Source organism: Halomonas sp. McD50-4, from assembly GCF_022348135.1.
Lineage (GTDB): Bacteria > Pseudomonadota > Gammaproteobacteria > Pseudomonadales > Halomonadaceae > Vreelandella > Vreelandella piezotolerans.
This window is the reverse complement of sequence record NZ_JAKRFG010000002.1, coordinates 115,056-172,726: the sequence shown is the minus strand read 5'-3', so window position 1 is coordinate 172,726 and position 57,671 is coordinate 115,056. Positions and strand designations below refer to the sequence as shown.

Genomic DNA, 57,671 nt, shown 5'->3' with positions numbered 1-57,671 from the left:
GCCGTGGACCGCTGCCCCAATAGCGCGCTACGCCAGGATGCCACGTCCGTGCTCGCCGTGCCGCCTCACCGGCAAACCTACGACACCCTGCACCATACGCTGAGCGACATTGGCCGCCTGCGCGCTCGCCTAGGCCTGACCCACGGTGCCCATTGGCAGGGCGACGTGGCCAACGACTTCTCTTTACCGCCGGATCATGCAATCTCTCGCCACGATGAACTGGTCGATCGCGTCAGCCATGCGGTCTCGCTCTACAACCGCTGGCGCCGCCTGCGCGGGCCATGGCTACTCATCGCCGTTTTCACCGTGGGGGCGAGTATAGGACTCGCTCTGGGGTTTGCCCTGAGCATGGGGCTTGGCTTGGGCTGACGTGCCGTGGCGCTCCCGCTCGTCTTGGCGGATTTCCGCCTGAGTGGGGCGTGGTGCGGGTTTCGGGGGCGTCGGCTTTTTGTGCGCCTCGTCTGCCGAAGAGGAAGCACTCTCCTCCCCTCGCTCCAGGCTTAGGTCGGTGCCGGAGGCGTCTTCCATACGCGACTCGGAGCGTGCCTCCATGCTGACACTCAAACGCGGCACGCCCAGGTCGATCTCTTGCGCTTCCATGCGCTGCTTCAGCAGCAGATTGAAGGCACGAGAGACATCCCACTGCATTTCCGGTGCGGTGCGAAAACGCATCCGCAGGATGGGGCAGCCCTCTTCGAAGCCCTGCACGCCCTGCATCTCTAGCGGCGACCAGATGTAGTGACGCATCATCGGGTCCTTGCGCAGCTCCTGGGCGGTCTCCTGCATCAGAGTAATCGCATCGTCGATTTTCATATCGTAAGGAATGCGAATACGCATCAGCGCAATACCGAACTGGCGAGACATATTGTGGATCGATTCGATGCGGCTAAAGGTGATGATGTGCACCACGCCATCCAGGTCTCGCAGCCGCACGGTGCGCAGCGTCAGACCTTCTACCGTGCCCATATGCCCGTTGATCTGCACGAAGTCGTCCACCGCCAACGAGTCTTCGATCAGTATGAAGATACCGGTGATCAAATCCTGCACCAGGGTTTGCGCACCAAAACCGATGGCCAGACCGATCACACCGGCACCGGCCAGCAGCGGCGTGACGTTTACCCCAAGATTGGCTAGCCCTGCGATCACCGCGATGATGAGAATCGCTACGAAAATGACGTTGCGAATCATCGGCGTGATGGTTTGTGCACGGGCTTGATTTACCCGCCGCCCGCGTGAGCGGGCCGACGAGGTCAGCGCCCGCTGAATGGCCGTATCGGCAAAGATCCATACCAACCACGCCAGTAAGATCGTTGCCCCAAGGCTCACCAGTGCTTGCCCGATGCGGGCGCTGGCCACCGCCTGCTGGCCTAAACCAAACAGCGAACCGCCCCACACTTGCATGGAGAGCTCGGCGAACACCATCCACGCGCAAATATGTGCCAGCACGAACCCGAAACGTTCCAAACGCTTGCGGTACTGGCTGAAGCGGCGGCGATGGCGGCGCTTGTTGAGCCGCTCGGCTTGGCGGCGCAGCAGCCCGGTCACGACTAGCGTCAGCACCAGTAAACTGGCAGAGACAATCGAGCGCGCCAGGGCCGTCCCCACATCCCCCACGGTAATGAAAATCGCCAGCAGCGAGCCGCCCACCATCAGCAATGCCGGAATATGCCATAGCCCGCCAAGCGCCCGTACCATCTCGACGGCGGTGCTGGCATCGCGTCGCTGTTTGTAGGGTCGGTTACAAATCAGATGACGGATCGGCCGCTGAAATTTGAAGATGAAACGAGCCGACAAGAGCGCTGCCAGCATGTTCGCCAATACCGATACGAGGCTGGAGAGCTCTGCCCCCAGCAACTCCACCAGCCGCGTGGAGTTCACCGCATCGCCCAAGGCAATCAGCGCGCCGATGACGAACAGACCGCGTAGCGCTTTGTGCTGTAACACCTGCACTGCCGGGAAGCGGTGCCCACGGCTAAAGAAGGCAATGACGGTCTCGAAAACCACCGAGAGCGCCCGACCACATAGGCAGATGTACGCCACCACCAATACCACTGCCCGCCCGGGGCTATAGGGGAGAATTTGCCCGATACCGAGGGTAATGGCGAAGGCCAGCGTCCAGGGCAGCATTCGACGCAAAAAATGCACTGCCAACAGCCACGCTTTGGGGTCCCTTGGCAGGTCCAGCGGCCAGTGACGTCGCGTGGCGATCAAGCGACCAAAGGCGATCATGACGACCAATAACGCGCTCCACACGAAGGCCAACACCGCGCCGTCGGCTATCGCGCGAATGGCTTCTCCTTGATCTGCATCATCGTTCAGGGCGCGTAAGTCCTCGACACCCTGCACGAGCTGGCGAGACCACTCATCGATGGGCGAGTCGCCCGCCTGAGCCTGCTCGCCAATGTCGGTCAACGTGTCGGCCAGCGCGCCTAACAACCCCTGGCGAACGACGCCATCCTCCTCGGCGGCCTCGGTGCTCACCTGCAGCTCGCGCAGCGAGTCCAGTAGTGCGGTGCGCTGCTCCTCGTTTTCGAGCATCGAGATCACATCGCTCAGCGAGCTCTGAAACTCCTCGTTGCTCACCTCCGCCTGCTCCGACGACTCACTGCCGGTCAGGTTGGGCAGCGAGACACTTTGCGCAGACGCCGCAGAACCGAGCAGCAGGCTGAGTAAGATGCCGACGATGATCTTGGTTATCCAGTGCTGTCGCACGCATTGCTCCCGACATAGACCGGCCAAGGGAGCCGGTGATTAACATTGAACACGCGGATGGCGCTCAGCCTCGACGCGTGATTATGATAGGCTGACGCTACAAACGTTCACCTCAAGGATACCGAGATGACGCTGCAAGCCCCACCCAAACGCGACAATAAAGATGGCCAGCGGCGCCGTGTCGGCGTCGAAATCGAATTCGCTGGTTTACCGCCACGCGAGACCGCCGAGCTGGTGCGCATGCTGTTTGGTGGGGAGCTTAACGTGGTCAGCCCTCATCGGCTACAGGTGGAAGGCACCCGTTGGGGAGAGTTCGGTATCGAGCTGGACACCCAATATGCCCACCCCGATAAAGCCCTGCTGGAAGAGCATCACGAAAGCGATAGCGAGTGGGCACGTCAACAGCATCAGCGTCGGGTCGAGTTCCATCAAAAAACCCGAGAACTGATTGGCGACATGGTGACCGGCTTGGTGCCCACCGAAATCGTCTGCCCACCCATTCCATGGGACGAGCTGGAAACGCTGGATACGCTCTTCGAAACGCTGCGAGAAAAAGGTGCCAAAGGCACCGATGCCAGCCTGCTCTATGGCTTTGGCCTGCATCTCAATCCCGAGGTGGAGAGCGATGAGGTGGATTATCTGCTCGCCATGATGCGCGCTTATCTGCTGCTGGCCAGCTGGCTACGCGAAGAGATCAAAGTCGATATCACTCGGGAAATGCTGCCCCACGCCAACCCGTTTCATAAAGAGTATGCGCTGAAGGTGCTGGACGCCCGCTACCAGCCGGACCTGGATACTTTCATCGAGGACTACCTGGACCACAACCCCACCCGCAACCGAGAGCTGGATCTGCTCCCGCTGTTTGCGTATCTGCGTCCCAACCACCCGCACCCGCTGCTGCATGGCGAGTTGACCAAGCCGCGCCCGACCTTCCACTATCGCCTGCCCAATGCCCAGCTCTCACAGCCAGGCTGGGGATCGGTACTGGAGTGGAACCGCTGGGTCGAAGTCGAGAAGCTAGCCGCCAACGATGACGTGCTGCGAGCGCGCTGCGATGAATACATTGCCGAGCATGGCAAGCCTTGGTGGGAACGCTTGAAGGCAGCGCTATCGAGGCCGTTTGGCGCCTCATGACTCTCCCCTGCCTTCATTCATCACAGCAATAAGAGACGCTCACCGCATGCCTCGACCGCTGATCGGAATCACCACCTCGGATCGTAAAAGCCAACTTGCCTGGTGCTTTGACTGGTTTGCCGTCTGGCGACATGGCGGCAAGCCGCTTCGCCTGTCGCCCTCTCGGGCTCTCCCAGACCACCTGGACGGTTTGATCATTGGCGGTGGCGACGACATTCAAGCGCACCTATACGGCGGCGAAGTTCAGCTCGACGTGCGTTTGGACCCCGCCCGAGACGAGCTGGAGCTGAGCCTGCTCAACCGCTTCATCCCGCAAAACACGCCGGTACTCGGCATTTGTCGTGGGGCGCAGTTGATCAACGTGCACCTAGGCGGCACGCTGGATCCGGATATCTATACCACCCATGAAGGTTTGAAGCGGCGGCGTACCGTGCTGCCCCGTAAAACGGTCGATATCGTCGGCGGCAGCCAACTGTATCAACTGCTGGGCGTTACTTGGTGTCGGGTGAACAGCCTGCATCACCAGGCCGTCAACCGCGCGGGAAAAGGCATCCAGATCGTTGCACGGGATCGCGACGGATTGGTCCAAGGGATCGAATCAGAGGACCACGACTTTCTGATCGGCGTGCAGTGGCACCCGGAGTGGCTGATTTTCAACCGTCCCCAGCAGCGCCTCATTAGCGCGCTGGTGACGGCCGCCAAACAGAGCCGCGAACGGGCTAGCGCTTGAGCGCTGCCAGCGCCGCGTCGTAATCCGGTTCGTTTTTCAGTTCGCTCACTAGCTCGCTATGCAGCACACGGTTGTCCGTATCCAGCACGACCACGGCCCGCGCGCACAGTCCTTCCATGGCGCTATTGCAAAGCGCCACGCCCCAGGCCTTTTGAAATTCGCGATGACGAAAGGTGGAGAGCGTTTCGACCTCATCCAATCCTTCGGCGCCACAAAAGCGTTTGGCGGCAAACGGCAGGTCTGCGGATACGACGAGAACGATGGTATTCTCCAACTGGGAGGCCAGCTCGTTGAAACGCCGAGTGGACATCGCGCAGGTAGGGGTATCGACACTGGGGATGATGTTTAGCACCTTACGCTTGCCCTGATAGGTCTCCAGGGTGACATCTTCGAGGTCGGTGTTAGTCAGCGTCATCTCGGGGGCAGCTTGACCTACGGCAGGCAGCGTGCCCGCAACGTCCATCGGCGCACCCGCGCGGGTAATCTGTTGCATCTACAGCTCCTAATGTATGGTAAAACGGTGGTCGAGGAAGACGTTTTAGCTTACAGCGGAATCACCCGATTCGGCTATCTTTCCACTGCCGCGATACGATAACGAGAATGCCATGGCCTCTTTAGTCATCATCAAAACCGGGGATGCCTTCCCTGAAGTGGTCGACCAACACGGTGATTTCGAGCAGCTGTTCACACGCCGATTGAACGAGGCGCTTCCTTCGGGAGTCACGCTCGAGGTATGGGATGCGCGGTTGACGTCGACCCCACCCGACGACATCGTCGGCGCCGTGATCACCGGTTCGCATAGCATGGTAAGCGAGCAACCCTCCTGGAGCGAGGCGCTCAAGCCGTGGCTGCAGCAAGCCCTTGCCGATGACCTGCCGCTGCTGGGCGTTTGTTACGGACATCAGCTCATGGCAGCGGCCTTTGGCGGCATCAGCGACTACCACCCTGCCGGGCGAGAATCGGGCACGCGCACGGTGCGATTGACCCAAGCAGGCCAGCAAGACCCACTCTTTCGCCAACTACCCGAGCACTTTCCCGCGCACCTCACCCATGCCCAGTCGGTAATGCAGCTTCCCCATGGCGCCACGATTTTGGCCCACAACTGTCACGACGCTCATCAAGCGCTGCGTTACGGGCCGCGCCAATGGAGCGTGCAGTTTCACCCTGAGTTCTCTTCCCCGGTGATGCGCGCCTATATCGAGCGCCAACGCGCCGCCCTACGCGACCAGGGCGACGACCCTGATCGACTGCTGGACGACATTCGCGAAACGCCAGACGCCACCAGCCTGCTGCAGCGCTTTCTCGGCTTTATCTAAAGCAGCCGCCTTTGGCTCGCTTTGTGGTCCCTCCGTGACGCCAGCCGATCGGCCAACCGGGTCGGCTCGGGCAGCTTGGTGCGTCCCAGGCATCGCAACACCCACTCGAGCGACGTTTCCAGCGTGAGCCGATGCCCCGGCGAGACGAACACCGGCTTGACGTTTTCCCGCGAGCGCAGCACGGCCCCGATCACCTCTTGATCCGCCATCAGCGGCACCCAATCACCCCGCGCGTCGCCTACCGCGCCATGCGTGCCGGTTAAGCGTGACTTGGCGATACCGATGGTAGGCAGATCGAGCCACAGCCCCAAGTGTGCTGCTACGCCCAGTCGCCTTGGATGGGCAATGCCTTGGCCATCGACCATAACCAGCTGTGGCCGCGTTTCGAGCTTGGCAAATGCGCCTAGCGCGGCAGGAATCTCCCGAAAGGAGAGCAAGCCGGGAATATAGGGCATGCGGGTAGGTTCGCGATGCACCACCTGCTCGACCACGGGCAACTGAGGAGCCGCCTCAGGTGACCACTTCAATACGACCACCGCCGCCCGCGTTACCGCGCCCTCCTCCTCGAAGCCAATATCCACCCCCGCGATATACCTCACCGGATCGATGCGATCACGGCTCTCCAACCGTTGGGCGAGCTGTGACTGAAGGGCAATCGCCTGTTTGGGTGACAGGTTCCATTCGTGTAGCGCAGCGTCCATGCAGGCTCCTTGTATCGAGGTAATGAACGTTTAGCGTAGCCAAAAAAAATCCCCCTACGCCAGCAGGCACGGGGCCAGTGGCATAGGGGGATGTGACTCATCGGTTAGGCGCTAACCAGCGCCTAGCAATGAGTTATGCGCGTTCGCGACGGCGAACCGGGGCATCGCCATCGTCACGACGACGGCGCGGGGCGCGTTCCGGCGCACGGTCTTCGCTGATTTCCAGCGGGCGACCGGCCACACGGGCGCGGGCCATTTTCGCCAGAATCGTGGAGGGCAACCCGCTGGGCAGCTCGACCACGGAGAAGGCGTTACGGATATCGATACGGCCGATGCGTGCGCCTTCGATACCACCTTCGTTCGCCAGCGCGCCGACCAGTTGGCCCGGCTTCACGCCGTCTTTATGGCCTACCGAGACGCGGTAGCGGGTCATGCCTTCGCTGGGCGCACTGGAGCGCTCGCGGCGGGCACCACCCGGCTTGCCCGGTGCGCCATCGCGCGGGGCACGCTCTTTGCGCGGTGCCTGAAGACGACCGATCGGCGCTTCGTCGGCACGGGCCATGGCGGCAAACGCGCAGGCCAGCTCAACGGCGTCATGCCCCTCTTCCACCAGACGCTCGACCAGGGCGCGCTGCTCTTCAGCGCCTTTGGTCAGTGCAGCCACCACGCGGTGATGGAATACGTCGTCACGGTGAGCGCGGATAGCGGCTTCGTCAGGTAGCGGCATTTCGGTCATTTTCTGACCGGTGGCCTGCTCCATCCAGCCCACTTTGCGGCCTTCACGGAAACCCGCGAACGTAATCGCGATGCCGCTACGGCCCGCACGCCCGGTACGACCGATACGGTGGGTGTAGGCTTCTGCATCTTGCGGTAGGTCGTAGTTGATCACGTGGGTGATACGCGGAACGTCGAGGCCACGGGCCGCCACATCGGTCGCGATCAGCACGTCGACCTTGCCACGCTTCAAGCGGGTAATGGTGCGCTCGCGCAGGCTCTGATCCAGATCACCCGATAGGCCAGCGGCGTTGACGCCACGAGCGGTCAACTGCTCGACCAGCGTGGTACAGGCCGCACGGGTGCGCACGAAGACGATAGCGGCATCGACCGGCTCGACTTCGAGAATACGCGACAGCGCTTCCAGCTTGGCACCACCGTCGACACGCACGAGGCGCTGCTCGATGTTTTCACCTGTGGTCGTGCGCGACTCGATCGCCACCTTCACCGGGTTGACCAAATAACGGTTGACGATGCGCTCGATTTCCGTCGGCAGCGTGGCCGAGAAGAAGACACGCTGGGCATCTTTCGGGGTATCGGCAACCACGCGTTTGACGTCGTCGATAAAGCCCATGCGCAGCATTTCGTCGGCTTCGTCCAGTACCAGTGCGGAGAGACCGTCCAATTTCAGGCTGCCGCGATCCAAGTGGTCGATCACTCGGCCCGGTGTGCCAACGACCACTTGTGCGCCACGCTTCAACGCACCTAGCTGTTCACGGTACTCTTGACCACCGCAGAGGGTAGCCACTTCCAACCCCTGAAGGTTTTGGCCATAACGGCTAAAAGAGACGGCGACCTGTTGAGCCAGTTCGCGGGTCGGCGCAAGCACCAGTACCTGGGGCTCGCGACGCTGCATGTCGAGACGCGACAGCAGCGGTAGTGCGAAAGCAGCAGTTTTGCCGGTACCCGTTTGCGCTTGGCCCAGCATATCGCGACCTTCCAGCAACGCAGGAATGGTCTGCGCCTGGATGGGTGAAGGAGTTTCATAGCCCTGTGCTTCAACAGCAGACAGAACGGCAGGCAATAGAGCCAGATCGCCGAAGCTCGGCGAGGCGACAGAAGTCGAGGTCATTAATCACACCTTGGTAGGCCGGAAGAACCGGCAAAAAACATCGTAAGCGTCTCTGACTCTGTTTTCATGCAGCGCGTAACAGTACGCTGCAAAAGAACAAGGCTCCGCATCGCGGATATCGTCATCAGTGGAGTCGGAGACGCCGGTCGCACCTGGCATTCGGCTGGCAACACCGCATTTGCGGGCCAACCGCTGTGGCGACCTTCTGCGCCGATTTCACCCGTTTGGTGAAATACTGGAGGCGCGCCATCTTCACAGCAATGAACATCTGCAGTCAGTGAGATGTTCCCGCAAACGTTTCGACTGGCGTGGCACGTACTACTCAGCGTCAGTGATGAACGTTTATCGTCGTGATGGAGGGGTCAACACATGCGAGGAGCGCGCATCCTAACACCCCCCACGGGTTCTGACCAGCCTTTTTGTTTTAACCCATATCAATACCCGAGCTTGCACATGTGCATATGTCGTCTAACCTGAGAAATGCCTGATGACGTTCACGAACTTCAAGGAGTGATAAACATGAACTGGGATCAAATCGAAGGCAGATGGACAGAAGTGAAAGGTAAAGCCCGCGCGAGTTGGGGTGAGATCACTGACGACGAGCTGGATCAGATCGGCGGTAAAAAGGATCAATTGGTCGGTAAGCTTCAGCAAAAATACGGTTTGGAGCGTGAAGAAGCTGAGCGCCGCGCGGATGATTGGGCCAACGGTCTCTAAACTCTGTCGTACGACGACCTTTCACTAAAGGTCTTAATATCGAATTCACCAAGAGTAGCATGACGCTACCTACCGATAGCCACATGGAGAGAAGCTATGCGTAAATCCATTCTAACGACTGCCATCACAACGGCCCTCTTAAGCGGCATGGCGTTTGGTGTTCACGCCCAAACCGAGCCTCAGGGTATGTACTCCGCTGAAGACATCCTCGATGCAGACGTCTTCTTTGCCAATGGTTCTGGCGAAGAAATCGGGGAAGTCGACGATATTCTGTTCGATGAAGAGATGCGAATTTCTGCACTTGTCATCGAGAGCGGTGCGGTATTGGGCTTAGGTGGCCGTGAAATCGTCGTCGACACGGACAATTTCACGCTCGAGACGCACACTGAAAGCGATGGTGAAACCGAACACCGCATCATGCTTGAAGCCACGTCAGAAGAGGTAGAATCCTTCCCAACGTATGATCGTGATTGGTGGGAACAGACCAAAGCCAATGCGCGGGATGCGTGGCAAACCACTAAAGAAGGCGCCCAGAGCGCCTGGCAGACGACTCGTGAAGCCGTGAACGACGAGTAATAGGTTCTAAATTCGTCCTGCTGTGACAAAGTCAAAGGCCATCCATGCGGATGGCCTTTTTACATTTGAAGCACGGGGTCAGGATGAGTGGCGACGTATTCCCTGGCCTGGCAAACGCTCACGGTCATGAGAACGAGTAAAGTCCAACAGCGGCCCAGCAGGTACGATACGGGTAGGATTGATCGTATCGTGACTATAATAGTAGTGACGCTTGATGTGATCCATGTTGACCGTCTCGGCCACTCCAGGCCACTGATAAAGCTCGCGTACGTAATTCGAGAGATTGGGGTAGTCATCAATGCGTTTGAAATTGCACTTGAAGTGGCCAAAGTAGACCGCATCGAAGCGAATCAGCGTAGTGAAGAGACGAATATCCGCTTCGGTCAGCCACTCACCCGCCAGATAGCGTTGCTCTCCGAGCCGCTTCTCCATGCGGTCTAGCGCATCGAACAGCGCCGTCACGTGCTTCTCATAGACCTGCTGATCCGTGGCAAAACCGGATTTGTACACCCCATTATTGATGTGGTCGTACACATCATCGTTCACGTCATCGATGACGCTGCGCAAATCGTCTGGATAGAAGTCCAAGTCATTGCCAGTCAATTCATCGAAGGCGCGGTTGAACATGCGCAACAGATCGGCTGATTCGTTATTGACGATGGCGCCGCGCTTTTTGTCCCATAAAACCGGCACAGTGACCCTGCCAGTGTACGTTGGGTCTGTCATGGTATAGAGCTGATGGTGAAACTCAGCATGGTTGATGGGGTCACCGCTTGACCCTTCGTCTTGATGATAGGTCCAGCCGTTTTCCAACATCAGCGGACTCACGTGGGACGCGCCGATCAGCGACTCCAGCCCTTTTAGTTTACGCATGATGAGCGCCCGGTGCGCCCAGGGGCACGCGAGCGATACGTAAAGGTGGTAGCGATCGGCTTGAGCCGGGTAGCTATCCCCGTCAGAGGCTTGGTCGCTACCCACCCAATCGCGCAGCTGCGCGGATTCGCGAACGAACTCCCCGCCATGCTTTTTGGTGTCGTACCACTGATCGACCCATTCGCCGTTGACTAACAGTCCCATCGGGCATCTCCTGCATTGAACGTTTTTCGATGTGTATACCGTTCAGCATACCCCCGACGGGATAAGGCTCAAGCGGATGTTTTACGGCTGTTCATTCGAGGGAATCGAACGTTGCTCGCATACCTCTTTCACTGCTCGCTTCAGCGCTGCCGCCATGGCATGGGCGGCTGGACCCGCACGATCACGATCACGAAAAATAAGCTGAACAGGGACCTCGCGAACGCCTCCCGCAGTGAGCGGCAGCGGCTTCAAGGCTCCGCTGGCCAGTTCGTCGGCAATACGGGTTTCCGGAATCCAAGCGAAACCGAGTCCGCGTCGCAGCATGTCCAATGAGGTGCCCACATGCCCGACGGTCCAGCGCTGCTCGGCTTTCAACCATCCCGCATTGGTGGACTGACGCAGCGCGGAATCGCGCACCACTAGCTGACGATGTTGGGCTAAATCACGCAAATCCAGCGAGCGCCCAAGTTGATGCAGGGGATGACGCGGATGCGCTACCGCCACGAAACGAATGTTGACCAGCGGCTCTCCCAAAAACCCTTGGGCCTCGATACCGGAGACCACTAAGTCGGCACGGCCATCGTAGAGCATCTCGGTCCCCCCGTTCAGCACGCTCTCGTGGAGCTGCACGCGTACCTGAGGATAGGTTTCCGAAAAGCGTTCCAGTGCTTTGGCTTGCGCCGCTGCAGGAAAAATCTGATCGATCGCTACGACGATCTCTGCTTCAAGCCCCGCCGCCAAGCGCGAGGCGACGTCTTCCAGAGACGCCGCGCTTTCGATCAGCTGCCGGGCCCGTCGAAGCAGCAACTCACCCGCTTCGGTCAGCCGCACCTGCCGCCCGATGGGCTCGAGCACCTGGATACCCAACTGTTCTTCTAATTTATGCACCGCATGATTCAGCGTAGAGGGGCTTTTATGGATCGCCTCTGCCGCCCTTGCGAAGCCGCCATGATCCACCACGGCGGCCAGCATTTGCCACTGCGCTAGTGTTACCCGAGACATTTCGATTTCCTCGACGCCATACAGCGAAACCATCCGCTTCATCTTCGAAAAACAATCCTAGAATGCCAGGAAATGATGGTGAGTACTTGTTTGTTAGCGAATTTCGTTGACTCACTGCTCCATCTCACGGAGTCATAGTCCCCAAAAAGCCCCAAAGAAACTCAATGAAACATTAAAATACAAAAAATTACCCTATTACTATTAGCAACTCCGCTGGATACGCCTTGCACTCATACGATTGACGCGGCGTTGCATTTTTGAATCGTTAACCGGTGTTATGGATGTTATTAATGCGGGCTTACATGCTGATATGGGCACAAAACGCTCGTTTATTTAGACGCACGTTATATTTCCCTGTCACAAGACTTCATTTGCGTCTATGGTGAAGGTGAATACACCGTTTTGTTGGCTTTAGAAAGCTGCGGCCTTTTGGTTACTTTTGTTAGCAAACGGTGTTCATGGCTGAATAAGAACCCTTCATATTTGCGCTATTCAGCGGAAGTATATTTTGTGTATGAATGTACAGTCTATTCACCCCCTTTCCCTTGGGGTATGGTTCCCGAGTTTGCTTACTTTCATGTTACTTTTATTTCACGAACTCGGCGGCCTATTTACTCATGTTGCGAATCCTCCATTCGCTGCCTCGCACGCACAAATTATTACTGTTACCCGTGGCCACCATGGTCACCGTGCTGGGCGCACAAAAACTCATCACCACCTATCATGACCTGAATCAACCTCAAACACCGCTGGAGAGCGTGCTCGTTCCGCTACCTAGCGACTCAGCCCCCGGCGTCCCGTCGCTTCGTCAAGAGCGAACGCCAGTGGCAGAAGCGATCGACCGTGCTTCTCGCGCCCTCGACGCGACCCGCGAACACATCCCTTTGAGTGAACTCACCGCCACCGAGATCGTCGATCTCGATGTGATTCCCAGTGCCGAAGCGTCCATGGCAAGTGATGCAGCCCCACACGCTGCGCATCCTCGGGTCGCGCTGAGCGACAGCCCGTTGGATGATGGCGCGCTGCATATGGCGATCGTGTTAGGCACGATTACAAGCGGCATGCTCAATGTCGACGACTCCGTCGAAATCGCTGATGCCACTTCTTACGAGGATTATGGGGTCGAACTCTACGAGGACGATGTGTCGTTCCTGGAACTGGAGCTGGCAGCCGAAGAGCCGTTCGTTCCTGAGTGGGAAACACATATCGTCGAGCCTGGCGAGACGTTTGCCGTGTTAGCGCAAAACGAGCTGGGCTTGGGGTACAGCGAAGTGCTCGCCCTGCTGGACGACCTACCCGATCCTCGTATGTTGACGCATTGGCGTGCAGGTCACAGCTTCGACTACCAGTTGGACGAAACGGGCCGGTTGCTGGCACTGCGCATGATGAAGAACACGCGCGAAGGCGTTCTACTAGAGCGGGATAGTGACCAATTCGCCATTACGGCTATCGAACGTCAGGGTGAGCCCGTACAGCGCCTTTATGCCGGTAGCGTAACGGGCAGCTTTGCTCGCTCAGCCCAAGCCACCGGCTTGAGCAGCAGCTCCGTCACGGAGCTTACGCGCATCTTGCAAAAAAAGCTGGACTTCCGTCGTGACAGCCGCCGGGGGGATCAGTTTCAGGTCTTGGTCGAATCTGACATGATCGATGGCGAGACACTTGATTCGCGTGTACTGGCCGTTAAGTATGACGGCGAGCGTATGGACCTGACCGTCGTGCGCAATACCACCGACGATAATTTTTATACGCCCGAAGGCAGCAGCCTCGATCCGGCCTTTGCGCGTCGTCCTTTCGAAGGTAATTATCGTCTTAGCTCCAACTTCAACCCACGCCGCCTACACCCGGTCACCGGTCGAGTGAGCCCGCACAACGGCACCGACTTTGCGATGCCCATTGGTACCCCCATTACCGCGCCTGCGAATGGTCGTGTCGAGCGTGTCGGCAACCACCACGCTGCCGGTCGTTACATTGTCGTGCGCCATGACAACGGCTACCGCACCCGCTATTTGCACTTGTCGCAACCATTGGTCAGCCAGGGCGAGCGCGTCACGATGGGCGAGCGTATTGCGTTGTCCGGTAATACCGGCCGCAGCACAGGCCCCCACCTGCATTATGAAGTCATCGTCAATAACACGCCGGTGAACGCGATGACGGTCGAACTGCCCGAGAACACTAGCCTAAGCGGCGATACGCTTATCGCGTTCCAACGCCAAGCCGAGCCAATGTTGGCCGCGCTGGAGAGTGGCGAAACCGGCACCATCAGCGTGGCTAACTATGAGCGCGATAACGACAGCGACGAAAGCCTCCAATAAGCACTCTCCACGGCGATACAAAAGAGCCGCTCCACACGACGTGGGGCGGCTTTTTTGACACTACCAGTCCTGATGAATGACGAGCGACTTACACTGCTTCGAGCGCTGCGAGCAGCGCCGCATCGCGGTGATAGATATCCTCTCTGAACACTACGTCGCCTTGCCCGTTGGGCCAAGCAGTCAGGTAGTGCAGCGCTACCGGAATACGGTTAGGCAAGTTCACGTTTTGATCGCTGCGGCCATTCGCGATCAGCGTATCGAGCTGATAACGGCTGCCGCTGTCTTGCAGTAGGAGCTGGGCAAATTCCGTTACCCCCTCAACCCTCACACAGCCAGAGCTCAGTGCCCTGTGCTCACGCTGAAAGAGCCCTCTTGCCGGGGTATCGTGCAAGTAAATCATGTCGTTATTGGGAAAACGCACCACGACACGTCCCAGAGGATTGCTGCTCCCTGCCACTTGGCGAAGCATCACGCCTCCCGGACGCTGCCAATCGATCGTGCTCGCATCCAGCGTTTCTCCGGATAGGCTCACTACCTGAATGTTCTGCCGCGCCAGATACTGCTCGTCCTGGCGGATCCGTGGTAGCACATCTTCCCGCATGATGGTCGGGGGGATCGTCCAGCTTGGGTTGACGGTCAAGTGGCTGATCGAGGAGTGGATGATCGGCGTTTCACGACTGGGCGAGCCCACCACCACTCGGGTATCCCAATGCTGGCCATTGGGGCGCGTATAATGCAAGCGATAGCCTGCAATATCGACCCACACGTTGGGCGTGCGCTCCAGCGAAGGGCGAATCCAGCGGGCGCGCTCCAGGTTGATGCGCAGTTGGTTCACTCGTGCGGAGACGGGCATGTTCAGTGCCAGCCGTGTGCGCTCTCCCACTACGCCATCTTCTTGCAACTGGTGGCGTCGCTGAAAACGCATGACCGCTTGCGCTAACTCTCGGTCGAAGCTGCGAGGGTCAGCTCCTGACGCCTGCACGTCGACCATGGGGTAAGCGCTACTATCTGCTGCCAGCAGGTGGGGCTCGCCCCATAGCGTCAAGCGCTGGCGAAGCGTTTGCACGTCATCGTCGATATCGCCGGGGCGCAGCGACTCATCGCGTCTTGGTAAATAGGGCACGCTCATCTTATCGGCCAGCCGACGATAGTGCACCAACGCTTCACGAAGCTGGGCATAGGCCGCCATATTCGGCCTCGCCAGTGAAAGCGCTTGCTCGACCCTCCCCTCCTCGACGGCTTGCACTACACGTGGCAGCGCATAACGCCGCTCAGGTCGCTGCAGATCCCAATTCGGCTCGACGCGTTTAGGATCCACTTTACCGATCGATAGATGATCCAACGCCAAGAGCAGGGCCCGAGTGGCTCGCACGTCGAAATTGGCCTTCGCACGATCGTCCAATTGCTGGCTTTGCTGGAAGTCACTCAGCAACGACGAGGCTTGATAGTCGTCGGGCGTCAACCCGTCATCGGGCAACGTGTTCAACGCGCTGACCAGCGACTGAACGCGTTGAAGCTCTTGCCACGCCGGCTGCCCACCGCGCAGTTCATAGAACGACGCGATGGGCAGCGACCCTTCATGGTGTTGAAGATGCTGCGCGAGGGCTTGCTGCAACGCGGCGCTGGCTGGCTCATTGGCATCGGCCATTATCGGGCCGCTCAGCGCCAGACAGAGCGCCGCTCCTATCGCCCATCGTCTTAGTGGCTGGTGGTCGTTCATCGCCTCTCCTTGCGTTACTATGCTGCGTTGTAATGTGGCTTCACTCTTTTTGCTTACCGTCGTATCAGTAGTTCCCGTTCTGATACACGTTTTTTATCATAGCCGCTTACGCTGACTCTTGATGTATCGACCTCGTTACGCTTTTGACTCCTTCAGCAGGATAACGCCCCATGCTTTTTCGATCACGCATGATGAATGTACTGTTTTCTTTATCCATCGTACTGTTTTCTTATCCTCTTCAAGCCGCTGGCTTTTTCTCTCAAGTGGCCGCCGCCCCAGCTGCGGGGGTATCCCCCCTTCATCATCAGTTACTGCAGTTAGCGCCTAATGCCACGCCAACTGCCCTCAGGTTAGCGGCCCAGGCATTGAGCTGTGCCGATCCATCCGCAGAGCGGCTGGCCGTCATCGATTACTCGCTGCCATCCACAGAGCCGCGCATGTGGGTGTTCGATCTTCACCAACATCAGCTGCTGTTCGAGGAATTAGTGTCCCATGGACAAGGATCTGGCGATGCCGTGGCCAACGCGTTTTCCAATGTTCCCGATAGCCATCAATCCAGCATCGGTCTGTTTCGCACCATGAACAGTTACTACGGCCGCAATGGCTATTCACTACGCTTGGATGGCCTGGAGCCTGACGTCAACGATCTGGCCTTCGAGCGAGCGATCGTCATTCATGGCGCGGACTACGTAAGCCACGATTTCATCACCCAAACCGGTCGCCTAGGGCGAAGCCATGGCTGCCCGGCGGTACGTGAGGACATCACTTACCCGCTAATCGACAGTCTAAAAGAGGACCAGTACGTCTTCGCCTACTATCCGGATGAAGAGTGGTTAGCCACGTCAGCGTTTTTACGCTGTGAGTCGTCGACGCCCATGCACCTAGCCGAGATGAAATAGCGCAGGCGAGTGGTATGGCGATGCTCCTTTTTTGCGATGACAAGAGGCTGATTTTCATCAGCTAAGGCCACGCTTCACAGGCAAACATAAAAACCTTCTGCAATACTTTGTGACAAAACATCACAAATTGCGTCATCACTGAAGGTACCGGTCAATGTTTGCCTTTATGCACCCCTATCAAACGATCCGCCGCCTGGAGCAGCAAGTCGCCGAGCTACACGCTCAATTGGCCGTGGCCAAGAGCACGCGGGGCTGCCGCACGATTAGCTTAATGACGCCCCTGGAGTCGGTGAGTATGCTTCAGTCCAAAGGCGCGGATATGCTCACATCCCTAGAAGAGGGCGCCGAACGGCACGCCGAACAGCTTGCCAGTGAACGCGCCACGCTCACCGACCTGTTTACCCGGCTACATGACGCAGAAAAAGCGTCTCAACATCTTCAACAGCAGTGTCAAAGGCACCAGCAGGCCGATACGCATTACGCGGCGCCACTCGCCAGCGACACGGCCCTTCACGAGCTGCGCGGCATGAGCGTCGAACTCGCCCGTATGGCTGGTCATACCCGAGCCTTGGCGATGAGCACGGCACTCGAAGCGGTTCACGTTCAGGAAGCGCCCAGCGGCCTCACCGCCGTGGTGAGCGACATCCAGCACCTGGCCGAGCGCACCCAGCAGTTGGCGCACCAGTTGGATCAATGGGTCGAGCAAACGGCTACCATGCTGAAGGAGGATGCTCGGGTCCTTGGCCATCAACGCGAAAGCGCAAACGCTTTGGCGCGCGCCGCGCAAGACGCCGAACAAGTGATCGAACAGCTCACCGACCAAGCACGCCATATGTACAAGGTGATCCACCACAGCACTACGACGGCCTGTCTACACGCGGCCAAAGTGGAACATGCCGTGTGGAAAAGTCGTCTTTATCAGCAACTATTATCAGCTTCCCAAGAAGTTCCTCTTACGGATCAGCACCACTGCGCGCTGGGTCGCTGGTACTTGGCAGGTGACAGTCGCCGCTATCAGCAAAGCGATGCTTACCGTGCACTGGCCGTGGCTCACCGCCGTTTCCATGAGAGCGGTCTAGAGGCCTTGCGCTATTCCCGACAGGGGGACCTGACCGGCGAGCTGGCCTCGCTGGCGCTCATGGAAGAGGCCAGCGTGACGCTGGCCCAGCAGCTCGACCGGTTGATGGAGCATGCGGTGTACGACCAGCCGCTGCCCCAGACCCGTTCATCACCGTTGGCCGACGCTCCCTAGTCTGCGGGGTAGTTCCCCATTCTTCCGTCCGGCGACTTTTATGCCATGCTAAAGGCACTTCCATCAAAGACGGAAAGGATGACGATGGCACCGGTAAAAAAGCTCGACCTCGCGCTACAGGGCGGAGGTGCTCATGGCGCGTATACCTGGGGGGTGATCGACCGCCTTCTGGAAGATGATCGCATCGAGATCGAGGGCATCAGCGGCACCAGCGCAGGCGCCATGAACGGCGTGGTGATGGCTGATGCTTTGACTCGAGGCGGAAAGCGAGCGGCGCGTCAGGCACTGCGGGAGTTTTGGCAGGCCGTTAGCCGCGCAGGCATGGCAAGTCCCATTCGCCGCTCCCCTCTGGATATTCTGACCGGCAACTGGAGCCTCGACCACTCGCCGGGCTATATCGCCATGGACTTGATGACGCGCCTCGTATCACCTTACCAACTCAACCCACTCAATTTGAATCCGCTACGGGATATCGTGGCGGCTCATATCGACTTCGAACGCGTACGCCAGTGCGACCAGCTCAAGCTTTTCGTCGCGGCTACCAATGTACGCACGGGCAAGCAGCGCGTCTTTCGCCGCGAAGAGATGAGTGTCGACGCCGTCATGGCCTCCGCTTGCCTGCCGTTCATGTTTCAAGCGGTGGAGATCGATGGCGAAGCGTATTGGGACGGAGGCTACATGGGCAATCCGGCGCTGTTCCCTCTCATGGAGGAGTGCAGCGCGCGGGACATCCTGCTGGTGCAAATCAATCCGATTCGTCGCGAAGAGCTTCCCACCTCAGCCTCGGCGATCATGAACCGCCTCAACGAGATCACCTTCAACGCTGCGCTGATCAAAGAGGTACGTATGATCGCACTACTCAAGCACGCTCTCGAAGAGCAAGGTATCGAGAACTGCTATCAACAGGCCCTCTTTCACCGCATTAGCGGCGACCAAGCCCTGGATAACCTATCGGTTTCCAGTAAGCTCAACTCCGAATGGCCCTTCCTTTGTCACCTATTCGAGCAAGGCCGAGAGGCGGCCGAGCATTGGCTCGCCACGCATTTCGATGCCCTTGGCAGGGTGTCCACACTCGATATCGATACGGTCTACCTACACGAATAAGCGCGCTCACGCCCAGCCACTGCCCCAACTTAGCGCACGCTGCCCAAGCAGAGTGCGCTAAACGAGCGTTAAGTGCTCTACTCTCCCCCGTCTTTGCTATTTGCCAAGCAGTCTCCTATCTAAGCAAAATCTTTAACCAACTGTTTTCACTGATTTAAAAGAGTGATGGCGGAGTATTTGCTTATTTTTTCTACATGGTGATAGGCGTGGACCAGGCCCAACAGGGTACGAGTGCGTCGGACCTGACCTTCAACGATGAAGGCATGTTCCCGTAACCACGTAACGCCTGCGCGTTGCGTCTCGACAAACTCGTTCGTACGCTGTGAGGTCACTCCCATGGAGATCCGCAACAAAGCCAACCGTATCCGGTTGCTCAATTTCTCGACGCCGCAAATGCGGGCCTTTCACCTCTCCTGGTTTGCATTCCATATCTGCTTTTTTGGCTGGTTCGGTATCGCACCACTCATGGCCGTGGTGCGCGAGGATCTCGCGCTAACGCAAACCCAAATCGGCAATACCATCATCGCCTCGGTGGCGATCACCGTGATCGTTCGGCTGCTGATCGGTGTACTCTGCGACCGTATCGGCCCACGCAAAACCTATACGGGCCTGTTGATGCTGGGCTCCATTCCCGTGATGGGAATTGGCCTTGCCGACAGTTTCGAGACCTTCTTACTGGCACGCTTGGCGATTGGCGCCATCGGCGCATCGTTCGTCATTACCCAATACCACACCACCTTGATGTTTGCGCCCAACGTGGTAGGCACCGCCAATGCCACCAGCGCTGGCTGGGGCAACCTGGGCGGCGGTACCACCCAAATCGTCATGCCGCTGATTTTCGCCGGCGTTCTGATGCTCGGCGTGAACGAAGCCCTCGGCTGGCGACTCGCCATGGTGGTGCCTGGTGTGGTGCTGTTCTTTACCGGTATTGCCTACTGGCTGTTCACACAAGACGCCCCCAATGGCAACTTCAGCGAGCTGCGCGCACGCGGTGAGCTGCCACCCGCTACCGGTGAGCACGGTGCCGCCCAAAGCTTCCTGGCGGCGGCGAAGGATATCCGCGTATGGGCACTGTTCGTCGTGTATGGGCTCTGCTTTGGCGTCGAGCTAACGATCAATAACATTGCCGCCATCTACTTCTTCGACAAATTCGATCTGACCCTGGCGACCGCTGGGCTCATTGCCGGACTCTTCGGCTTGATGAACATCTTCGCTCGCACACTGGGCGGCGTGTTTTCCGATCTGTTCGCCAAACATGGTGGGCTCAAAGGGCGCGTTCGCTGGCTTTTCATAGCGCTGGTGTGCGAAGGCATTGCCCTAGTGGCGTTTTCCCAAATGCACGTGCTCAGCCTAGCCATTGGCATCATGCTGGTATTTAGCCTCTTCGTGCAAATGGCCGAAGGCGCCACCTTTGGCGTCGTGCCCTTTATCAACAAAAAAGCCCTGGGGGCCGTGGCCGGTATCGTAGGGGCCGGCGGCAACGTGGGCGCGGTGTCTGCGGCGTTTCTGTTTCGTAGCGAAAGCTTGAGCTACCAGCAGGGCCTTTTCTACCTGGGCCTGACCGTGTTGGTACTAGCGTCTTGCGTACTGGTGGTGCGTTTTAGCGAGGCCACCGAAGCCGAAGAGGCCAGCGCATACCGTGATGCCGTCGGCGACGATACGGGGGCAGGTGCTCTCTCACTACGCTAATATCGATGAACACTACCCCTGCAGGCGCGCCACTGCGGGGGCGTTTGACTTTTGGCGGCGAGTATCAAGGAAATCACCATGTCTTCTGCCCAACAGCTTCTCTTTACTGCCCTGCGCTGCGACATCGATAACCTTCACCATCTCGCTACGACCGTGGATATCGTGAGCGATATCAGCCAGTTCATTCATGTGCTGCAGCGCGAACGCGGCGCCTCGACGATTTACCTGGCCTCACAAGGTAAGCGTTTCAAAACCCGCCGAACGACCTACGTTCAACATAGTCAATCGGCCGAAGCCTCGATGCGCCTGCGTTTAGAAACGTTCAGCCAGGAAGCTCGACCTCAAGCCACCGCACGCTTGCTGCGCCGCATTGCCAGCGTTTGGCTAGCGCTGGATGAGCTCGATGCCCTGCGTCGAGCCATCGATACCTTTCATATTTCACCGGACGCGGCCACGCAGGCATTCAATCACCTGATTAGCGGTTTATTGGCGATCGTCTTCGAGGCCGCAGACACGGCTGTCGATCCAGACATCACCCGCGCTCTGGTAGCCACGTTCCACCTCATGCAAGGCAAGGAGCTTGCCGGACAAGAGCGTGCCTGCGGTGCCTTTGGGTTTACCCTAGGCCATTTCGATGACGCTCATCGCACGCTGCTCAACGAACTCGTCGAGTCCCAGCAGCGCTGCTTCGATACGTTTGCCGAATTCGCCACCCCAGAAGCACTGAGCGCTTGGGAGCAGTCGCTTTCGCCCCGAACGCTGGCCGGTATTAGCCAGCTACGCGACATCGCCTGCCAACGCTCGGAACATCGAACGGCGTCGGGCAACACCTTGGGGGAAACCTGGTATGAGCTGACGACCCTACGAATCGATACCATCAAAACGGTGGAAGACACGCTCAACACGCAGCTCATGGCCCTATGCCACCATAAAATCGCCCACGCACAAGCGGCGCTGGATCACGCCTCGGCCACACCCGACAGACCACTTCCAGCCCCCTGCGAACAATTGCTGGCGCTTAGCCCCTCTCAACCGCTGGGCGATTTGACCGCCACTGCTCTCCATTCGCCGCTGAGTCGTTCGCTGCTGGAATTGACGCATGCGCAGTCGAGTCGTCTGCAAGGACTCAGCGACGAACTGGAAAACACGCGCAAAGCGCTGCGCGAGCGGAAGCTGATCGAACGAGCCAAAGGCCTCATCATGGCCCATCAGTCGATGAGCGAAGAGGAGGCTTACCGATTTTTACGCAAAACGTCGATGGATCAAAGCAGAAGCATGGCCGATATGGCACGCTCGATCCTAGATCTCTCTGCCATGCTGCAACGACAGCAAGATAAATCCTAGCGAGGGCGCTCGTTTGCAACCCCACTCGGTTTTGGCCATGCTGAAGGTTCATGTATGACAGCAAGGAGAGCCAACGATGCAAGACCGCGTACTGTTAATTACCGGCGCTTCCAGCGGCATTGGCGCGGCCACCGCCCGGGCAGCGGCCCGAGAAGGGTATCAACTGGTGCTGGCCGCGCGTTCTGCCGATAAGTTGACCTCCCTTGCCCAAGAGCTCGGCCCAGAGAACGTGCTCACATGCGACGTCGATGTCACCGACTTACACCAGCAGCAAGCCATGGTGGAGCACGCCATCGAAACGTTCGGCCGTATCGACGCGGTATTCGCCAATGCAGGCCGCGGGGGCTCGCCCGGCGGTTTTAGCAGCGCCGACCATAACGCTTGGCGGGAGATGATTTTGACCAACATTTACGGCGTTGGCCTAACCTTGCAAGCCTGCCTGCCGGAGCTGAAACGCCGTCAAGGACACGTGCTGTTGACCGGTTCGGCCGCGGGACGCACGACCATCCCCGGTTCTATGTACAGCGCCACCAAATGGGCGGTCACGGGCATTGGTTACAACCTGCGCGAAGAGTTGCGCGGCTCCGGCATGCGGGTCACATTGATCGAACCCGGTATGGTCGACACACCGTTTTTCGACGAGCCGCCCGAGTATGCGCTGCAAGACCGCGATATTGCCAATGCGGTGATCTACGCGCTCGCTCAGCCGCCACACGTGGATGTCAATGAAATCTTGGTACGCCCGACGCCCCCCAAAGAGTGACCCCAACGCCACGGCGGTTGTAATTGCACTTGGCCGCCCACATAAACGCTGCATTATGAAGCGTGCTAACAAAAATAGCCCGCTGACCATGCACGTTTATTAGGTGATTTATGAGCCAACTTGCGAGCACCGCCCTCTCCGTTCTGGATCTTGCGCCCATTCGTCAAGGCGGAAGCGCAGGCGAAACGTTCCGTGACAGCGTATCACTGGCCCAGCATGCAGAATCGCTGGGCTATCGGCGCTACTGGCTAGCCGAGCACCACAACATTGCCGGTATCGCCAGCGCCGCCACCTCGGTCTTGATTGGTCACGTGGCGGGGCAAACGTCCACGATACGCGTGGGTAGCGGTGGCATCATGCTGCCCAATCATCCACCGCTGGTCATTGCTGAGCAGTTTGGCACGCTTGAGACGCTCTATCCTGGGCGCATCGACCTGGGCCTTGGCCGAGCCCCTGGGTCGGATGGGGCGACCATGCGAGCAATGCGCCGTCACGCCCATGCAGGTGTCGACGACTTTCCGGAGCGGTTAGAAGAGTTGCGCCGCTATTTAGACGACGAGGATCCCCGCCAAACCGTCAAAGCCGTGCCCGGTCAGGGCACACACGTGCCCATTTGGCTACTGGGTTCTAGCGGCTACAGTGCCCAGCTTGCGGCGAAGCTGGGCCTGCCCTTCGCATTTGCCGCCCAGTTCGCCCCGGGCTATCTGTTCGAAGCACTCCGTCTCTATCGAGACAACTTCCGCCCCTCCGCACATTTAGAGTCACCCTATGCCATGGTCGGCTTGCCGGTCATGGCGGCTGATAGCGACGAGATGGCGCACTACTTGGCCACCACCGCCCAGCAAAAATTCTTGAACCTGATCCGGGGGAAGCCGACCCAATCGCTGCCACCGGTCGATGCCTTGGATTGGTCACCCATGGAACGCGCCCAGGTGGAGCAGTTTTTGGGAGCGGCCATCATCGGTGGCCCAGAAACGATCAAAGCACAGCTAGCCGCGTTTCAAGAACGCACGGGGGCCAACGAGCTGATGATCAATAGCGATTTTTACAGTCACGCGGATCGCTTGCGGAGTTATGAGATCGTCGCCGAGGCGGTTCGTTAAACTGTCTGCCTTAACCTTTAGCAACCAGAAAAGCGCCTGCTGCGAACATCAGCGAACCGGCCGTGCGGTTGGTGCCTTTTTGTGCGCGCTCGGACTGAAAGAAGCGGCGCGCGGAAGACGCACATGAGGCAACCAGCATCAATCCCATCATCAGCCCCACCAGCGTCAACCCGACCGCCAACACCATATCGCTGCGGTCGAGCACGGTGAGATCGATAAAGGTCGGTAAGAAAGCGATATAGAACAGAATGACTTTCGGGTTGGAGGCCGAGATCATGAAACCTTGCAGAAAACTCTTTGCAGCATCACGACGCCAAGCGCCACGGCTGGCTGGGAGGGCGTCGAGCGTTTGCGGGGATACCTCGGCGGTCCACATTTTCCAGCCCAAATAGAACAGGTAGATGGCGCCAGCGTAGCGCAGTAGCGTAAAGGCGTCTCCCCAGTGTTCCGCCAGCGCCGCCAAACCGTAAAACGCCAGCAGCAGGTAAATCACATCGCTGACCGTCATTCCCAAGGCTAACGGGATACACGAGCGCGCTCCCGATGCCATTCCCTTCGCCAGCAGGGCAAAAATACCCGGTCCGGGGGTCACGGCGAAAACGAAAATCGCCAGAAAATACGTCAGTGCACTCTCAACGGTCATGGTCTTGCCCTCTTGCGGTTCAGTGGTTCACTTATCAACGTACCCGTCGCGCAGATACGCATTGGAGTGTGCTAACGTTACGCATGACGACACCCATGGAAGACACCTCATGTCCAGCCTTCAGTTTTCGCCGATGACCGCCAAAGAGTTCGCGCTCTTCTGGCCTACGTTTCAAGCCATTGTAGCCGCCCAGGAAACCTACGCGATAGACCCCCACATTAGCCAAGAGGAAGCGTTTGCGCTGTGGTGTCAAACGCCACGTCTTAGCATGGCGGTAAAAGATGAGCAGGGAGCACTGCTGGGCAGCTACTACTTGAAGGCCAACGCCGCAGGCCCCGGCCAGCATGTATGTAACTGTGGTTATATGGTCACGCCGCAAGCGCGGGGCAAAGGGGTGGCAAGCGCCATGTGCGAACACTCACAGCAAGAGGCCGTGACGCAGGGGTTCAAAGCCATGCAGTTCAACGCCGTCGTCGCCAGCAATCACGTGGCCGTGGGCTTATGGCAACGCCTTGGCTTCGAGATCGTCGGTACCGTGCCAAACGCCTATCAGCATGCTTCATTAGGGTATGTGGATACCCATGTCATGTACAAAGCACTAACCCCACACTAACCAAGCGCTTCTACCCTGACAGCACCCCACCGCCCTACCGTCATTCAACGCTGCAAACGACAACATCGTCGCGCGAGAGTATCCGTGGTGTTCATTCTCTCTCGCGACCACACACAAATAGCACACAAACGCTATTCACTCCCTGATCTGGAAACCTTAACGCTTACTTAAGACACTTTTTGAAACAATCCCCAATCGTTTTTTCGTAAAACAATCAAAAATCATCGTTTAACACAATCAACGCACGCTTCTATTTTATTAATTTATATTAAAATATCACTGCTACCTTTAAAGTCCCGAGCTAACGCCACGTCAGGTGTTGGGGGCAAAAAAGGTAATTGACATGCAAAAAATATCGGTCAAAACTTGATAGCAGGAGCTCTTGCGATCCTTCTTCTCATGCTGATGGCAATAGGACTTCTGGGTTATTTAGGGGAGCGTAAAGCCGCGGCCTATTTGGAAGAGGTCAATAGCATCAGCGCCGTGCAATCAAGCTCGGCCGCTAGGGCAGAAACCAATTTGATGGAAATGCGCGTTCGTTTAGAGCGGCTTTCCCAGTACTACCAAAATGGATTGACCGCGCGGGTTGCCGATGCGCTGGCCTCGGCGAACGAGAGCCTCGGTGTTTCGGATGCAAGGATCGATGCCATGAATAGCGTACCAACGGCCTCTGAGGACGCGCGTTTTTCCTACCTTTCTACGATCAATGACACCTACGACGCTGCAGCATCAAGTGAACTTAGAAACATGCTCGCCAATGCAGATATCGAGGGACTGATCGACTATAAAGAGAACATCAACCCAGCATTTTTAGCGTTTGGCCAAGCGGTAGGCGACTTTAACCGCTTTGCGTTGGACTATGGCAATACAAAAACGGCAGAAACACTGCGCGATAGCCAAGTGCTAGGGATCACCGTCGGCCTTTTGGTAGTGCTAGCACTGATTCTCTACGTCACGATGCAGGCCACGATCAACAAGTTCTTACTCTCCCCGTTACAACGCGCCGTGCAAATTTGTGAGAACATCGCAAAGGGTGATCTCACCAGTACGATCGAAGAGCGCGGCAGCAATGAGATTGGCCGCCTTTACGCGGCGATGGACGATATGCAAGAGCGACTCGAAGAGATGATCGGCACGCTCCATCAAAGCAGTGAAGCCGTGGCCAGCAGCTCCAAACAAATTGCCAGCGGCAGTCAGGATTTGGCGTCGCGTACCGAGCAGCAGGCCGCCGCGCTTCAGCAAACCGCCGCAAGCATGGATGAGATCTCCTCGATCGTACGCCAGAATGCTGACACCGCCGGGCAAGCCGAACGCCTCACCCAAGACGCGGCTCAAAAAGCCTCCAACGGTAAACAGGCGTCCGAGCATACGCGTCAACTGATGCATGAGCTTGAAGAGACGTCACACAAAGTACATGACATCGTTCAGGTCATCGACTCGATTGCTTTCCAAACCAATATACTCGCGCTAAACGCCTCGGTAGAGGCCGCTCGCGCAGGCGAGCATGGCCGAGGCTTTGCCGTCGTCGCCAATGAAGTGCGTTCGCTCGCCACCAAGACCTCTTCGTCCTCCAAGGAGATACGTGAGTTGATCGAAGACATCTCGCAGCGCATTACTCAAGGGGCCGAGCATACCACCCGCAACGGCCAAAGCATGGCGGACATCAACACGTCAATTATGCAAGTAAACGATATGATGCAAGAATTGGCGTTGGCGGCTAAAGAGCAGGATTCCGGAATCAATCAGGTCAGTACCGCGGTTGCGCAAATGGATGCAGCAACCCAAGAGAACGTGTCGCTCGTCGAAGAAACCAGCACGGCCTCCGCCTCACTTCAAGACGAAGCCAGCCGTTTGGCCGAGCTAGTGAACGAGTTCAAGCTAAAACGCCTTGTACAAAATGCGCTCAATAGCCAGATTCCGCTTGCCGTTCAGCAAACGTTCAACACGGCTTACGTCTCTCCCCTGATAGGATCGCCCCCTTCGCGGGCGACGGCTACGCCTGAGTGGGAAGCTTTTTAGCCGATTGCTTCACATCGCTTTTGTTTCCATGCTCATAACTTAATAGGGCCGGCTTGCTGGCCCTTTTTAACAGATGCACAAGCTTTCCCTGCTTAACACCACGACCTTGCAAAAAAGTGTAAAAAAAACTGATCAGCACCTCTCAATGTCTCTCTTTTTGTGTCGATAATGTACAGGCGAGGCTCCCCTCCTTGCAGGTGTTCCCCCTCCCCTCCTTTCCTCCCGAGAGAGTCATCATGAGAAATTTATCTGTCAAACACTTGTTGGCAGCCGTGCAAGGGTTAATGGTGATCGCCCTGCTGGCCATCGCAGCGACAGGTATTGTATCCAAAATGAGTGTGATGGAGAGCTTGCGAGAGCTCGATGAGGTCGCAGCCCAGCAAGTGGCGTCGATCAACCGCGCAGAAGTCAATTTAATGGAAATGCGCTTACGCTTGGCTCGCTATACCGCTTATATCGAGGATGGCGAAAATACCTCTGCGCAAGAAGCGCTCGAACTCGCACGCGCAGCGCTCCAGCGGGCCGATACACGCTACGCTGAGTTTACCGCCATTGAAGTACCGCCTACGGCCGTTCGTGCACCGCTCATTGCAGCCATTGATAATTACTACCCACAAATGATCAACGAGGCGTTTCGCAGCGATTTAGCGGCTGCCAATTACGCTGCGATCATGCAGCACCGCGAACGCTTCAATGTGGAGTTCGACAGGCTTAGCGATGCCATTCGTGCGTTCAACAGCCGCGCGCAAGCCCTAGCAGCCGAAAACATTGCTCACGCCGAACAGGGACACAGAGTGACCATGCTGTTCAGCGGTACATTGATTGTGCTGGCGCTTCTGTTATCGCTGGGCGTCCAAATCGGTATCAATCGCCTTATCGTGCGCCCGCTGCAGCGCGCGGTGGAGCTTTGTGAGCATATCGCCAAGGGCGATTTGACCCGCCATATCGAATCGCTGGGTAACAACGAAATTGGTCGGCTCTATAGCGCCATGCATGATATGCAGGGCAAGCTGCAAAGTATGGTAGGCACGCTTAACCAAAGCAGTAGCGCCGTGGCTGCCAGTTCCCGTCAAATCGCTGGGGGCAGCCAGGATCTCGCCTCACGTACCGAGCAGCAGGCCGCCGCGCTGCAACAAACCGCTGCCAGTATGGATGAGATTTCCTCCATCGTTCGTCAGAATGCCGACACCGCCGCACAGGCGGAGCGTTTGACTCAGGATGCTTCCAAAAAAGCGGCCCATGGTAAGCAGGAGTCGGAGCAAACCAGTGTGCTGATGCGCGAACTGGAAGCCAGCTCTCAAAAAGTGAATGAAATCATTCAGGTCATTGACTCGATCGCCTTCCAGACCAATATTCTAGCGTTGAACGCCTCGGTGGAAGCCGCCCGTGCGGGCGAACACGGCCGCGGTTTCGCCGTCGTGGCGAGTGAAGTTCGCTCGTTGGCAACGAAAACCTCCAACTCATCGAAAGAAATTCGCACGATGATCGAGGATATCGCGGGCCGCATTGCAAAAGGTGCCGACCAAGCGCTGAAAAATGGCGAGAGCATGGACGACATCAACCAAGCCATCATCCGAGTCAACGATATGATGCAGGAGCTAGCGCTGGCGGCGAAAGAGCAAGAGTCTGGGATCAGCCAAATCAGTACGGCGATTGCCGAAATGGATTCTGCTACCCAGGAGAACGTTTCTTTGGTGGAAGAAACCAGCACGGCTTCAGCCTCACTGCAAGATGAAGCTTCACGGTTGGCAGAGTTGGTCGCCGCGTTCCGGATCAACGCCTCCGACCGTCACTCTATGCTTGCCCCATCCGCCGCTTCAGCGCCTACCCAGCGTTTGCGCGCTCCCTCACAAACTGTCAGCACGGCTCAACGCCAGCGGCCAGCAGCCGAGCCTGAGTGGGAAGCGTTTTAATCGAGCCTCCAGGCTGCGTGTCGGAGCACATCCGCTGTCCCACGCAGCCTCCGTTGACCCTATCGATTCGTGCCATAACAAAAATTACGTTAGGGTGACTCTCTTGACGACGACTCGCTTGGCCTATCGATGCCTAATCACCCTTCACTGCTGACGCGTATCTCTTTGCGCACCCGCATCATTGGCTTGATCACCTCGTTAGTGATTGCCATCACGCTCCTGCTGAGCTGGGTCGCTTCCCGCGAGGCGGCGCTACAACTCGAGGAAAATATCGGGTACCGCAGCGCTGATACCGCGTATCAAATGGTGGATAAACTCAGCCGCAGCATGGATGCGCGGGTTAAAGAGGTGCGCCTACTGTTGGGCATCAAAGAGTTTGCCGATCGCACCGATCCCTCCTCGGTGCGCGCCCAGCTCGAACATTTGCAGCGTAACTATGACGTGCCGTCTTGGATTGGCGTAACGAATGCCAGTGGCACGGTGATCGCCTCCACCGGAGGGCTTCTCGAAGGATCGTCGATTGCCCAGCGGCCGGTATTTATCGAAGGGCGACAAGCGTTATGGGTGGGGGATGTTCATGATGCCGTCATGCTATCCCAGCTACTCCCCAACCCCACGGGCGAGCCCATTCAGTTCGTCGATATCGCCGCTCCGCTCACCGATTCGAGGGGCATCTTTACTGGTGTGCTCGCCGTCCATCTCAGCTGGGAGTGGGCAAAACAGGTGAAAAACTCAATGCTTTCACCGCAACTGCGGGCCCAGCAAACCGAACTACTGCTGCTCTCCTCGCAAGGCACGGTGATTCTTGGACCCACTGAACTTGTCGGTGAATCGCTGGCGTTCATGGAAGGGACCCTCAGCAGCGCCACGCCCAAATGGTCCATCGAAACCTGGCCAGATGGGCAGCGTTACGTCACGGGAATAGCGCGTAGCCAAGGGTTCGGAGACTTCCCAGGTTTGGGCTGGGTTGCTGTGAGCAGGCAGCCCGTGAGTACTGCTTTCGTGCCGGTAGACCAGCTTTACGAACTGATTCTCGGCACGGGGCTACTGGTGGCCTTGATGTTTTCCATCATCGGCTGGATCGTGGCCGCTCGCTTAGTCGCACCGCTCACGCGGCTGGCGCGCGCGGCTGACAACATCCAGACGGCCACCAGCCGCAGCGAATTGACGCTGGAAACCGGCTCCCCCGAGCTCAAACGGCTATCGACGTCCATGCGTGACATGGTCGAGCGCTTGATCGATCAACGCCGCACCATCAGCCGTTTAGAAGACTTGGCCAATACCGACCCGCTGACGGGGCTGGCTAACCGCGCCTTCCTCAACCACTACCTGCAGCATACGCTGCCCGAGGCACGTCGACAGCACCAAAGCGTCATCGTACTGCTCTTCGATCTCGATGGCTTTAAACGGGTCAACGATGAGCTTGGCCATCATGCGGGGGATTTACTGCTGATCGAGGTCACCCAACGGCTCAAGTCGACGTTGCGCAGCGGTGACGTAGTGGCACGTCTAGGCGGAGACGAGTTCGTGATGATTCTTAAAAGCACCACAGAACAAAGCGCCCATGTGGTGACGGATGTCAGCCAGCGGCTACTGCAGCGTATCGCCAGCCCGGTACGGCTGCCTGGAGGGCACCAAGCGCAGGTAGGTTGCAGCCTGGGAGCAGCGTGGTGGCCGCAACACGGCCACGATATCGAACACGTCATGCAGCTAGCCGATATGGCGCTTTATCAGGCCAAAAGCAAAGGTAAACACCGATTGGTCATTTACGGGGAATCGTCTTGAAACATTCCTGCAACTGCGCTTCAGCGACATCGCTGCCCAGTGCAGTCAAGTAGGCAATGTTTCGTTCAGGGATGGCGGCCGTATCTCCGTAAAACGCGATGGCTCGCTCGACGCTAGCCTCGCGCAGTACGTGCACCATGGGATAGGGCGAACGATTGGAGTAGTTGGCGGCATCGTCGAGGTCTGCGCCATCGAAGCAGTAGTCAGGGTGAAACGTGGCCAACTGATACACACCGTCGTAGCCTAGTTCGATCAATAGATTTTCCGCCAGCTCGACGTAATCCAGATAGTGGTCGAAACTTTTAAACAGCGTCGGAAACGTCAATAAAGTCGTCTCTGTTTCAGGGTGCTCGTCGAGCCAAACCATCTCGGCAGCCAGCTCCTCCAACGCTACTTCCACTTTTTTAGAACGCACCACCTCCACACGTATCGTGTCGTTCTCTAACTCCCGTTTGGCAAAAGGGCAAATCTCGTGTCCTACGATAAACCGGCGCACCCAAACGAGTGTCTGCTCCACGATTTGCTGATCGGCGTCTTGCGTCATCTCCACTCCCACATTGGCCTGCTGTAAGCACTTTTTAGGTGGCGAGTGCCTCGCGCTGGCCACCAGTGTACAGCGAAGTTCGCTACCCCGTCAGGCGTGCTGCTGATAGCGAGCCAGCGCGACCTCGTAGGATTTATGAATATGATCATCCATCAATGCACGGGCAGCACGCGCATCGCGCTTGAGCGCCAGCTCCACCAATTCATGGTGCTGCTCATCCAGTTCTTGTCGAATGGTGGGCATCTTGGGGCCTAAACGCCGGTATCGATCGAATTGGTCGTGCAACTGCTCGATGAACCGCAACAGCCACACCGAGCCGCAAGGCGCCACCAGGGTCCGGTGGAAGTGGGTGTGCAGACGCTCCCACTCCTCGCCTTTGTCCAGCGTAATATCCGCTCGCTTCAATCGATGTGCCGCCGCCAGCAAATCGGCTTCCCACACAGCATCGCCGTGGGCAATGGCGCGCTCTAGCGCCATTCCTTCCAACTCGGTGCGAAGGCGCGCAATGTCATCGAGCTCTTCACGAGTAAGCTTGGGTACCCTAAACCCTCGCTGATTCTCTTGAACCAGCAAACCATACGCTGCCAGTTTATTCAGCGCCTCACGCAGAGGGCTGAGCCCCACCTGATACTGCTCTTTGAGCGCATTGATGGCGAGCTTTTCGCCTGCTTTGAAGCGCCCCCCCACCAAGTCTCGACGCAGCACATCGTAGATAGAACTAGAGGCGCTGCTGGTGGGAAGCTGCACGTGCTTATTCATTTCGGCGTCCTTTTGCGTCACATCGCAAGGCTTCGGTTATCGGAACGTCCAACACTAGGTGTTGACGCCTCTTGGTAGGCTCACCTATATTCTATTTTAGACAAAATAATCGATTTTTTAACCAACAAACGATAAATAGGGACATTTATGCTGTTGACCTCATCGATCTCCTTACAGGCGCTGCCTGCATGAAGCAAACTGCACTCTTTTGGGCTTTTTTCCGCGTCGGTATTTTCGGTTTTGGCGGCGGCCCGGCCATGATACCGCTGGTCAGAGCGGAAGTCGTGACACGCCACCAGTGGCTGACGGATGAAGAGTTTGCCGATGTGTTGGCCATTGGCAATACCCTACCCGGGCCTATCGCGACCAAAATGCCCGGCTATATCGGCTATCGAGTCGCGGGCATCAGCGGCTGTGCTGCCGCGGTGATCGCCGTCATTCTGCCCATGATCGTGGCCATGATCGTGATGCTTGGCATTTTTAGCCGCTACCGCGACGTCGCCTGGATTCGCGGTATGGGGCAAGCGGTCATTCCCGTGGTCATGGTCATGATGGCGCAACTGACCTGGGACTTCTTCGATAAGTCCAAAGCCGCCCTTGGCTGGTGGGTCAGCATTGTGATGGCGGTCGCGTCGGGTGCGGTGATTTACTGGCTCGGCGTGCACCCTGGCTGGGTCATTGGAGCCATTCTACTCACGGCACTGCTACGCCCTTCGCGTAAGAAACACGTGGAGGGCACCGCATGATTTACTGGGATCTATTTCTAGCGTTTTTCATCCCCAACATCATTGGTTATGGCGGCGGTCCTGCCATCATTCCGCTTATTGAAGCCGAGGTCGTCGGCCGCTATGGCTGGATGACTTCACAAGGTTTTGCCGAAACCCTAGCCCTTGGCAACGCGCTGCCTAGCCCCATCGCCACCAAAATGGCGGGCTATGTAGGTTACGAGGTAGCGGGCATCGGCGGCGCATTCGTCGCCGTGGCCGCCACGGTAGTTCCTTCACTGCTGCTCATGCTTGGCGCACTCGGGCTTCTATATCGCCACCGCGACTCCCCACGCGTCAAGCGCATGAGTCAGTGGGTACGCCCCGTCATCGCCATGATGATGGCGTGGCTCACCCTCGGCTTTTTTATGGAAAGTATCGACGCAAGCGGCGCACTCCACACACTGCTCTTGGGTGTCGTGGCGGCTCTTGCCCTGGTGCGCTTTAACACTCACCCCGCCTTTGTCGTTATCGGCGCCTTGGTTTATGGAGGGCTCTTTCTCGGCTGACCTGTTGTGCACTAAAGACGATTCACTGCAGACAATAAGAACCCAAAATGGGACCACGCGCTCACCTCACCGCTGTTTGACGCAGCGGATCACCACACCAACTCCATCAAAAAGGTGTATAAAAAATGACGCGTTCTAAACTTGCTCTAAGTACCACACTCGCCGCCATTGGGCTGACGTCCAGCCTGGCGCTCCTATCCACTGCCCACGCGGATTATCCCGAGCAGGATATTCGTTTGATCATTCCTTATGGGCCCGGTGGTGCCACGGATATTATTTTCCGTTTGGTATCACAAGAAGCAGAGCAGCACTTAGGTGCTTCGATCGTTCCGGTGAATATGGCCGGGGCGGGCGCAACGCTTGGGTCACGCAACGTCAAGGACGCCACGCCCGATGGCTACACGCTGCTGGGCAGCCATGACACCATTGCGCTTTCAAAGCTCGCCGGTACCGTCGATTACTCCTACGACGCGTTTGAGCCCATCGCCCTACTCACACAAACCATCAATATTCCAACCACGTATGCCGGACACCCCGTAGAGAGCGCGGCAGATATTGCTGACTACGTACGCGAAAACCCAGGCCAAGTTCGTTTCAGCATGATTCCAAGCTCTACCGATCATTTCTTTTGGGCACAGTTTTTCCAAGAGGCTGGCATCGATATGGCCGATGTTCGTCTAGTGGGCTACCCCGACACTGGCCAACAAGTATCGGCATTGATGGCAGAGGAAGTGGACTTTGCCATGTTCAACCTGCCTTCTGGGGGCGCTTTTTATGAAGATGGTACGTTCAAGCCTCTCGGGATTGCGCATCCCGAGCGTTTAGACAGCATGCCGGATGTAGCGACCCTTCGGGAGCAAGGTATCGAGATGGATCACTCCACCAGTCGCGGTATCTTTGCGCCCAAAGACACACCTCAAGAGGTACTAGATGCCGTCGCAGAGGCCTATGGTCAAGCACTGGAGGAGGAGCAAGTACAAAGCCGAATCGAGAATGAGTTCGGCTCGGTTGTACGCTTCCTGGCAGGCGAGGATTACCAAGCGTTCTTAGAGGAAAACGAGGCGGCGCTTTCGGCGGCGGCTGAAAACATCGATTTCCAAAACTAAGCGTTTCGACGTCATTTCTCGCTCATGCTCCCAGGGCAACGCGCCTGGGAGCACCTGGAGGCTATGCTAATGCTAACGCTTACCAAAGACCGCGCGCTGGCGCTCGCGCTGCTTGTAATGGTGGCTGTCATGTGGGTGGAGTCGAGCTCCATTCGCCCGCCGACAAGCTGGCAGCCTTATGGATCTGCCCTGTTCCCACGCATGTTACTCGTCACGATCGGGCTTTTATCGCTTTTGCTGCTGATCCGCTCTCTGTTCACCCGCGTTGCTCCCGTGGCGTCCTGGCGAATGGAGATCAGCGGTTGGTTCGCGCGGCGTAAGTCCGTCGTAGCGCTCTTTATACTGTTTGGGCTTTATGCCGTACTGCTGCCCTTACTGGGCTATATCGTGGCCACCATCGGTTTTTTAGTGGCCTCTTTTGCTTTGCTGTTAGGCGTCGACACCAAGCGTAAATGGCTGATTAACCTAGGGATCAGCTGCACGTTCGTGCCGCTGGTATTCGTGATTTTCCGCTATGGCCTGAACGTATGGCTGCCCTAACGCTGAGGAACGACCAATGACTCATTTCTTTCTTCAAGCACTCAGCGAGGTCGGAAGCATCTCCGTCCTGGGCTTGATCATCCTCGGCGTGCTGTTCGGTATTGTCGGGGGGAGCATCCCGGGCTTTACCGTGACCATGGCCATTCTAGTGGTCTTCCCTTTCACCTTTGCCATGGACCCGGTGAGCGGCGTATCACTCATGGTCGGCGTGTTTGTCGGCGGATACTCAGGCGGTATCGTATCGGGTGTCATGTTGGGTATACCGGGGACACCTTCATCAATAACGACCGTTTATGACGGCTATCCGATGGCCCAAAAGGGCGAACCCGGCAGAGCCCTAGGCATTGGCGTGATGGCCTCTTTTCTGGGCACGATTATCAGCGTGGCCGTGCTGGTCTTCTTTGGACCGCTGATTGCCAGTTTCAGCATGAATTTCCGCCCTTGGGAAATTACCGCGCTGATTCTCTTTGCCCTTACTCTAGTAGCCGGGTTATCGAATGGCGCGCTCTTGAAAGGCCTCTTGGCCGCCGCGCTAGGCTTGTTGATTACCACCGTCGGCTATGACCGCAACAGTAACCTGCGATTTGATTTTGACCTGCCTGCGCTTAGCTCGGGATTTGAGATGCTACCCGTAATGATTGGCGTCTTTGCCTTCTCCCAACTGCTCGGCAATATCGAAAAAATGCACGACGGCCCCGACGGCGGCAAGGGCGTGGATACGAACGTGGCCATTCCTTACCGCCAGATCATGAGGGATATGGCGGGCCAAAAACTCAACACCCTACGCTCGTCATTGATCGGCAGCCTAATCGGCGCGCTACCGGGCACCGGCGGTACCGTTGCCAACTTTGTGAGCTACGATCAGGCGAAAAAGTTTTCCCGCCATCCTGAAACGTTTGGCACCGGAACGCCTAACGGGATCGTTGCCTCTGAGGCCTCCAATAGCGCAGTAGCGGGCGGCGCGTTCGTACCGACGTTAGCACTGGGCATACCGGGGGATCTTCCAATGGCCATCATGATGGGCGTGCTGATTCTTCACGGCATTACGCCAGGCCCGATGATGTTTGAGCAAAACCCCGTTTTGGTCGGCGCCATCTATGCAAGCCTCTTGATCGGTGCGGTAGTGATGGTGCTGTGTAATCTGCTGCTGGTGCGCTGGTTCGCCAAAATTTCGTTAATTCCGCAACAAATATTGGTGCCCGTCGTACTGATGCTCTGCGCGATCGGCGCCTATGCACTCAATAACAACCTCTTTGATATCTGGGTGCTGTTTATTTTCGGGATCGTCGGCTACTTGCTGTGGAAGGCGGGGGTTCCTCTCACACCGCTCATTCTCGGCGTGGTGTTGGGCAATAACTTGGAACGGCAGCTTTTCCGGGCGCTCGAACTCGACCCTAACTGGCTCACCTTTCTCACGCGGCCACTCTCTGCCCTGTTCTTAGTGTTGGCGGTCGCTTCGGTCGTCTTCTCGCTCTATCAAGACCGCAAACTGAAACGCCTAAAACCCGCGACATCCCAATAGTGATGACTCATCGACGCAAAGGATTCTACAACATGCATAACGACGCTCTCTATTACCCTAGCGCCTCGCGGCGTATGGCTACCTTTGGCAAGCGTGGCATGGTCGCCACTTCTCAACCGATTGCCGCTCAGGTCGGTATTACTATGTTGCAGCAGGGCGGCAACGCCATTGACGCCGCGATTGCCACGGCTGCCGCACTGACCGTCGTGGAGCCGACCTCGAACGGTATTGGCAGCGACGCGTTTGCGATCGTATGGGTCGATGGGAAGCTACACGGTCTCAATGCCAGCGGGCCTGCCCCCCAGGCGGCCACGATCGAGGCCCTCGAATCTCTGGGGCATGACACCATGCCCAACCACGGCTTGTTACCAGTCACAGTGCCCGGCGCCCCTGCTGCCTGGGCGGCACTCTCCGAGCGCTTTGGCAAACTGCCGTTTGCCGATCTGCTCGCCCCGGCCATTGCACTGGCGGAAGAGGGATTTGCCGTGACGCCAGTGATCCATCAAATGTGGGAAGACGCCTTTCATAACTACGCCACTTACCCAGATGCGGCATTCAAGCCCTGGTTCGATACCTTTGCTCCCAAAGGCCGTGCGCCGCGTCCAGGCGAGCTATGGTCGTCACCCGGCCACGCAAAAAGCTTATCTGCCATTGCGGTTACCAAGGCCGAGGCGTTTTACCGTGGTGAGCTGGCTGAAGCCATCGATGCGTTCTCCCGCGAGCACGGTGGTTTGATTCGTAAAGAGGATTTAGCGGCGTATCAGCCCGAGTGGGTCGACCCGATCAGTGTGCGTTATCAGGGCCACGATATTTGGGAAATTCCGCCCAACGGCAGCGGCATGATCGTGCTGCAGGCACTCGGCATGCTGGAACGGTTAGACCCGTGCCCAGGGGATGCCGTTGAAACCCTGCATCGTCGGATCGAAGCCACCAAGCTTGCCTATATGGATGGCTTCAGACACATCACCGAACGCAGTGAGATGGTGCCTACCACCGAGCAAATGCTCGACGATGCTTACCTCAAGGCACGCGCGGCGCTGATCGGTGAACACGCGGTGGATCCTGCCCACGGCAACCCATTACAGGGAGGCACCGTTTATCTCGCCACCGCGGACGACGATGGCAATATGGTGTCGTTCATCCAGAGTAACTTCAAAGGCTTTGGTTCTGGCATGGTAGTACCCGGCACCGGGATTAGCCTACAAAACCGCGGTTGGTCGTTCTCGCTAGATCCTGAACATGCCAATGCACTGGCCCCCGGCAAGCGCACTTATCACACCATCATTCCGGGCTTCATCACCAAAGATGATCAGGCCGTTGGGCCCTTTGGTGTGATGGGCGGTTATATGCAGCCCCAGGGTCAGGTGCAAGTGGTCACGTCAATGATCGAGGATCAGTTGAATCCGCAAGCTGCGCTGGACATGCCGCGCTGGAAATGGACCACGGGTAGAACGGTCGAGGTGGAAGCCGACTTCCCCAACCACTTGGCACTGGCGCTCGCCCGGCGCGGCCATAAGATCGTCAAGGTAGCCGACTCCATCAGCTTTGGCCGTGGTCAAATCATTCTCCGCGACCCTGTTACTGGCGTGCTGCAGGGCGGCACCGAACCCCGCACCGATGGGGCAGTACTGCCGCTATAGTGCTTTTCAGCTCATCACCTGCTGCCCGAGTAAGGGCAGCAGGCTGGCTATCAACGCCAAAGCACCGCATCATGGCAGCCTATTGAATTGATGCTGCTACGCCACGATGCCGTACTCTCCTTCTTCTGCCTCCCCATTTAATCGCTTTTTCAGCGTGTTTCGCTACAGTCGCCGTGCTCTGTTTCTGGTATGGGAAACCTCACGCTGGATGATGCTGGGCTTGGCGCTTTGTACGCTGGTGGCAGGCGTGCTGCCTGCGGTGGCCGCCTATGTGGGTCAACTGATCGTCGATGGCGTGTTGGCGGCCATGGAGAGTTATGAGGCGGCCCGTCAACCGGATGTATGGGTAACGCTAATGCCAGTACTGGGCCTAGTAGCGCTCGAAGGCGCTATCATTGCGTTGATGGCGTTAGCCCAGCGTGGTCTCTCGGCCCAACAGTCGCTGTTAAGGGCATTGCTCGGTCAGAAAGTGAACGTCATGATTCTGGAAAAAGCGGGCACCCTATCGCTTAGCCAGTTTGAAGACTCAGAGCTTTACGACCAGCTCACTCGGGCTCGGAGAGAGGCCTCGACCCGCCCACTGGCATTGGTCAATAAAACCTTTGGGCTGCTGCAGAATGCCATTTCACTTGGCAGCTTTGCTTTTCTACTGGTGCAGTTTTCACCCTGGGCGCTACTGATCTTAGTGGTGGGCGCGCTACCGGTATTTTTCTCCGAAGCGAAATTCTCTGGCGATGCTTTCCGGCTATTTCGCTGGCGTTCACCGCAAACCCGCATGCAGATGTACCTAGAAACCGTACTGGCCCGAGAGGATAGCATCAAAGAGGTCAAACTATTCGGTTTGGAGTCGCGTTTCCTGCAGCGCTACCGGGATATTTTTCATCAGCTCTATGGCGAAGACCGCCGCTTGACGTTGCGCCGTGAAAGCTGGGGTTTCGTGCTGGGCCTACTCGGAACGCTAACGTTCTACGCGGCCTATGGTTGGGTCGTCGTCGAAACCGTTATCGGCGCGCTAACACTCGGGCAGATGACCATGTACTTAATGGTTTTCAAGCAAGGCCAAAGTGCGCTGTCGGCCAGCCTCACCGCCGTTAGCGGCATGTACGAAGATAACCTCTACCTTTCCAACTTGTATGAATACCTGGAACAGCCCACCGAGGCCGACGCTGGCCATGTGACCCAAGGTGCCGTGCAGGGCGACGGTCTACGTTTCGAGCAGGTGAGCTTTGCCTACCCCGGTGGCCATGACGTGTTGCATGATATTTCGTTGCATATCCCTCCCGGCAGTAGCCTTGCCTTGGTGGGCGAAAATGGCTCGGGCAAAACTACGCTGATCAAACTATTGACGCGGCTTTACCGACCGACCCGGGGACGCATCTTGCTGGATGGCAGCGATCTCAACGACTGGGATACCCAAACGCTCAGAGCAAGAGTGGGGGTCATTTTTCAAGATTTCGTACGTTACCAGCTAAGCGTGGGTGAAAACCTTGGGGTAGGAGACATCGCGGCCTTCGATGATCAACAGCGCTGGCAACAGGCCGCCAAAGATGGCCTAGCCGATGGTTTCATCGCTCGCATGCCCGATTGCTACCACACCCAGCTTGGACGCTGGTTCAAAAATGGCCAAGAGCTCTCGGGCGGACAGTGGCAGAAAGTAGCACTATCCCGCGCTTACATGCGCAAAGAGGCCGATATACTGGTACTGGACGAGCCCACCGCCGCGATGGATGCCGCCGCAGAGGCGGATGTCTTTGCCCGCTTTCGTGATCACAGCCGCGACAAGATGACGATTCTGATCTCCCATCGTTTCTCGACCGTCCGCAGCGCCGACCACATCATCGTCATCGACCAAGGGCGCATCATCGAGCGCGGTACCCATGACACGCTCATGGAGACGAACGGGCGCTATGCGGCGCTGTTTCGTTTGCAGGCAGAAGGGTATCAATGACAAATATTCACACTTTACCCCGAGCCATTGTTCAAACGTAAACAATAGTGACACCGGCTTGTCCGTTATCGCCAGCCCTTTTATCTAATCGTATAGTTGAAGCATCCCAAAAAAGGCACGGGGGTGCTGCAAAATGAAAACCATTCACAAAATCAGCTTTAAATACGCGGCTGCTTTTATCGTTGTCGCTTTATCGCTCTTAGCGGTCGTCATTGCCGATGCGTTGCTCGTCAACATGGTCAAAGGCCGACTCAATACGTTTATCGAAAACTACATTCCTGCCATGTCGGCGACGCTCAATGCCGATCGCGACTTATACCAAGCGCGCGTAGCACAAATGGAATACGTATTGACGGAGCCGAGCTCCGAAAAAAGTACTGAACTGCTTGCAAGCTATGAAGAGAATGCACAACAAGCCTATGACAGAATGCAAATGTATGCTCAGAAAATGCAAAACTACCCTTTACTCACAGAACACCTGCAAAACTTTGAACCTCTTTATGACAGCTGGAGGGTAGAGAGCCAACGGGTCTTTGAATTATATAATGCGGGAAATATCGAAGCCGCTTTAACTGCATTATCGGGTAGCTCCCTCGAGAGTTTCGAGCGCCTTCGCGAACTGTACGACATCTCTGACCAAAGCATTGAACGGGCAACAATAGAGGCAGAAACGACCGTATTAAACAGAATCAAAGCACAACAAACAGCGACACTCGCTTTTTCGGGCATCGTCTTTTTAGTTGTCTTATTGATTGCTTTCATCGGCCCTAAATTGATGTCTAAAGCGATACGACAAGTGAGCTTCCGAATTAAAGAAATTACCGATGGCGATGGCGATTTAACCGCGCGTATTCATAATCAGCGTAAAGATGAGCTGGGAGAACTGGCGGTAGCGTTCAACGCCTTTATCCAGCGTATCGATGAGACCCTGCAATCCGTCAGCAGCAGCACGATTAGCTTACAGCACGCGTCAACGGAAATCGCTAAAGGCAGCCAAGAACTGGCCACACGTACCGAGCAAGCGGCTGCAAACTTACAACAAACGTCTGCCTCCATGGAGCAAATTGCCGCCGTAGTGAATAACGCATCCGACGCTGCCCAGCAAGCGAATCAGCTAGCGCTATCGACCCGAGACATTGCCCATCAAGGTTTGAATGCCATGCAGGGCGTTCAGAAAACCATGGGCAGCATTAGCGAGTCGTCCGGCCAGATCAGTGACATCGTCACCATGATCGAAAGCATTGCCTTTCAAACCAATATATTGGCTCTCAACGCCTCGGTCGAAGCAGCCAGAGCAGGAGAGCATGGCAGAGGCTTTGCCGTGGTGGCACAAGAGGTACGCATCCTGGCAAGCCGCACGAGTGAAGCGTCGAAGAGCATTTCCGAGCTCATTAGCACGTCGGCGGAACGCACCCACTCCGGCGTCTCGCAAGTAAAAGCCGCCAGCGACACGCTGCACAGCATGATGCAAAGCATCGAGCGGGTTGCCGATGTGGTGGCAGAAATCAGTGCCGGGGCAAAAGAGCAAAGCGTGGGCATTGGTCAAGTCAATGACGCGGTGAACGAACTCGATAGCATGACGCAGCACAATGCATCGATGGTGGAGGAGTCTAGCGCTGCCGCTGCGGAACTGCGCGAGCAGGCAGATCGACTCAGTACGCTGGTGGGCTCCTTCAAATTGAGCCAAAGTGATTCGAACGTTGATTCGAAGCGTCAAGCCTTACTTGATCAAACAATGAAACGCACACTACCTTTATCAACTACAGTGCCTAAGAATTTAGTGAGTCGCCCAGCCCCTCAATGGGAGTCTTTCTAATGTCATCAATGATACTTCTCGTTTGAATTAACGGCGTTTCCATGCGTCTTCGGGTTTCTCCCCTGGCCCCCGAAGGCGCTTTTGCACTGCCGGGACTGGCCATGCGTTTGTTGAGCAGCACTACACCACTGCCCTACAAACGCTTCTTATATGCAAGGACACATCATGCCTCCCAGTGCGTTAGTGATCGATGATGACGTCGATATACAGTTGCTTGGAAAAATGCTGCTGAGCCGACATGGGTTTGATGTCGCCACCGCCGGTTGTCTAGGAGAACTGGCGCGCCAACCTGGCCTTCTCAACACGTATCTAATCGTGCTCGATTTTGGCTTGGGTGACTTTACCGGGCTGGATATTCTCGACTATCTCTATGATCTCAAGATTCTTGCCCCTATCTTGCTGCTGAGCAGTTGTTCGGACGAAACGGCCGCCCATGCGATTGCCGAAGGTAAAGCCAAAGGGCTAAAGATGTTGGGGTTCCTCCCCAAAGCGAAGCTCATGACCGGGCTTGGCGACTTTATCGAACAGATAGAGGCGTCGCCGAAACCACCCTCGGTGGGGGAATTAGCCCAGGCCATCAAGCAGCATATTTGCCTTGCGCTGCAGCCTAAGCTCTCACTGGCAACTGGCATCGTCGTGAGGGCTGAAGCGTTGGTGCGCTGGGAAGATCCAACGCGCGGAACGATTTATCCCGACAGCTTCATTCCTCTCGCTGAAAAAAGCGGGCTGATGGTACCCCTGACGTGGTGTATTCTAGAGCTCGCTTTTGCACAGCTGGCCGATTGGCACGCTCGGGGGCTGCCGCTGAGCATCGCCGTCAATGTGCCGGCCGCGTTCATCAAAGCCGAAAACATGCTGTCCATGTTCGACACGCTCTGTGGCCAATACCCTATCGATATGACAAAGGTCACATTGGAGCTGACGGAGTCGGTAGGCGTAGAGTGTCTGGGGTATGCTCGACACATTTTGGACGAACTGCGCAAACGAGGGTGCAAGTTAGCCCTAGACGACTTCGGTACCGGATACTCTTCGCTGACCCAGCTCTACCGATTACCGTTCGATGAATTAAAACTCGATCGAAGTTTCGTTTCTTTCATCGACAGCGAGCCCAACGCTCAGGCAATTACGCTCTCCATCGTCGAGCTAGGCGCGCGTTTGGGAATGAGTGTCGTGGCCGAAGGCATCGAAAACGCGGAGCAGCAGACACTACTCACCAAGGCAAAGTGTCCGGTTGGTCAAGGCTATTTCATCTCTCGCCCTCTTGCCCCCACTCAGTTCGAGAAGTGGTTAGGGCACCAAACGATGGTGGCCTAAAGCGCTTCGTCCTCACCCACCGAATATGTAGCGGCTGCTTTCAAAGCGACGTTGAATCAACTCTGGAAGCGGCAGTTCCTATATGGCTATCAAACCATGATCCAACAAGGCTTGCTGCGTGGTGAATTTCAGCGCTTCCAACGTATCTAAAAATCCCACGATCGATGCATCACTCTCCTGGTGAGCGCCTTTTTCCAAAAGAGCGGCTTGTTCAGCAATCGCAGCACAGCCCAGTGAGGCGGCGGCCCCTTTGAGGGAGTGTGCCTCTTTACGTAATGACTCATGGTCCCCTGCAAGCCAACATGCGCGAAGCCGAATCAAACGCTCCTCTAAGCGAGCTAGAAAGGCGTTCAGCAGCGCGTTGAGTGATACCGAGTCAAACGCTTCCTGCAGCTCAGCACATATTTTGCGATCTAGCAGGTCCAGCACACCACGCTCACTTACAAAGGAAACTGCTGCGCCCTTTTGCTCGCTGACGTCGCTGCCATGTCGTTCAAGACGCCCAATGCTGACGTTAGCGCTGGGAACAAAGCGGCTAATCAGCTGATACAGTTCTTCTCGCGTGAACGGTTTGTTGATCATGTCATCCATGCCGCTTTCGAAGCAGCGCTCACGGTGCTCGGGCATGACGTTGGCCGTCATGGCCACGATGGGAAGCCTCGGCAGAGCATTCTCCTTTTCGAAGGCCCGCCAGCGCAGCGTCGTGTCAGGGCCATCCAACACCGGCATCTGCATATCCATCAACACGAGATCGATGAGTGCATACTCCTCTTGAAGTTGCTGCAACGCTGACTGGCCATTCTCGGCAATCGTGACACGCTGCCCGAGCTGTTCCAGCATGACTTTCGCCACTGTCTGGTTGATCGGGTTATCTTCCACGACCAGGATATGATGATCGTCCACCAGCGTGGCTTGCTGTTCGCTGCGATGATAGACCTCCAAACCCTCTGTTGCCGGTAGCGCGACCGAAAACCAGAAGCGGCTGCCCAAACCTACTTGGCTGGCGACACCGATCTCGCCCTCCATGGCATGAACGAGCCGTTTGCAGATAGCTAATCCAAGCCCCGTGCCTTCGTGACGGCGCGCGATCGACGTATCTACTTGTGAAAAAGCGCAGAACAGTCTTGCTTGATCTTCTGCATCGATACCGCATCCCGTGTCTTGGACCTCGAACAGTACGTCATGCCCCTCCCCCGGTGCCGCATGAAACGTCACGGAGCCCTCCTCGGTAAATTTCAGCGCATTGTTGATCAGGTTCATGATGACTTGGCGAAGGCGAGCAATGTCGCCCATTACGAAGCGTGGCAGCGAGGGGTCGATGGAGTAATTGAACACGACCGGCTTACTCTTCTCTTGCAGCACATACCCCGTACAGAGCGCTTCGATACACTCATGGAGATCGAAGGGGCGAGCGTCCAAATCGAGCCGACCGCTCTCGATTTTGGTGTAATCCAGAATATCGTTGATCACGGCGCGCAAACTCTCGGCACTGCGTTTGAGTGCCGACAAATACGCGTAACCTCGGGGTGAATGCACTTCTTCACTCAGCAGATCGGCCATGCCGACCACGCCGTTGAGGGGTGTACGAATCTCATGGCTCATTACCGCCATGAACTGGGATTTGGCTTGGCTGGCGATTTCAGCGCGCTTGGCCGTCTCTTTTAGCTCTCGGCTCTTCACCTCTAGCGCTTGGGCCTTGCGAATACTGATTTTGCCTTCGATGAGCAGGGCGCGAACTAGCAGACCGCCCGATAACATGAGCGAGAGCAGAAGGATCAAAGCTAACCCATAAAGCTGGGTCATCTTTTCCCGCTCTAACGTGCGCAGTCGCGCAACGCTCGCATTGGTATCGATTAAGATAGAGCCTGTCATTTGTTGCAGACGGGCCGTATGGTCGATTGCCCGACGGATCATCTCGTCATTTAAACGGCTTGAATCCTCCCAAAGGGGCTCGATCAATCGGTCGATGTCATCAATCACGGCGGCGGCTTTTTCGACCAGTGCATTGACGCCCTCGATTTTAGACACCGCCAAATTTATCTCTCCCTGCTGGAAGAGCGTTTTCCGACTAAACAGTATTTCAAAGCGTAGCAATAGGTCTTCTGCCGTCGCACTGCCTACTTGGTTATCCACCAGCAACAAATGAAACTCGCGCACTTCCCTATCGAACTGATACCCCGTCCATACGAGGTTTTCCAGTAACCGATTTTCGATGGCGTGTTGCCGCTGGAAAATCACGCCGCCTGTGATGATGGCCGACAGAAAAAAGAGGATCGCTGAAAACGTCGCGACCCTCACACGACGCGAAAAGTAGTGTTTCAAGACAGGCAACATGGTCTTTACCTAGACATCGCGACGACTACTCGACCTCGATCCGCTTGATTTGCCAAACCGAGCGTGTAAGGACTTCTTCGTTCAACAGCGCAGGAGTTTCATCGAAGGGATAAATGATGAACAGCGGCCCATGATCGCGCACTCTCAGCGGCTGCCCATCGGCGCGCATCGCTAAAATGACTTCGTGATCATAAAAATCGCTAACCGGCACCTTGGAGGAGTAGTCGTTGAGCGCCACGACGTTGAGCTGCTCGCCATCGGCCCCCACAGCTTCCAATAACGCCCTTCCCAACGGCCCTTCAAAGCTCACCACCCCATCGTGCCAAGGCGTGCTAGTGTTCGTGGTACGCTGCGTCAATGCTTCCAGCATAGCTTTATCGAAATGTGCTTCGTCACCGACGTTAGTTTGGGAAATGTTGCCCGCCACTTCTAAAATCACCGTGCCAGTAGGCGCATCGAGGGCTTGCGCAGCGTTGAAGACACATGTCCCCACTAAAACGAGAAGAGTTTTATTAATCAGACGCTTAGCCATTTTACACCTCCTAAATAATGAACGAAGTATAGCGCTACGACTTAAGCGTTAACTGTAAACCTTTGTGTCGTTCCCCCTACCTAAACTAGAATTAACGCATGAGTTTTCCATCCATGGTGTGAGGTTGATCACACGATAAAAATAGGTAACTCACTATGCATATCGGTGTGCTGGAAGATGATCTCGACCAACAGGCATTTATTGAGCAGTGTTTGCTATCAGCAGGGCATCAGGTCTCTCTTTTTGCTAGGGCAAGTGAGCTCAGGCGCGCCACGCAAGAGCAGCGCTTCGACTTTCTGATTATCGACTGGCGACTGCCCGATGGGTGCGGCATGGACGTGGTAAGCCACCTTCGTCAAAACGACGGCTGGCGTGGCCCCATTCTATTTATTACCGCCAGCCAAGGTGAAGACGACGTCGTTAAAGCACTGGAACAAGGCGCCGATGATTTTCTGGCGAAGCCGCTGCGCCCCAAAGAGTTTTTAGCCCGCATTAGCGCACTGGGCCGTCGAGCCGGCTACGATACGCCCCGCCCCTCCGTTTCCTGCCCGCGCGCTTTTGCGATCAACACCGACGAGCACACGATCAAAGTCGACGGTCACGCCGTGGAGCTAACCGAGCGGGAATATCGCCTAGCCACGCTGTTTTTTTCCAAAGTGGGTGAGCTGTTGAGCCGTGCACATTTGCTGGAGCTGGTTTGGGGCATTAAAGGTGACGTATCGACACGAACGGTAGATACCCATGTCAGCCGTCTTCGCCGGAAATTGGAGCTAGATGGTCGCCATGGGCTGCGCCTGCGCAGCGTGTATCAGTCGGGTTACCGTATGGAGGTGTGCAGCACCTCTGCCGTCGAACAGCGGGTCGCCAATTAAAAAAAGCCGACCTAGCGGTCGGCCAAAAGCTGATGAGAGTCTGCAGACTGGCAAATTGCCTGCAGCGATGCCTGGGGAAGGCATCGCCAAAACGCTGGTTCAAGCGGCTTGGCGATGCCCTCTTTGAGCATGACGCCCTTTACGAGAGTAGCTGCCCTTCCCTTTCTTCGGCGTTTGCTGCTGCATTTTGAACATAGGGGTACGTAACTGCGCTTTGAGCGCGTTTTCGCCAACCTTGTGTTTTTTCATAGAATACTCCTGGTTTATTAAGAGATGCTTAACCGGGCAGTGGAAGCCTTCGCTCCTATGAACATTCGCATCGCCATCGGTTCCTGCCAGCACGGTAGTTTTCAACAAGCCCCATGAGATGCCGAATGGCCGACCGTACTGCTGCTGGCCAACATCGCGCCTAGAGACATCGTCGTGCACTCCTGACTCTCCTCTCCACGGCCTGGTTGATAGCATGTTAACGAATATGGGGAGAGCCTTTGAAGACTTCAACCCCAGCGTTTTAAACGCTTCGCAAAAGAACACGACTCGGCTATCAACGCTGCTTTCAGCACTGCGTTTGAGAGAGTCGAGCGGCGGGGCTGTGGGCCACCATGCTCACCACGCTGCCCACCATGATTAGGCAAGGCGATGGCAGCGGCCGAGCAGCGAGGCGTTCGGGTATGTCGGAAAGCGTGCCCACCAGTGACTGCTGCTCGGGCTGGCTGGCGTTGGCTACCAGCATGACGGGCCACGTATCGGGCAGCCCCGCTTGGCGCAAGCCATGGCAAATGGCCGCCACTTTGGAAAGCCCCATGTAGAACACCAGGGTCTCGTCCTGACGCGCCAGCGACGCCCAGTCCGGCATCCCGCCTTCCCGGCATAGCTGCGCCGTAATGAAACGCACCTGCTGGGCGTGGCCGCGATCGGTGAGCGGAATCCCCATCCCCGCCGCTGCGGCGGAGGCGGCGGTAATGCCCGGCACGATCTCGGCGGGCAGCCCCGCCTCTGCCAGGGCTGCAAGCTCTTCGCCCATACGCCCGAAGACGCCGGGATCGCCGCCCTTCAACCGCACCACCGACTTGCCTGCCTGGGCCAGGGAGACGATCAGCGCACCGATCTCCGCTTGGGGCATGCTGTGATGCCCGCTGGCTTTGCCGACGTAGTAGCGCTCGGTGCCCGGCGGAACGAGCCCCAACACGTCGTCCCCAACCAGGCGGTCATACACGACCGCGTCTGCCTGCATCAGCAGTCGCGCGGCTTTGAGCGTCAGCAATTCGACATCGCCGCTACCCGCGCCGACCAAATAGACGGTGCCTGGCTGGCAGGCACCGCTGAGCGGCAAGCGCAAGCGTGGGGCGTTATCGCGGCTCAACGGCGCCCACGCCCGCTGGGCCAGGCGCCACAGCGCATCAGGCCACTTCTGTGTTAGCTGTTTGCTTAGCGCGCGCATGAGGCCGCTCCTCTTCGAGTATCGCTTTTAGTTCGGGTAGGCAGCTGCCGCACTGGGTGCCGCAGGCCAATCGTGCGCCTAACGCTTCGACGCTGGTATCGCCTGCATGAATCGCCTTGACGATAGAGGCTTGGCCGACCTGGTGGCAGCTACACACCACCGGCCCCGTATCGACAGCGCCATCGTCGCATCCGGCCAGCAGGCGTCTACGGTGCCGTGTCTCCAGGGTAGCGTCATTGAAGCGCGCTTCAAGCCAGGCTAGCCCGGGCAGCTCGTCGGGGGGTCCCACCATCAGCCACCAGCAAAGCCGACCGTTCACCACGCCCGCTGCCCGCAGCCTGCCGGTTGCCGGGTCGTCACACCACAGCGAAGCGGGCACGCCGCACCACGCCGCCACCTGCGCCAGCCAATCCGCGACCGGCTGACTATCCGCCAGCTGCCACCGCGTGCAGCTGGCCATCGGGATCCGCGCCCAGTAATCGCTGCGACACCACGGCGACGATGGCGCATCCAACCCGTTGGCGAGCAGCAGCGTCGCCTGCCACGCAGCGGGAAGTGTGCTCACCGCCACCGCCCCCTGTTTGGCTTCCGGCTGTCCGGAGAGCGGATCCGTATACCCCTGAATCAATGCGCCGCTGCGCCCCTGCTTGGTAAAGCAGTCGGTCCAGTGCATCGGCACGAACACCTCGCCTCGGCGTTGGGCGCTGGAGACTCGAACCCGCCCACGGTACTCCCCGGCGGCAGCGGTCAACCTCGCCAAGCCTTGATCCGTCAAGCCAGCCTGGGCGGCATCCTCCGGGTGCAGCTCGATGAAGGGTTCGGCGCGGTGGTTCATCAAGCGCGGCGCACGGGCGGTACGCGTCATAGTATGCCACTGATCCCGTATACGCCCGGTATTCAAACGCAGCGGGTAGTCGTCGCTCAGCGCCTGCGCGGGCGGGCGCGGCGTAATCGGCAGCAGTTTCGCGCGACCGTTCGGCGTCGCAAACCGGCCATCTTCGAACAGCCTTGCCGTTCCACGGGGGGCCTGCTGAGTCACGGGCCACTGGATCGGAGCGAGCGCATCATAAGCCGATTGGCCCAGGCCTGCCAGCCCTGAGATGTCGAATAGCCGCTGGGTATCGCCGCTATTTTCATAGCCTGAAAGGCGCGCGTGCTCATCGAAAATCTCCCATGGCTGGGTGTAATCGAAGGCTTCGCCCCACCCTAAGCGTTTTGCTACTTCGCAGAGTATCCACCAGTCGTGCTTGGCCTCGCCAGGGGCCGGCAGCAACCCCCGCTGGCGGGAAATGCGCCGCTCCGAGTTGGTCACCGTGCCATCCTTCTCCGACCAGCCCGACGCGGGCAGCACGATATCCGCAAAGGGCAGCAGGTCGGTATTGGCGACGCACTCCGAGACGATCACCAGCGGGCATTTTGCCAGCGCGCGGCGCACTTTCTCCCCATCCGGCATACTCACTGCTGGATTGGTGGCCATCACCCACAGGGCGGTAATCTCGCCGCGCTCGATGGCATCAAAGAGCTCCACCGCCTTGTAACCCGGGGCGTCCGGTAGTACGGGCGTTAAGTGCTGGGTAGTCCAGAAGCGGCTAACCAACTCACGCGCGCCCGGGGTGTGGTAATCCATATGCGCCGCCAGCTGATTGGCCAACCCGCCTACTTCCCGCCCGCCCATGGCGTTGGGCTGGCCGGTGATCGAAAACGGCCCCGCCCCCGGCAGGCCGATTTTTCCGCCCGCTAGATGGCAGTTGATGATCGCGTTGCACTTGTCGGTACCGCTGGAGGATTGATTCACCCCCTGAGAGTAGAGCGTGACCACGTGAAGCTGGCTGGCAAACCAGTAATAGAAGGTTTCCAGGCGTTCAGGATCCACATCACATTCGCGAGCAACGGCTTCCACGCTGCCTGCACTCTGCTTGGCAGCGCCCAGCGCGTCGTCTAACCCCTCGGTGTGGCGTTCTAAGTACACGGCATCCAATCGGTTATGGTCGTCCATCCACGCCAGCAGCCCGTTGAACAGGTACGCATCGCTACCCGGACGAATACCCAGGTAAAGATCGGCCATTTCACAAGTGTCGGTCACGCGGGGGTCGATCACCACGACCCGCATCAACGGGTTGCGCTCTTTGGCTATCTTCAAACGCTGATAGAGCACCGGATGATTCCAGGCAAGGTTGGACCCCACCAGCACCACCAGTTCCGCTTCTTCGAGGTCTTCATAGCTGCAGGGTACCGCATCGGCCCCAAAGGCGCGTTTATAGCCCGCCACGGCGGACGCCATGCAGAGCCGCGAGTTGGTATCCAAATGCGGGGTGCCCAAGAAACCTTTGAACAGCTTGTTGGCGACGTAATAATCTTCGGTCAGCAGCTGGCCGGATAAGTACGCCGCCACCGTCTGCGGGCCATGGGCAGTGCGCTGGGCCTGCAAGCGTTCGGCGGTGACGGTGAGTGCTTGCTCCCAGGAGACCTCCTGTCCATCCACGCGGGGCATCAGCAAGCGCCCCTGTGCGCCGAGCGTTTCGTGCAGCGCGGTGCCTTTCACACATAGGCGGCCGTAGTTGGCTGGGTGCTCGCGGTCCCCCTCGACGGCAATGAGCTGGCCGCTTTCAAGCGTTGCAGTCACGCCGCAGCCGACGCCGCAGTAGGGGCAGGTGGTTCGGGCGAGCCGATTGACCTGTGGCATGGCAGTTTCCTCCCGCGTTAAAAAGCAAAAAGCGCCCAAGCCAGCTTCAAAAGAAGCCTGCCTGGACGCCGTTGTCTCAGGGGCACCATTTACCCGGTGCCGTACTCATCAGTGATTTGCTGCCGTTGGTATTGTTCGACGCAATTTATGGTTGTGATCGTTATGAGCAAAGACCCTGCACTGAGCCGTTGTTCCTTGTTACTTGAACAAATGCAAACCCTGCGCCCACTCGGCCTTAAAACCATTAAATATTATAAAAACAATAACTTATAAACATGCTTGTATTTTCATTACTCGCTAAAGGAATGCTCTTTGTCGAATAAGCGGCTAAAGGGGGTGCATGAATCGTCGCTCAAGCACCAAAGTAGGGCACGCCAACTCAACTATGCGCGGCCCACCGAATCCTCAAAAACGCTTAATACGCTGATTAAGCTGAATTAAATCCACCTGCGGCAAGAGCTGGCGGGCTTTTTGCTGACCACTAGGATAAGACAGTTCGGCAACCAACGGCGGTTGCTGCGCGTTATCGACGACGCCAACGGGCAACGACGCCCCTGACACTCCCTTCTTGAGAGGGCTGTGCCAGGGGCGTTTTTATTTGCTGAACATGATGCTTCAACCAAAGGAGCTACCCATGGAAATCGCTTCCCGGTGCTCACAGACAGACCACCTCGTCATCATCGGTAACGGCATGGCGAGCCAGCGACTGCTCGACGCGCTGGTTCGACATCCCCAGCGCCCCCACCGCATTACGGTGGTGGGTGAGGAGCCGGTGCCTGCCTATAACCGTATTTTGCTCTCCCCTTTATTGGCAGGCGAACTGGCGCCCGAGGCGCTCACTCTGCAAGACGCCTCCTGGTACGCCGATAACGACGTCACGCTGATACTTGGCGACCGCGTGACCGCCATCGACCGCGAACGCCGCCTGCTCATCACACATCGCGGCAACACGTTACGCTATGACCGCTTGGTCTTGGCCACTGGCTCGCGCCCCGCGCTGCCAGCGGTGCCCGGCATCACGCTCGACGGTGTTCACACGTTTCGCGACCTGCGCGACGTCAGCGCCTTGGAAGCCATTGCTCGGCAAGGCGGCAACGCCGTGGTGATTGGCGGCGGCTTGCTTGGGCTGGAAGCCGCCGAAGGGCTGCGCAAACGGGGCGGACGCGCGCTCACCGTCAGCGTTTTGCAGCGCAGTCATCGGTTGATGAACCGTCAGCTAGACACCACCGCCGCTCAGTTGCTGGAAGCCACGCTGCGCGAACGCGGCATCCTCATTGAAACCGGCGCATCGCTCGCCGCCTTGGAAGATAACGGTCGAGGACAGGTGCAGTCGGTCACCCTGAGCGATGGCCGAAAGCTTCCTGCCGATAGCATCATCGTGGCGGCGGGCATTACCCCGAATGCGGAGCTAGGACAGCAGAGTGGACTCGTCTGCGATCGCGCCATCGTCGTGGACGGCCACCTGACCACTTCCGACGCCCACATCCATGCGCTAGGCGAATGCTGCCAGTTCGAGCAGCACACTTACGGGCTGGTGGAACCGATTTGGCGGCAGGTGGACGTGCTGGCCGCCGTGCTGTGTGGTGAAACGCCCGCGGCGTATCAAGAAGCCCCCACGGCCACCAAACTCAAGGTCAGCGGTGTCAGCCTGTTTGCCTTTGGCCCCACCGAGGCCGCCGCCAAGCACGAAGAACTTCGCTACCAAGACCCAGAAACCGGCGACTACTGCCGCTTACTGCTCCAGCAAGGCCGCCTCGTCGGCGCGGTGCTGTATGGCGATACCCGCCACGGCCCCTGGTACTTCGAGCAGGCGCTGGCCGCGACCGATTTAACCGCGTGCCGCCACCTGCTTCTGTTTGGCGCCACCGATGCCCAAACGGCGCTCGATGCGCATCTCGACACCTCGTCACCCTCTTTATCTCTCCCCCGTGAGGCGGCTTAGCTATGGTGAATCACACAATGTCTACTCCCACTACGTCTTCCAACAAACAAACGCTGATCATTGTAGGTAACGGCATGGTCGGCCACCATTTTGCCGAACAGCTGGTGGAAAGCGGCGCGCTGGCCGGGTTTGACGTCACTATCTTTGGCGAAGAGCGCCATCGCGCTTACGACCGGGTGCATCTATCCGAGTACTTTAGCGGGCGCGACGCACAGTCGCTGGCCCTGTGTGATGCCGATTACTACCGCAGCCACGGCATTCGACTACGCAGCGGCGAAGCGGTCACCTCGATCGATCGCGAACAGCAGCGGGTGGTGACCGAACAAGGCCACTACGCCTATGACCAGCTCGTGCTGGCCACCGGCTCTTTCCCCTTTGTGCCCCCCATTCCCGGCAACGACAGCGACGGCTGTTTGGTCTACCGCACCCTGGATGATCTGGATGCCATTCAGGCAGCGGCCAAAAACGCCACCAACGGCGTGGTGGTCGGTGGCGGCTTGCTCGGCCTGGAAGCCGCCAACGCGCTGCGCGGACTGAACCTGGACACCGCCGTGGTGGAATTCGCCCCGCGTTTGATGCCCATGCAGGTGGATAGCGAAGGCGGCGAGCTGCTCAGAGAGAAAATCGAAGCCCTGGGCGTTCAGGTCCTCACCGAGCGTGCGACTCAACGTATCGAACCCGGCGACACCAGCCGCCTACGCATGGTTTTCCAAGACGACAAGGTGCTGGAAACCGACCTGATCGTCTTCTCCGCCGGTATTCGCCCGCAAGACAGCCTCGCCCGAGAGTGCGGTTTGAGCATCGGCGAACGCGGCGGCGTGGTGATCAACGACCAGTGCCGCACCAGCGACCCGAACATCTTCGCCATTGGCGAGGTAGCGCTATGGAATCAGAGTATCTTCGGCCTCGTCGCCCCTGGTTACCAAATGGCCAAAACGGCCGTCGCCACGCTAACGGGGGGCGATGACCGTTTTAGCGGTGCCGACATGAGCACCAAACTCAAGCTGTTGGGTGTGGATGTCGGCTCCATTGGCGATGCCCATGGCAACCAACACCCTGGTGCCCGCATGTTCCGCTACCTCGACCCGCTCACCCAGGTCTACCGCAAACTGGTCGTCACGGGCGACGGTAAGAAGCTGCTGGGCGCCATGCTGGTAGGCGATAACAGTGTGTATGACACGCTGCTGCAGTACTACGCCAACGGTATCGAGCTGCCTAAGGAACCCGCATCGCTCATTTTGCCGCAACAAAGCGGTGCCGCCCCAGCCCTGGGGCCGGATGCCCTGCCGGACACGGCGATGATTTGCTCTTGCCACAACGTGACCAAAGGCAGCATCTGCAGCGCCATCGACGCGGGCGCGGCGGATCTTGGCAGCGTCAAAGGCGCGACCAAAGCCAGCACCGGCTGCGGCGGCTGCGCGGCGCTGCTCAAAAGCGTGGTGGACCACGAACTGGAGGCCCGCGGCGTCGAGGTGGATACATCGATCTGCGAGCACTTCGCCCATACCCGCCAAGGGCTTTACGACATCGTGCGTGTCGAAGGCATCAAGACGTTCAGCGAGCTGATGGAGAAGCACGGCAACGCCGAGACGCACCAACTAGGCTGCGATATCTGCAAACCGGCGGTGGCCTCGATTCTCGCCTCCTGCTTCAACGAGCCGATCACCGATGCCGCCCACGTGCCGCTGCAGGATACCAACGACACCTTCATGGCCAATATGCAGAAAAACGGCACCTATTCGGTGGTGCCGCGCATTGCCGGCGGTGAAATCACCCCGGATAAACTGGTCGTGCTCGGGCAGGTGGCCCAGAAATATCAGCTCTACACCAAGATTACCGGCGGGCAGCGCATCGACCTGTTCGGCGCGCGGCTGGAAGACCTGCCGGCCATTTGGGGCGAACTGATCGAGGCGGGCTTCGAGACGGGCCACGCTTACGGCAAATCGCTGCGCACCGTGAAATCTTGCGTCGGCAGTACCTGGTGTCGCTACGGCGTGCAGGACAGCGTGGGCATGGCGATTCAATTGGAGAACCGCTACAAGGGCCTGCGTGCCCCGCACAAGATCAAGTTTGGCGTTTCCGGCTGTACCCGGGAGTGCGCCGAAGCGCAGAGCAAAGACATCGGCATCATCGCCACCGAAAACGGCTGGAACCTCTACGTGTGCGGCAACGGCGGCATGCGCCCGCGCCATGCGGAACTCTTCGCCACCGATTTGGATGACGAGCAGCTCTACCGCACCATCGACCGCTTTTTGATGTTCTACGTGCGTACGGCCGACCGCTTACAGCGCACCTCGGTGTGGCGGGAAAACCTGGAAGGTGGCCTCGACTACCTCAAAGAAGTGATTCTGGAGGATAGCCTAGGCCTAGGTGACGAGCTGGAGCGTCAAATGCAGCACGTGGTGGAGAGCTACCAGTGTGAGTGGGCCAACGCCATCAGCGACCCTGAAAAGCTCAAGCGCTTTAGAAGTTTCGTCAACGATACGCGGCCCGATCCCTCCATCATCATGACGTCGGAGCGCGGCCAGCTCCGCCCTGCGTAATCCAGTGACCACCGAATCGAGGATGACCATGACCACCACCGCACTCAAAACAACGAACCGCAACGCTACTTGGCAACCGCTCTGCACCAAAGCAGACCTCGTGGCGTTTTCCGGCGTCGCCGCATGGCTGACGACATCGGCAGGCCCAGCCCAAGTGGCGCTGTTCTATCTGCCCGGCCACGCCCAAGAGCTCTATGCCCTGGATCACTTCGACCCTTTCTCGAAGGCCCATGTGATTGCCCGTGGCATCGTCGGCGATATCAAAGGCAGTCCCGTCGTGGCCTCGCCACTCTACAAACAGCACTTCCGCCTAGAGGATGGCCAATGCCTGGAAGAAGATGAGGTAAAGCTGCGCACTTGGCGCGTCGCTTTCAAGGGGGATGAGGTGTGGGTGGAAGGCTAGCCAAACGCATGCTTCTACAGCGCCACCCTGCCATGCAAACAGCCGCGCCGCCTTTCCAGGCGGCGCGGCTGTTTGAGAGGGACGCTCTTTATTGATCCAAAAACCGGATCAGCGCCTGGTTGAATGCCTCGGGATGGGTAGCGTTCAGCCCGTGTGGGCCGCCCTCGATCACCTCTAGCGACGCGTTGGGTAGCAGCTCAGCGGCGCGTTTGCCGCTCACTTCAAATGGAACGATGCCGTCAGCATCCCCGTGTAAGACCAGCGTCGGAATGTCGATCTTGGGTAAATCCTGGCGAAAATCGGTGTAGCTAAACGCCTTGATGCAGTCGTAGGTCGCTTTGGGCGAGGCGAACGCCGCGATATCGCGGTGGTAAAGCCGGTTCGGCTCGCTGATCAGGTCGCTGTTGTCGTTGGCGGTAAAGAAATTCTTGGTGAAATCGTCCAAGAACGCGATACGGTCGCCTTGCACCCCCTGCAGGAACTGGTCGATGGTGGCATCGTCCAGTCCGCCTTCCGGGTTATCGTCGGTTTTATACAGATAAGGCGGCACCGCCGCAGCCAGCACCGCTTTACTGACACGCTCGGTGCCGTAGCTCGACAAATAGCGCGCGACTTCGCCGCCCCCCATGGAAAAGCCCACCAGGGTCGCATCGTTGAGATCCAGCGCGTCCAGCAGCTTTTTGAGATCCGAGGCGAGTGTATCGTAATCGTAGCCACCGTCCGCTTGCGTCGAGCGGCCAAAGCCACGGCGGTCATAGGTCACCACTTTATAGCCTGCTTCCACCAACGCGGGTACCTGCTTCTCCCAGGAGCGCCCACTCAATGGCCAACCGTGGATCAGTACGACCGGTTTACCTGCCCCGTGAACCTCGTAATAAATCTCGACCGGTGTGCCCTGCTCGGTCCCTGCATTCAGAAATGGCATCGCATCAACCTCCTGGTTTGGCGTTTACGGAAAACGTCATTCAAGGCTAGTACAACGTGTTATTAGCTGCCAAACCATGGGACAAGGCAGGTGAGTACTCGAATATCCAGCAATCTCTAGGCGCTCCACTTACCCTGGAGTAGCCAGGCAATCGCTTCTGGGCGGTAAATCCACCTTTTGCCAGGACACGTTGGGAAGCTGCGTTGTCCACCGCCACGACGGCTTCCAACTGCGTAACACCGTACACGCAACGCGCCTCCGTCAGCAGGTGTTTAAGTGCGCTCTGCGCCACCCCCCGACCACCGGCACCCTGCGCAATCCGATATCCCACCCAGGCATGATCATCGGCAATGTTACGTAGGTTAGCGCGTCCCACGATGACACCTCGCTGGCGAATGATGAGCGGATGCATCTTGCGCTGCGCATTGAGTGCTAAACAATCGATGATGTGTTTAGCCACCCCTTGTAAGGTGTAAAAGCACTCGGGCCTGGCCTCGATATGCTGCTCGAACCACGCACGCTCTGCGCGCTCGAACTGCAGCAGCTCAACCGCATCTTCGTGCG

Annotated in this window: 48 protein-coding genes (2 of these 48 cut by a window edge); 31 read left to right on the top strand and 17 right to left on the bottom strand. The window is 57.6% G+C overall.

What is annotated here, in order from left to right:
* Positions 1-369, top strand: the 3' portion of a protein-coding gene (locus tag MHM85_RS03365; protein WP_239284803.1) for a hypothetical protein. It extends 63 nt beyond the left edge of the window; the window shows 369 of its 432 coding nt (coding positions 64-432); its start codon lies beyond the left edge, outside the window; its stop codon occupies positions 367-369.
* Here MHM85_RS03365 and MHM85_RS03360 read toward each other — a convergent pair.
* On the bottom strand, positions 286-2,712 hold the full coding sequence (locus MHM85_RS03360; protein WP_239284800.1) for a mechanosensitive ion channel family protein: 2,427 nt from the start codon (positions 2,710-2,712) through the stop codon (positions 286-288). The two genes, MHM85_RS03365 and MHM85_RS03360, sit on opposite strands and share 84 nt — an antisense overlap.
* 126 nt (positions 2,713-2,838) lie before the next feature.
* Here MHM85_RS03360 and MHM85_RS03355 point away from each other — a divergent pair, with 126 nt between their 5' ends.
* Both MHM85_RS03355 and MHM85_RS03350 read left to right on the top strand, forming a co-directional pair.
* Positions 2,839-3,846, top strand: coding sequence for an amidoligase family protein (locus tag MHM85_RS03355; protein WP_139525266.1), 1,008 nt, complete (start codon positions 2,839-2,841; stop codon positions 3,844-3,846).
* A 46-nt stretch (positions 3,847-3,892) separates the two neighbouring features.
* Entirely contained in the window at positions 3,893-4,576 is a 684-nt protein-coding gene (locus MHM85_RS03350; RefSeq protein WP_239284785.1) for a type 1 glutamine amidotransferase, read from the top strand.
* Here MHM85_RS03350 and tpx read toward each other — a convergent pair.
* The gene (gene tpx, locus MHM85_RS03345; protein WP_239284769.1) at positions 4,566-5,069 is read right to left on the bottom strand and encodes a thiol peroxidase; all 504 of its coding nucleotides are present in this window, start codon (positions 5,067-5,069) and stop codon (positions 4,566-4,568) included. The genes MHM85_RS03350 and tpx overlap by 11 nt on opposite strands.
* Positions 5,070-5,181: 112 nt before the next feature.
* Here tpx and MHM85_RS03340 point away from each other — a divergent pair, with 112 nt between their 5' ends.
* Positions 5,182-5,892: a glutamine amidotransferase gene (locus MHM85_RS03340; protein WP_139525263.1), complete on the top strand. Its 711-nt coding sequence runs from the start codon at positions 5,182-5,184 to the stop codon at positions 5,890-5,892.
* Here MHM85_RS03340 and nfi read toward each other — a convergent pair.
* Both nfi and MHM85_RS03330 read right to left on the bottom strand, forming a co-directional pair.
* Positions 5,889-6,593 carry a deoxyribonuclease V gene (gene nfi, locus MHM85_RS03335; protein WP_239284751.1) on the bottom strand — a complete coding sequence of 235 codons (705 nt, stop codon included), beginning with the start codon at positions 6,591-6,593 and terminating at the stop codon, positions 5,889-5,891. The genes MHM85_RS03340 and nfi overlap by 4 nt on opposite strands.
* A gap of 133 nt (positions 6,594-6,726) precedes the next feature.
* Positions 6,727-8,439 (bottom strand): DEAD/DEAH box helicase, encoded by a 1,713-nt coding sequence (locus MHM85_RS03330; protein WP_139525261.1) that lies wholly within the window; start codon positions 8,437-8,439, stop codon positions 6,727-6,729.
* 519 nt (positions 8,440-8,958) lie between these two features.
* Between MHM85_RS03330 and MHM85_RS03325 the strand changes: the two genes are divergently transcribed.
* Positions 8,959-9,156 (top strand): CsbD family protein, encoded by a 198-nt coding sequence (locus MHM85_RS03325; RefSeq protein ID WP_139525260.1) that lies wholly within the window; start codon positions 8,959-8,961, stop codon positions 9,154-9,156.
* Positions 9,157-9,252: 96 nt separating this feature from the next.
* Entirely contained in the window at positions 9,253-9,732 is a 480-nt protein-coding gene (locus MHM85_RS03320) for a PRC-barrel domain-containing protein (RefSeq protein ID WP_219863009.1), read from the top strand.
* A gap of 78 nt (positions 9,733-9,810) precedes the next feature.
* On the opposite strand, the gene MHM85_RS03315 is transcribed toward MHM85_RS03320, so the two are convergent.
* Both MHM85_RS03315 and MHM85_RS03310 read right to left on the bottom strand, forming a co-directional pair.
* Positions 9,811-10,809, bottom strand: a complete 999-nt coding sequence (locus MHM85_RS03315) for a glutathione S-transferase family protein (protein ID WP_153842227.1) — start codon at positions 10,807-10,809, stop codon at positions 9,811-9,813.
* An 81-nt stretch (positions 10,810-10,890) separates the two neighbouring features.
* Positions 10,891-11,811 (bottom strand): LysR family transcriptional regulator, encoded by a 921-nt coding sequence (locus MHM85_RS03310; RefSeq protein ID WP_139525664.1) that lies wholly within the window; start codon positions 11,809-11,811, stop codon positions 10,891-10,893.
* A gap of 617 nt (positions 11,812-12,428) precedes the next feature.
* On the opposite strand from MHM85_RS03310, the gene MHM85_RS03305 reads away from it, so the two are divergent.
* Entirely contained in the window at positions 12,429-14,123 is a 1,695-nt protein-coding gene (locus tag MHM85_RS03305) for a peptidoglycan DD-metalloendopeptidase family protein (RefSeq protein ID WP_239284749.1), read from the top strand.
* 88 nt (positions 14,124-14,211) lie between these two features.
* Here MHM85_RS03305 and MHM85_RS03300 read toward each other — a convergent pair whose 3' ends face one another.
* Positions 14,212-15,843, bottom strand: a complete 1,632-nt coding sequence (locus MHM85_RS03300) for a L,D-transpeptidase family protein (protein ID WP_239284728.1) — start codon at positions 15,841-15,843, stop codon at positions 14,212-14,214.
* Between the two features lie 170 nt (positions 15,844-16,013).
* On the opposite strand from MHM85_RS03300, the gene MHM85_RS03295 reads away from it, so the two are divergent.
* The 7 genes from MHM85_RS03295 (at position 16,014) to MHM85_RS03265 (ending at position 23,997) form a co-directional block, all read left to right on the top strand.
* Positions 16,014-16,742 (top strand): murein L,D-transpeptidase catalytic domain family protein, encoded by a 729-nt coding sequence (locus MHM85_RS03295; RefSeq protein WP_153842224.1) that lies wholly within the window; start codon positions 16,014-16,016, stop codon positions 16,740-16,742.
* Positions 16,743-16,896: 154 nt separating this feature from the next.
* On the top strand, positions 16,897-17,994 hold the full coding sequence (locus MHM85_RS03290) for a CZB domain-containing protein (RefSeq protein ID WP_153842223.1): 1,098 nt from the start codon (positions 16,897-16,899) through the stop codon (positions 17,992-17,994).
* An 84-nt stretch (positions 17,995-18,078) separates the two neighbouring features.
* On the top strand, positions 18,079-19,098 hold the full coding sequence (locus MHM85_RS03285; RefSeq protein ID WP_219863002.1) for a patatin-like phospholipase family protein: 1,020 nt from the start codon (positions 18,079-18,081) through the stop codon (positions 19,096-19,098).
* Between the two features lie 336 nt (positions 19,099-19,434).
* The gene (locus MHM85_RS03280) at positions 19,435-20,787 is read left to right on the top strand and encodes a NarK family nitrate/nitrite MFS transporter (RefSeq protein ID WP_139525252.1); all 1,353 of its coding nucleotides are present in this window, start codon (positions 19,435-19,437) and stop codon (positions 20,785-20,787) included.
* A 78-nt stretch (positions 20,788-20,865) separates the two neighbouring features.
* Positions 20,866-22,131, top strand: a complete 1,266-nt coding sequence (locus tag MHM85_RS03275) for a nitrate regulatory protein (RefSeq protein WP_139525251.1) — start codon at positions 20,866-20,868, stop codon at positions 22,129-22,131.
* Between the two features lie 76 nt (positions 22,132-22,207).
* Positions 22,208-22,894: an SDR family oxidoreductase gene (locus tag MHM85_RS03270; protein WP_139525250.1), complete on the top strand. Its 687-nt coding sequence runs from the start codon at positions 22,208-22,210 to the stop codon at positions 22,892-22,894.
* A 110-nt stretch (positions 22,895-23,004) separates the two neighbouring features.
* Positions 23,005-23,997 carry an LLM class flavin-dependent oxidoreductase gene (locus MHM85_RS03265; RefSeq protein ID WP_139525249.1) on the top strand — a complete coding sequence of 331 codons (993 nt, stop codon included), beginning with the start codon at positions 23,005-23,007 and terminating at the stop codon, positions 23,995-23,997.
* Between the two features lie 10 nt (positions 23,998-24,007).
* Here the strand turns inward: MHM85_RS03265 and MHM85_RS03260 are convergent, their stop codons facing one another.
* Positions 24,008-24,640 carry a LysE family translocator gene (locus MHM85_RS03260; protein WP_139525248.1) on the bottom strand — a complete coding sequence of 211 codons (633 nt, stop codon included), beginning with the start codon at positions 24,638-24,640 and terminating at the stop codon, positions 24,008-24,010.
* 109 nt (positions 24,641-24,749) lie between these two features.
* Here MHM85_RS03260 and MHM85_RS03255 point away from each other — a divergent pair, with 109 nt between their 5' ends.
* From MHM85_RS03255 to MHM85_RS03240, 4 genes are all read left to right on the top strand, one after another.
* Positions 24,750-25,253: a GNAT family N-acetyltransferase gene (locus tag MHM85_RS03255; RefSeq protein WP_139525247.1), complete on the top strand. Its 504-nt coding sequence runs from the start codon at positions 24,750-24,752 to the stop codon at positions 25,251-25,253.
* 366 nt (positions 25,254-25,619) lie between these two features.
* On the top strand, positions 25,620-27,272 hold the full coding sequence (locus MHM85_RS03250; protein ID WP_275443307.1) for a methyl-accepting chemotaxis protein: 1,653 nt from the start codon (positions 25,620-25,622) through the stop codon (positions 27,270-27,272).
* A gap of 236 nt (positions 27,273-27,508) precedes the next feature.
* Positions 27,509-29,185 (top strand): methyl-accepting chemotaxis protein, encoded by a 1,677-nt coding sequence (locus MHM85_RS03245; RefSeq protein WP_139525245.1) that lies wholly within the window; start codon positions 27,509-27,511, stop codon positions 29,183-29,185.
* A gap of 129 nt (positions 29,186-29,314) precedes the next feature.
* Complete coding sequence (locus MHM85_RS03240) at positions 29,315-30,970, top strand: diguanylate cyclase (protein ID WP_219863000.1); 1,656 nt, start codon at positions 29,315-29,317, stop codon at positions 30,968-30,970.
* Here the strand turns inward: MHM85_RS03240 and MHM85_RS03235 are convergent.
* Entirely contained in the window at positions 30,948-31,514 is a 567-nt protein-coding gene (locus tag MHM85_RS03235; protein ID WP_139525243.1) for a DUF1415 domain-containing protein, read from the bottom strand. The two genes, MHM85_RS03240 and MHM85_RS03235, sit on opposite strands and share 23 nt — an antisense overlap.
* Positions 31,515-31,604: 90 nt before the next feature.
* The gene (locus MHM85_RS03230) at positions 31,605-32,273 is read right to left on the bottom strand and encodes an FCD domain-containing protein (protein WP_139525242.1); all 669 of its coding nucleotides are present in this window, start codon (positions 32,271-32,273) and stop codon (positions 31,605-31,607) included.
* 188 nt (positions 32,274-32,461) lie between these two features.
* On the opposite strand from MHM85_RS03230, the gene MHM85_RS03225 reads away from it, so the two are divergent.
* The 9 genes from MHM85_RS03225 to MHM85_RS03185 all read left to right on the top strand — a co-directional run bounded on the left by MHM85_RS03225 (position 32,462) and on the right by MHM85_RS03185 (position 43,432).
* Positions 32,462-33,019, top strand: coding sequence for a chromate transporter (locus MHM85_RS03225; RefSeq protein WP_139525241.1), 558 nt, complete (start codon positions 32,462-32,464; stop codon positions 33,017-33,019).
* Positions 33,016-33,546, top strand: coding sequence for a chromate transporter (locus MHM85_RS03220; RefSeq protein WP_139525240.1), 531 nt, complete (start codon positions 33,016-33,018; stop codon positions 33,544-33,546). Before MHM85_RS03225 ends, MHM85_RS03220 begins: the two co-directional genes overlap by 4 nt.
* A gap of 125 nt (positions 33,547-33,671) precedes the next feature.
* The gene (locus tag MHM85_RS03215; RefSeq protein ID WP_139525239.1) at positions 33,672-34,652 is read left to right on the top strand and encodes a tripartite tricarboxylate transporter substrate binding protein; all 981 of its coding nucleotides are present in this window, start codon (positions 33,672-33,674) and stop codon (positions 34,650-34,652) included.
* Positions 34,653-34,721: 69 nt separating this feature from the next.
* The gene (locus MHM85_RS03210) at positions 34,722-35,192 is read left to right on the top strand and encodes a tripartite tricarboxylate transporter TctB family protein (RefSeq protein WP_139525238.1); all 471 of its coding nucleotides are present in this window, start codon (positions 34,722-34,724) and stop codon (positions 35,190-35,192) included.
* 16 nt (positions 35,193-35,208) lie between these two features.
* Complete coding sequence (locus tag MHM85_RS03205) at positions 35,209-36,714, top strand: tripartite tricarboxylate transporter permease (RefSeq protein ID WP_139525237.1); 1,506 nt, start codon at positions 35,209-35,211, stop codon at positions 36,712-36,714.
* Positions 36,715-36,746: 32 nt separating this feature from the next.
* Positions 36,747-38,354, top strand: a complete 1,608-nt coding sequence (locus MHM85_RS03200; protein ID WP_139525236.1) for a gamma-glutamyltransferase family protein — start codon at positions 36,747-36,749, stop codon at positions 38,352-38,354.
* Between the two features lie 106 nt (positions 38,355-38,460).
* The gene (locus MHM85_RS03195; protein ID WP_239284685.1) at positions 38,461-40,302 is read left to right on the top strand and encodes an ABC transporter ATP-binding protein; all 1,842 of its coding nucleotides are present in this window, start codon (positions 38,461-38,463) and stop codon (positions 40,300-40,302) included.
* 133 nt (positions 40,303-40,435) lie between these two features.
* Positions 40,436-42,118 (top strand): methyl-accepting chemotaxis protein, encoded by a 1,683-nt coding sequence (locus tag MHM85_RS03190; protein ID WP_219862996.1) that lies wholly within the window; start codon positions 40,436-40,438, stop codon positions 42,116-42,118.
* A 165-nt stretch (positions 42,119-42,283) separates the two neighbouring features.
* Complete coding sequence (locus MHM85_RS03185) at positions 42,284-43,432, top strand: EAL domain-containing response regulator (protein ID WP_239284627.1); 1,149 nt, start codon at positions 42,284-42,286, stop codon at positions 43,430-43,432.
* A gap of 78 nt (positions 43,433-43,510) precedes the next feature.
* Here MHM85_RS03185 and MHM85_RS03180 read toward each other — a convergent pair whose 3' ends face one another.
* Together MHM85_RS03180 and MHM85_RS03175 are read right to left on the bottom strand one after the other, a co-directional pair.
* Positions 43,511-45,766 (bottom strand): ATP-binding protein, encoded by a 2,256-nt coding sequence (locus MHM85_RS03180; RefSeq protein ID WP_139525232.1) that lies wholly within the window; start codon positions 45,764-45,766, stop codon positions 43,511-43,513.
* A gap of 25 nt (positions 45,767-45,791) precedes the next feature.
* Positions 45,792-46,298, bottom strand: coding sequence for a molybdopterin-dependent oxidoreductase (locus MHM85_RS03175; protein ID WP_139525231.1), 507 nt, complete (start codon positions 46,296-46,298; stop codon positions 45,792-45,794).
* 155 nt (positions 46,299-46,453) lie between these two features.
* Between MHM85_RS03175 and MHM85_RS03170 the strand changes: the two genes are divergently transcribed.
* Positions 46,454-47,170, top strand: coding sequence for a response regulator transcription factor (locus MHM85_RS03170; protein ID WP_139525230.1), 717 nt, complete (start codon positions 46,454-46,456; stop codon positions 47,168-47,170).
* A gap of 99 nt (positions 47,171-47,269) precedes the next feature.
* Here MHM85_RS03170 and arfA read toward each other — a convergent pair whose 3' ends face one another.
* The 3 genes from arfA to MHM85_RS03155 form a co-directional block, all read right to left on the bottom strand.
* Positions 47,270-47,599, bottom strand: a complete 330-nt coding sequence (gene arfA / locus MHM85_RS18485) for an alternative ribosome rescue factor ArfA (protein WP_239284624.1) — start codon at positions 47,597-47,599, stop codon at positions 47,270-47,272.
* A 127-nt stretch (positions 47,600-47,726) separates the two neighbouring features.
* Positions 47,727-48,611, bottom strand: a complete 885-nt coding sequence (gene cobA, locus MHM85_RS03160) for a uroporphyrinogen-III C-methyltransferase (RefSeq protein WP_139525229.1) — start codon at positions 48,609-48,611, stop codon at positions 47,727-47,729.
* Positions 48,571-51,294 (bottom strand): nitrate reductase, encoded by a 2,724-nt coding sequence (locus MHM85_RS03155; RefSeq protein WP_139525228.1) that lies wholly within the window; start codon positions 51,292-51,294, stop codon positions 48,571-48,573. The genes cobA and MHM85_RS03155 overlap by 41 nt, the downstream gene beginning before the upstream one ends.
* A gap of 634 nt (positions 51,295-51,928) precedes the next feature.
* Between MHM85_RS03155 and MHM85_RS03150 the strand changes: the two genes are divergently transcribed.
* The 3 genes from MHM85_RS03150 to nirD are packed head-to-tail and all read left to right on the top strand — an operon-like array spanning position 51,929 to position 56,182.
* Positions 51,929-53,236: an FAD-dependent oxidoreductase gene (locus MHM85_RS03150; RefSeq protein ID WP_139525227.1), complete on the top strand. Its 1,308-nt coding sequence runs from the start codon at positions 51,929-51,931 to the stop codon at positions 53,234-53,236.
* 17 nt (positions 53,237-53,253) lie between these two features.
* Entirely contained in the window at positions 53,254-55,779 is a 2,526-nt protein-coding gene (nirB, locus tag MHM85_RS03145; protein ID WP_239284621.1) for a nitrite reductase large subunit NirB, read from the top strand.
* Positions 55,780-55,807: 28 nt separating this feature from the next.
* Positions 55,808-56,182 carry a nitrite reductase small subunit NirD gene (gene nirD / locus MHM85_RS03140; protein WP_139525225.1) on the top strand — a complete coding sequence of 125 codons (375 nt, stop codon included), beginning with the start codon at positions 55,808-55,810 and terminating at the stop codon, positions 56,180-56,182.
* An 88-nt stretch (positions 56,183-56,270) separates the two neighbouring features.
* Here the strand turns inward: nirD and MHM85_RS03135 are convergent, their stop codons facing one another.
* Positions 56,271-57,107, bottom strand: coding sequence for an alpha/beta hydrolase (locus MHM85_RS03135; RefSeq protein WP_139525224.1), 837 nt, complete (start codon positions 57,105-57,107; stop codon positions 56,271-56,273).
* A 46-nt stretch (positions 57,108-57,153) separates the two neighbouring features.
* A protein-coding gene (locus tag MHM85_RS03130) for a GNAT family N-acetyltransferase (RefSeq protein ID WP_153842202.1) crosses the window boundary here: on the bottom strand, positions 57,154-57,671 show its 3' portion. 37 nt of this gene lie beyond the right edge of the window; 518 of the gene's 555 nt are visible here — the last part of the coding sequence; its start codon lies off the right edge, out of view; it ends in the stop codon at positions 57,154-57,156.

Bases quoted from the DNA above. Each gene is read 5' to 3' on its own strand.
- MHM85_RS03355 (WP_139525266.1), top strand. From the start codon at position 2,839: ATGACGCTGCAAGCCCCACCCAAACGCGACAATAAAGATGGCCAGCGG.
- MHM85_RS03350 (WP_239284785.1), top strand. From the start codon at position 3,893: ATGCCTCGACCGCTGATCGGAATCACCACCTCGGATCGTAAAAGCCAA.
- tpx (WP_239284769.1), bottom strand. From the start codon at position 5,069: ATGCAACAGATTACCCGCGCGGGTGCGCCGATGGACGTTGCGGGCACG.
- MHM85_RS03340 (WP_139525263.1), top strand. From the start codon at position 5,182: ATGGCCTCTTTAGTCATCATCAAAACCGGGGATGCCTTCCCTGAAGTG.
- nfi (WP_239284751.1), bottom strand. From the start codon at position 6,593: ATGGACGCTGCGCTACACGAATGGAACCTGTCACCCAAACAGGCGATT.
- MHM85_RS03330 (WP_139525261.1), bottom strand. From the start codon at position 8,439: ATGACCTCGACTTCTGTCGCCTCGCCGAGCTTCGGCGATCTGGCTCTA.
- MHM85_RS03325 (WP_139525260.1), top strand. From the start codon at position 8,959: ATGAACTGGGATCAAATCGAAGGCAGATGGACAGAAGTGAAAGGTAAA.
- MHM85_RS03320 (WP_219863009.1), top strand. From the start codon at position 9,253: ATGCGTAAATCCATTCTAACGACTGCCATCACAACGGCCCTCTTAAGC.
- MHM85_RS03315 (WP_153842227.1), bottom strand. From the start codon at position 10,809: ATGGGACTGTTAGTCAACGGCGAATGGGTCGATCAGTGGTACGACACC.
- MHM85_RS03310 (WP_139525664.1), bottom strand. From the start codon at position 11,811: ATGTCTCGGGTAACACTAGCGCAGTGGCAAATGCTGGCCGCCGTGGTG.
- MHM85_RS03305 (WP_239284749.1), top strand. From the start codon at position 12,429: ATGTTGCGAATCCTCCATTCGCTGCCTCGCACGCACAAATTATTACTG.
- MHM85_RS03300 (WP_239284728.1), bottom strand. From the start codon at position 15,843: ATGAACGACCACCAGCCACTAAGACGATGGGCGATAGGAGCGGCGCTC.
- MHM85_RS03295 (WP_153842224.1), top strand. From the start codon at position 16,014: ATGCTTTTTCGATCACGCATGATGAATGTACTGTTTTCTTTATCCATC.
- MHM85_RS03290 (WP_153842223.1), top strand. From the start codon at position 16,897: ATGTTTGCCTTTATGCACCCCTATCAAACGATCCGCCGCCTGGAGCAG.
- MHM85_RS03285 (WP_219863002.1), top strand. From the start codon at position 18,079: ATGGCACCGGTAAAAAAGCTCGACCTCGCGCTACAGGGCGGAGGTGCT.
- MHM85_RS03280 (WP_139525252.1), top strand. From the start codon at position 19,435: ATGGAGATCCGCAACAAAGCCAACCGTATCCGGTTGCTCAATTTCTCG.
- MHM85_RS03275 (WP_139525251.1), top strand. From the start codon at position 20,866: ATGTCTTCTGCCCAACAGCTTCTCTTTACTGCCCTGCGCTGCGACATC.
- MHM85_RS03270 (WP_139525250.1), top strand. From the start codon at position 22,208: ATGCAAGACCGCGTACTGTTAATTACCGGCGCTTCCAGCGGCATTGGC.
- MHM85_RS03265 (WP_139525249.1), top strand. From the start codon at position 23,005: ATGAGCCAACTTGCGAGCACCGCCCTCTCCGTTCTGGATCTTGCGCCC.
- MHM85_RS03260 (WP_139525248.1), bottom strand. From the start codon at position 24,640: ATGACCGTTGAGAGTGCACTGACGTATTTTCTGGCGATTTTCGTTTTC.
- MHM85_RS03255 (WP_139525247.1), top strand. From the start codon at position 24,750: ATGTCCAGCCTTCAGTTTTCGCCGATGACCGCCAAAGAGTTCGCGCTC.
- MHM85_RS03245 (WP_139525245.1), top strand. From the start codon at position 27,509: ATGAGAAATTTATCTGTCAAACACTTGTTGGCAGCCGTGCAAGGGTTA.
- MHM85_RS03240 (WP_219863000.1), top strand. From the start codon at position 29,315: ATGCCTAATCACCCTTCACTGCTGACGCGTATCTCTTTGCGCACCCGC.
- MHM85_RS03235 (WP_139525243.1), bottom strand. From the start codon at position 31,514: ATGACGCAAGACGCCGATCAGCAAATCGTGGAGCAGACACTCGTTTGG.
- MHM85_RS03230 (WP_139525242.1), bottom strand. From the start codon at position 32,273: ATGAATAAGCACGTGCAGCTTCCCACCAGCAGCGCCTCTAGTTCTATC.
- MHM85_RS03225 (WP_139525241.1), top strand. From the start codon at position 32,462: ATGAAGCAAACTGCACTCTTTTGGGCTTTTTTCCGCGTCGGTATTTTC.
- MHM85_RS03220 (WP_139525240.1), top strand. From the start codon at position 33,016: ATGATTTACTGGGATCTATTTCTAGCGTTTTTCATCCCCAACATCATT.
- MHM85_RS03215 (WP_139525239.1), top strand. From the start codon at position 33,672: ATGACGCGTTCTAAACTTGCTCTAAGTACCACACTCGCCGCCATTGGG.
- MHM85_RS03210 (WP_139525238.1), top strand. From the start codon at position 34,722: ATGCTAACGCTTACCAAAGACCGCGCGCTGGCGCTCGCGCTGCTTGTA.
- MHM85_RS03205 (WP_139525237.1), top strand. From the start codon at position 35,209: ATGACTCATTTCTTTCTTCAAGCACTCAGCGAGGTCGGAAGCATCTCC.
- MHM85_RS03200 (WP_139525236.1), top strand. From the start codon at position 36,747: ATGCATAACGACGCTCTCTATTACCCTAGCGCCTCGCGGCGTATGGCT.
- MHM85_RS03195 (WP_239284685.1), top strand. From the start codon at position 38,461: ATGCCGTACTCTCCTTCTTCTGCCTCCCCATTTAATCGCTTTTTCAGC.
- MHM85_RS03190 (WP_219862996.1), top strand. From the start codon at position 40,436: ATGAAAACCATTCACAAAATCAGCTTTAAATACGCGGCTGCTTTTATC.
- MHM85_RS03185 (WP_239284627.1), top strand. From the start codon at position 42,284: ATGCCTCCCAGTGCGTTAGTGATCGATGATGACGTCGATATACAGTTG.
- MHM85_RS03180 (WP_139525232.1), bottom strand. From the start codon at position 45,766: ATGTTGCCTGTCTTGAAACACTACTTTTCGCGTCGTGTGAGGGTCGCG.
- MHM85_RS03175 (WP_139525231.1), bottom strand. From the start codon at position 46,298: ATGGCTAAGCGTCTGATTAATAAAACTCTTCTCGTTTTAGTGGGGACA.
- MHM85_RS03170 (WP_139525230.1), top strand. From the start codon at position 46,454: ATGCATATCGGTGTGCTGGAAGATGATCTCGACCAACAGGCATTTATT.
- cobA (WP_139525229.1), bottom strand. From the start codon at position 48,611: ATGCGCGCGCTAAGCAAACAGCTAACACAGAAGTGGCCTGATGCGCTG.
- MHM85_RS03155 (WP_139525228.1), bottom strand. From the start codon at position 51,294: ATGCCACAGGTCAATCGGCTCGCCCGAACCACCTGCCCCTACTGCGGC.
- MHM85_RS03150 (WP_139525227.1), top strand. From the start codon at position 51,929: ATGGAAATCGCTTCCCGGTGCTCACAGACAGACCACCTCGTCATCATC.
- nirB (WP_239284621.1), top strand. From the start codon at position 53,254: ATGTCTACTCCCACTACGTCTTCCAACAAACAAACGCTGATCATTGTA.
- nirD (WP_139525225.1), top strand. From the start codon at position 55,808: ATGACCACCACCGCACTCAAAACAACGAACCGCAACGCTACTTGGCAA.
- MHM85_RS03135 (WP_139525224.1), bottom strand. From the start codon at position 57,107: ATGCCATTTCTGAATGCAGGGACCGAGCAGGGCACACCGGTCGAGATT.